Origin of the sequence: Lutibacter citreus (assembly GCF_003260195.1) — a bacterium.
Classification (GTDB): domain Bacteria; phylum Bacteroidota; class Bacteroidia; order Flavobacteriales; family Flavobacteriaceae; genus Lutibacter; species Lutibacter citreus.
Window position 1 is genome coordinate 519,044 of record NZ_QEIH01000003.1, and the last position, 57,671, is coordinate 576,714.

Here is a 57,671-nt window from a genome sequence, read left to right on the forward strand (position 1 = left end):
TTTTAGGTTGTTTAAAAATTTTGTTTTTTGTGTCTTCAAAATGCTGCAATACTGCAATTGCATCATTTCCTTTGTTTAAATTTACTGCAAGCATACTAAAAGCCATTTGGGTTTCTAAGTATATTCTTTCAGCTTTTCTTTGTTGGTTACTTTGGTAACCAGTGTAAACACTAACTAATAAAACTACTGAAGCGGCCACAGATAACCATTTCCAATTCAACTTTCGACTTTTTAATTGAATGGTTTTTGTGTATCGTTCACTTTTATTAGTTGAAAAATATCCGAATAACGCTTGGTATTCCTGTAAATGAGGTGCTACATTATCACTTAAAAAATAACTTTTTAAAGTTTTTTCTTCTGCAATAGTAGTTTCTGCATTTAAATATTTTTCCAACAACTTTTCTATGTTAGCTAATTCCATAATTATGTTGCTTTGTTAATTGTTCTCTAATTGTTTTTCTTGCTCTAGACAATGTTACTCTAACTGCTGTTGGTTTTAAACTCAACATTTTTGCAATTTCATCAAATTCGTATTCTTCAACATCTCTTAGTTGTATTATTAATTTTTGCTGCTCTGGTAAGTTCTCTATCAATTTATGAACCAAACTTACACTGTCATTAAGTTCTATTTTTCTTTGTAAAGGCGTATCCTTTTCTTCATAATTACTATGCACTAATTTTAAATTACTTGCTTGTTTTGATTTTAAACGGTCAAAACAATAGTTTTTAGTCATAGTCATTGCAAAAGCTTCAACACTATTATATTGTTTTAATTTTGCTTTATTCTTCCATAATTTAAAAAGCAGCTCTTGAGTTGCATCTTCAGCCTCTTCAGTTGATACTAGTAATCTTTTCGCTACACGAAAAACCTTATCTTTAAAAGGCATTACAGTTTTTAAAAACTCTGACTGCTTCATTATTAGTTTGGTTAAAGCAACTTTTTATTGCTGCTGTTACAATTATGACGAGCAAGTTTCGTTTTTGTAACAGTTTGGTTTAATTTTTGTAATTAAATTGATAACTTGCGTCAAAATAAAGACGAAATATAAGAATATAAAACTATGATTAAACTAAAATCCCTTATTGCTTTGTTACTTTTCACCTCTATCCTTTTTACAAGTTGTAAAGACGATGATGATGATATTAGAACTGAACTCCCATCTGAAATTGACTTTTCTCAAGTTGAAGTTCAGGATTTTATTTGGCAAGGATTAAATTTTTGGTATCTATGGAAAGAAAATGTTCCAAAATTGGATGATAGCAAATTAGAAGATGCTCAAGTATATTATGATTTACTTAGTTCTTATGATGACCCTGAAGCATTTTTTGATGACTTAATTTATGAGCCTGAGAGCGTTGATGTTTTTTCTTGGATTGTTGATGATTATGTTGCTTTAGAAAATTCGTTTAGTGGAATTACAAAAAGCACAGGTGCTAAAATTTGGTATTCTTATGAAAAGGATATTAATTCTAATGTGTTTGGGTATGTACAATATGTGTCCGCAGATACAGAAGCTGCAAATAAAAACATTAAAAGAGGTGATATTTTTAATACCGTTGATGGTGTTCAAATCACAATTAATAATTATAGAAGTTTATTTAAGGATGATGGTACCTATACTTTAGGTTTTGCTGATCTTAATGGAGGTAATCCTATTTCAAATGGTGTAACAAAAGAACTTACTCCAATTCAATTAACTGAAAACCCAGTGCATATTGTAAAAACACTTGATATTGAAGGAACCAAAATAGGTTATTTAATGTTTAATGGATTTGATGCAGGATTTGAACTTAAAATTGATGAAGCTTTTGCACAACTAAAAGCTGAAGGAGCTACAAAATTAGTTTTAGATTTAAGATATAATAGAGGTGGTTATGATTATATTACTTCTCAGGTGGTTAGTTCAATAACAGGGCAATTTGCAGGCGAAATTCTTAAAAAAGACAATTACAACCCTCTTGTTCAAAAATTGTATGAAGATAATTTTCCAGATCAACTTGTTTCTAGATTTACTACTAAAGTAACTAATATTGAGGGAACAGTTTTAAAGGAGACTTTGAGCAGTTTAAATATGACAGAATTATATGTTTTAACTTCTGATGATACAGCATCAGCAAGTGAAGTTTTAATTAGCGGTTTAGATCCATATATAGATGTGCATACTATTGGAACAACTACTTATGGTAAATATACAGGTTCAATAACGTTATATGATTCTGATAATTTCATGAAAAGCGGGGATAATTTAAATACAAATCATACGTATGCAATGCAACCTATAATTTTAAAATACACAAACATAAATGATGTAAGTGTTAGAGGTGGTATTATTCCTGAAATAGAATTACCTGAATACTTATCTACATTAGGCGTTTTAGGAGATCCTAGTGAACCTTTATTAGCTAAAGCAATTGAAAAAATCACTGGTTTATCTGCTAAAAAAGGTAAAAGTCTTTCTTTAAAAGAAGAAAAATTAGTTGAGTTAAAAAAGATTCCAAATCTTAATAAATTTGATAGCGAGTTTATAATTACTGGTAAATTTCCATTTTTAAGAACTAAATAATTTATTTTTATTAATCAAAAAAAAAGCTTGAATTTATAAATTCAAGCTTTTTTTTGTTTTGTAAATTGTTTTATTCAAACAGTGCTGTTTGATCTGGGTCTTCATCTTTGCTTTTACCTTCGTTGCCATCTAAAATTTCCTCATCATTTACTTCAATTTCCTCTGTTACAGGAACTTCATAAGGAAGCGATTCTAAATGATTCACTGTTCTAATTTTATCTGTTGTAAGTTGATTCCCTTGAGCTTTAATTCCTTTAACGGAAATAAATTCTTCTAAATTTATTTCAAAATTATCTAAAGATCGTTTTGAATATACAACTTCAATTACTGGTCTATAATCCGTTGATACAATCTCTAATTGAGATTTTGGATGTTCAGAAATAAAAATTTCCTCTTTATTAGGATTGTCAATCATAAAACGTTTTATGTAATAACGTTCTTTCTCCCCATCAAAATAAAGTGCAGATATAGGCTTATTAGGAATCCATTTTTCTAAAATAATCATATCACTTTCAAAGTGAGTAGTTAATTCAGGTTTAACTGTTTTAGCTTCTCCCTTTTGATTGATTATTAATAGCCTATCTTCTCCTTTAAATTCGCCTAATAATTCACCTCTGTTATCAACATTTAATTTTTGAACAGTTTCATCAAACCAAATTTTTCTAGGATTTAAAGTTGAAACTCCTTCACTTTTTAATTCTATTTTTCTAATTGGATATTTTGTAACTATATTCCCTTTAACACCCCGTCCTTTTATTAATAAATCAGAAAAATCAATATCCCATTTTAATTTTTTAACACTACCAACTGATCTTAAACTTATGGTTACAACTTCAGCTTCTCCATTAGGATTTGCAGTAAAATATTGTACAAATGAAGCTTTTGAACCATTTGTTAAATCGTATTCCTTATCTCTTGTAATGCTGGTTACATTAAAACGTTTCATATAACTAGGTCCAGCCCTTCCATCTCTATAAATCATATTGTAAACTGTACGCTTATCACTCTTTTTAAATATGGCAATATGAATTATATTTTTTCCTACAAAAGTTTTTGAATCTACTTTTGTAACAAGCATTACCCCATCTTTTCTAAATACTATAACATCATCTATATCAGCGCAATCAGCAACGTACTCATCTTTTTTTAATGAAGTACCCACAAAACCTTCCTCTTTGTTTACATAGAGTTTTGAATTTCGCATTACAACTTTTGTTGCTACAATATCATCAAACATGCGTAATTCTGTTCTTCTGCTTTTGTCTTTTCCGTATTTTTCTTTTAAATTTTTAAAATAATCTACGGCATAATCAACTAAGTTTTCTAGATGATTTTTTACTATTGCAATTTTATCTTCTAAGCTTTCAATAAATTGCTTTGCTTTATCAATATCAAATTTAGAAATCTTTTTAATTCTAATTTCTGTAAGTCTAACAATATCTTCTGTAGTTACAACTCTTTTTAAATGTTTTATATGTGGTTTTAACCCTTCATCAATGGCTTTTATAACTCCTTCCCAAGTTTCTTCTTCTTCAATATCGCGGTAAATTCTGTTTTCAATAAAAATACGTTCTAATGAAGCAAAATGCCACTGTTCTTCAAGTTCATTTAATTGAATTTCAAGTTCTAGTTTTAATAAATTAAGCGTATGATCTGTTGAAGTTCTTAAAATTTCTGATACTCCAATAAAAACAGGTTTGTTACCGTCAATAACGCAGCCTAGAGGTGAAATTGAATTTTCACAACTTGTAAATGCATATAAAGCATCAATTGTTTTATCTGGTGAAATACCACTTGGTAAATGCACTAAAATCTCAACATTTGCAGCTGTATTATCCTCTATTTTTTTAATCTTTATTTTTCCTTTATCATTCGCTTTTAATATAGAATCAATTAAAGATGAAGTAGTTGTACCAAAAGGAATATCGGTTATAACTAATGTTTTTTTATCTTGTTGAGAAATTTTGGCTCTAACTCTAATTTTTCCACCACGTTTCCCATCATTATAATTAGAAACATCGGCGATTCCTCCTGTTAAAAAATCTGGAACTAATCTAAAACTTTTACCTTTTAAATGTTTTATTGAAGCGTCTATTAATTCATTAAAATTGTGTGGTAAAATTTTTGTTGAAAGCCCAACTGCTATTCCTTCTGCTCCTTGAGCTAATAACATTGGGAATTTAACTGGCAAATCTATTGGTTCTTTTCTTCTACCATCATAAGAAGATTGCCATTCGGTTGTTTTAGGATTAAAAACTACTTCTAAAGCAAATTTTGATAAACGTGCTTCAATATAACGAGAAGCGGCTGCTCGGTCTCCAGTAAGGGTATTCCCCCAGTTACCTTGCATATCAATCAATAATTCTTTTTGACCAATTTGCACCATAGCATCTGCAATTGATGCATCACCGTGTGGGTGATATTGCATAGTATGTCCAACAATGTTTGCTACTTTATTATAACGCCCATCATCTAAATCTTTCATAGAATGTAATATTCTACGTTGAACAGGTTTAAAACCATCATTTATTCCAGGAACTGCTCTTTCTAATATTACATATGATGCATAATCTAAAAACCAGTCTTTATACATTCCCGTAACCTTGGTAATAGTTTCCTGACTCCCAAAATTATCCTTTAATTCCTCTTCGTGAAATTCTTCATTGTTATCTTCTTGCATATTAAGCTTCTTCTACAATATCAAGTTCAATTTTTAAATTTTCAATAATAAATTTCTGTCTATCTGGAGTGTTTTTCCCCATATAGAATTCCAGCATTTTTTCAATCGGCATTTCTTTATCTAACATTACTGGGTCTAATCTAATATCTTCTCCAATAAAATGCACAAATTCATCTGGTGATATTTCACCCAAACCTTTAAATCGAGTTATTTCTGGTTTTCCTCTTAATTTACTAATAGCCGATTTTCGTTCCTCATCAGAATAACAATAAAAGGTTTGTTTTTTATCTCTTACTCTAAACAATGGAGTATCTAGTATAAATAAATGCCCTTCTTTAATTAATTCAGGAAAAAACTGTAAAAAGAATGTAATTAATAATAAACGTATGTGCATACCATCAACATCGGCATCTGTTGCTATTACAATATAATTATAACGCAAATTTTCCAATCCATCTTCTATATTTAAAGCTGCTTGAAGTAAATTAAACTCTTCATTTTCATATACTATTTTTTTACTCATATTATATGAGTTCAAAGGCTTACCTTTTAAGCTGAAAACGGCTTGTGTATTTACATTTCTAGACTTGGTAATTGATCCACTCGCTGAATCTCCCTCTGTTATAAACAAAGAGCTTTCTAACCTATTATCCTTTTTTAAATCATTTAAATGAACACGACAATCACGTAATTTTTTATTATGTAAGTTAGATTTTTTAGCGCGTTCACGGGCTAATTTTCTAATTCCGGATAAATCTTTACGCTCCTTTTCTGCCTGAAGAATTTTCTTATGAATTTTCTCTGCAGTATCAGGATTTTTATGTAAAAAATTATCCAAATTTGTTTTTACAAAATCTGAAATAAATGTACGTACTGTGGGTAAATCTCCTCCCATTTCAGTAGAACCTAATTTTGTTTTTGTTTGACTTTCAAAAACTGGTTCCATTACCTTTACGCTAATTGCAGATACTATAGATTTTCTAATATCTGAAGCCTCATAGTTTTTACCAAAATACTCGCGAATAGTTTTTACTATAGCTTCTCTAAAAGCATTTTGATGAGTACCTCCTTGCGTTGTATGTTGCCCATTAACAAAAGAATGGTATTCTTCACTATATTGGGCTTTACTATATGTTATTGCAATTTCAATATCTTCACCTTTAAGGTGAATAATTGGAAACAACATAAATTCATCAGCTATATTTTCTTCTAATAAATCTTTTAATCCGTTTTCTGAAAAATATTTTTCACCATTAAAAATTATAGTTAACCCAGTGTTTAGGTACACATAATTTTTAATCATTTTTACAATGTATTCACTTCTATATTTAAATTTCGGAAAAATATCACTGTCAGGAACAAAAGTAACTTTGGTTCCTTTTCTAAGTGATGAATCATGAGCTTTTTCTTCAAGCGTAATATTACCACCTGAAAATTCGGCAAAAGCAGTTTGCCCATCTCGTATTGACTGAACCTTAAAATATGAAGATAATGCGTTAACAGCCTTGGTCCCAACTCCATTTAATCCTACAGATTTCTTAAATGCTCGTGAATCGTATTTACCACCCGTATTCATTTTAGAAACAACATCAACAACTTTCCCTAATGGAATACCACGTCCGTAATCACGCACAGTAACTGTTTCATTTTTAACTGAAACTTCTATGGTTTTACCGGCACCCATTACATATTCATCTACAGAGTTATCTAATACCTCTTTAATTAAAATGTAAATACCATCATCAGATGATGCGCCATCACCTAATTTACCTATGTACATTCCCGGACGCATTCTTATATGCTCTTTCCAGTCTAATGAACGAATATTATCCTCGGTATACTTAGTTTGTTCTGTCATTAATAATTGTAAAATTCTTGAAGAACTGCTAATGTAACATTTTGCTAGTAAAAAGACAAAAAAGGACCTTATAATAGTTATTAACAGAATTTAAACAAATTGAAACCCAATAACTTAAAATTTAAGCCGCTTTTTAATTGATACAACTCCTACTCCAACAATTACAATTATTGTTCCTCCAAATTGTAATAAGGTCAGTTTTTCACCTAAGAAAAAGTAAGCTAAAATAATAGTTGAAATTGGCCCAACACTACCAATTATTGAAAAATTTGATGCTCCTAACTTTTTAATTGCTAATGAAATTAAAAAAGAAGGAATTAATGTAGATACAATTGCCATTAAAAAACCTAATAAATAAACCTGATATGGATATATAAAAATACTAGATCTATCTATCAGTAAATAATGTATTACAACACAAATTGTAGATACAATCATTGCGTAAGATGTAAATGATAATACTCCAAATTTTGGTATTAACCATCCGCTACCTACTAAATAGGAAGCATATGTTAATGCACTTAAAAATATAAATAAACCACCTAAAAGCACCTTATCATTGGTTAATTGTAATTCACCCCAAAAAGTTACTACAATTCCCAAATAGGTAATTATTATAGCAATAATTTGTCTGTTTGTTATTTTAGTTTTTAAAAATAGCTTTGAAATTATTAAAACTAACGTAGGATAAACAAATAGAATAATTCTTTCTAATCCTGCTTTAATGTATTTTAATCCAACAAAATCTAGATAACTAGCTAAATAATAACCTATAAACCCAAATAAAATAATCCATAAATAATCAATTTTATTTATTTTTTCTGGGTTTTGAGGTTTAACATAAAAAGCAATAAGTAAATAAAAAGGAACTGAAAAAAGCATTCTAAATAACAGTAAATGCACAGCAGTTACATTATAGTTATAAGCTAATTTCACCATAATTGCCTTTGCTGAAAACATTACTATCCCAACAACGCCAATTAAAAATCCTGAATTAATTGTTTTTGAAAATCTCATCTGGCAAACATAACCAGATGATTTTTATAGAAAATTAAGTAATTTTAAAAATTACGATGTTCAAATTAAAAATTACACGTTAAAACGGAAATTCATCATATCTCCATCTTTTACAATGTATTCTTTTCCTTCAACTCTCATTTTACCAGCTTCTTTAACTTTAGCTTCACTCCCATAAGTTACAAAATCATTATAATCTATAACTTCTGCTCTAATAAAACCTTTTTCAAAATCAGTATGGATTACTCCCGCTGCTTGAGGTGCAGTATCGCCAATATTTATAGTCCAAGCACGTACTTCTTTTACACCTGCTGTAAAATACGTTTGCTGATTTAATAATTTATAAGCTGATCTGATTAAAACTGATGCTCCTGGTTCTTTTAAACCTAGATCTTCTAAGAACATTTCACGTTCTTCAAATGTTTCTAGCTCTGTAATATCAGCTTCCATTCCAACAGCTAAAACAATCACTTCAGCGTTTTCATCTTTTACCGCTTCCTTCAAAACATCTACATAAGCATTCCCGTCAACAGCTGAATTTTCATCAACATTACAAACATATAGTACAGGTTTATCTGTAATAAATTGTAAAGGCTTAATATATTCTAATCTTTCTTTATCTGTTAATTCAACAGCTCTTACAGAAATTGCAGCCTCCAACCCATCTTTAACTTTTAATAAAGCATCTAATTCTTTTTGAGACTCTTTATTTCCGGTTCTTGCATTTTTTTTAACTCGCTCTAACCTTTTTTCTAAAGTTTCAAAATCTTTTAATTGAAGTTCAATATCAATAGTTTCTTTATCTCTAACAGGATCTATGGTAGTATCTACATGCACAATATTATCGTTATCAAAACAACGAACAACATGAATAATCGCATCTGTTTCACGAATATTTGCTAAAAATTGATTTCCTAATCCTTCACCTTTACTCGCTCCACGTACTAAACCAGCAATATCAACAATATCAACAGTTGCAGGCATAACACGCTCTGGATTTACCAATTCTTCTAATTTTAACAATCTTGGATCTGGTACATTTACAACCCCAATATTAGGTTCAATTGTACAAAATGGAAAGTTAGCACTTTGTGCCTTCGCATTTGATAAACAATTAAATAAAGTTGATTTTCCTACGTTTGGTAATCCTACAATTCCTGCCTTCATAATTTATTTTTTTAGCGCTGCAAATATAGTATTTACTTTTATTATTTAAGATGGTTTTTTGAATATTAAATAATTAATAATATTCTTAGAGAAAATAACGTTTTTAAACAACCTATTCTTGATGTAAAAATTGCTGTTTTCTTAGTAATTCATCATCACTTTCTTCATTTTCTTCATCTGGTATACAACAGTCTACAGGACATACTGCAGCACATTGTGGTTCATTAAAAAAACCTTTGCATTCAGTACATTTATCAGTTACAATATAAAACACATCATCAGATATTGGTTCTTGTAATTTATCTGAATCAATCTTTCCTCCTTTTAGTAGTTTTATATTACCTTTTAATTTAGTTCCATCAGAATAAGTCCATTCTTCCGAAGGTTCATAAATAGCATTATTTGGGCATTCTGGTTCACAAGCTCCACAATTAATACATTCGTCAGTAATTTTTATTGCCATAGTATTATTTAAGTTATATTTTTGCAAATATAAATTTTTATAAATAATGAATTTAGAGCAACGTATTGAATCTTTTGTGCAACTTGGAGATTTTTTTAGTCAATTTACTAGTAATGGAATTAATAAAAAAGATGATTCTGAATTTAATACACTTTTTTTTGACGCTTTTAAAATGCAGATAAATAGAGCTTCTGAATTTAATGGGTGGTTTACGCTAAATAATGTTTTAAATGCTTTTGAAAGCTGGAGTGAAGCTTTAAGTGCAGAAAACTTAGCTAAATGGACCGCTAATTACAACTTTAGTAATAACGTAGATGAAAAATCTATAGCAATAATAATGGCTGGAAATATTCCTCTTGTAGGGTTTCATGATTTTTTATCAGTATTAATAAGTGGTCATAAAGCTATTGTAAAACAAAGCTCTAATGATAAGCATTTCTTACCTTTAATACTTAAATTTTTAGAACATCAAAATGCAAATTTTAAGGGTAAAGTAATCTTTACTGAAGGTAAATTAGAAAAATTTGATGCGGTTATTGCAACTGGAAGTAATAATACAGCACGTTATTTTGAACATTACTTTGGGAAATACCCATCAATTATTAGAAAAAACAGAAACTCCGTTGCTATTTTAACAGGAAATGAATCTAAGGATGAACTTGAAAATTTAGGTGAAGATATTTTTCAATATTTTGGATTAGGCTGTAGAAGTGTATCTAAGATATTTATTCCTGAAGATTATAATTTCGATTTATTATTTAATGCATTATATAAATATAACAACATCATTAATTATAAAAAGTACGAAAACAATTACGATTATAATAAAGCTATTTATATAATGAGCTTGTTTAATGTACTTGAAAATGGTTTTGTAATGCTTAAAGAAGATGAAAGCTACGCTTCGCCTATAGCAACTTTATTTTACGAAAAATATAAATCCGTAGATGATTTAATGCTTAAACTTAATTCTAAAAAAGACCAAATTCAATGTGTTGTAAGCAATTTAGATGCTAATAAGTTTGTGAAATTTGGAAAAACTCAATATCCAAATTTATGGGATTATGCAGATAATGTAGATACTCTTGAGTTTTTGTTAAATATTTAAAATATCCATTAATTTATTTAACGTAACTATTCAAAACTTCATCACTTTTAAAATTTATTAATCAAAAAAAGAAAATTTTCAAATAAAATAAGTTTCTGTTGTTTCAAATTTAACAAACCAAACAATTTCAGTTAATTGCGCTTTACGAAAACGTTGTAAATATCGTAAAATTGAATATATCTAAACACTTGAAATTATGATATTATAGTGATATCTCCAATGCTGTTGAATATTTATTAAAAATATAATCTTTTTTTTATATATATTATTGCAGTAAATTATCTTTTTTTACCGAAATTTGTGAGATCTAAACTCATATTTATAATATAAAATGAAAAAACATAATTTTAGTGCAGGTCCGTGTATTTTACCACAAGAAGTTTTAAAAAAAGCTGCTGAAGCAGTAGTGAATTTTAATGGTATTGATTTATCATTAATTGAAATTTCTCACAGAAGTAAAGAATTTATTGAAGTGATGGAAAATGCGCGAAGTTTAGTAAAAGAATTACTTAATTTACCTGAAGGTTATTCCGTTCTTTTTTTACAAGGTGGTGCTAGTTTAGAATTTTTAATGACTGCTTACAATTTAATGAAAATTGATGGTAAAGCTGGTTATATGGATACTGGAGCTTGGAGCGCAAAAGCAATAAAAGAAGCAAAACAATTTGGTGATGTTAATGTATTTGCATCTTCTAAAGATGCTGTTTATAATCATATTCCAAAAGGATATGTTGTACCAACTGGTTTAGACTATGTGCATATTACATCTAATAATACTATTTATGGAACTCAATTTAAAGAATTTCCAGAAACAGACGGTTTACTAGTTTGTGATATGAGTTCTGATATTTTTTCTCGTCAATTAGATTTTTCAAAATTTGATTTAATATATGCTGGAGCTCAAAAAAATATGGGTCCTGCAGGAACTACTTTAGTTATTGTAAAAGATGAAATATTAGGAAAAACAGGTCGTACAATTCCTGCAATGTTAGATTATCAAGTACATATTAGTAAGGATAGTATGTTTAATACGCCTCCTGTATTTCCAGTCTATGTTTCTATGTTAACTTTACAATGGTTAAAAGATTTAGGAGGAATTCCTGCCATTGAAAAATTGAATGAAGAAAAAGCTGCTTTATTATATGCTGAAATAGATAGAAATCCATTATTTAATGGTTTTGCAGCAAAAGAAGATAGATCATTAATGAATGTTACTTTTACATTAGCAAATGCAGATCATCAAGCAGTTTTTGATAAATTATGGAATGCAGCTGGAGTTAATGGAATAAAAGGACATAGATCTGTAGGTGGTTATAGAGCAAGCATTTACAATGCAATGCCTAAAGAAAGTATTCAAGTGTTAGTTGATGTTATGCAACAGCTTGAGAAAGAAATTTAAACTAAATAAATCAAAAATAAAATGAAAGTATTAGCGAATGATGGTTTAGCATCAAGCGGTATAAAAGCTCTTGAAAAAGCTGGTTTCGAAGTAGATTCATCAACAATTGCACAAGATGAATTGTTAGAGTATATGAATACAAATGAAATATCTGTGTTACTTGTTAGAAGTGCAACTCAGGTTAGAACGGATATTATTGACGGCTGTCCTTCATTAAAAATTATTGGTCGTGGTGGTGTTGGAATGGATAATATTGATGTTGATTATGCCCGTGAAAAAGGTATTAATGTAATAAATACTCCAGCTGCATCTTCTCACTCCGTTGGTGAATTGGTATTTGCCCATTTATTTGGTATGGTTCGTTTCTTACCACAATCTAACAGAGAAATGCCTTTAGAAGGTGACTCTAAATTTAAAGATCTTAAAAAAGCTTTTGCAAAAGGTGTTGAACTTAAAGGGAAAACTTTAGGTTTAATTGGATTTGGAAGAATTGGACAAGCTACAGCTAAAATAGGACTAGGATTAGGAATGAAAATTATTGCTTTTGATCCATATATTGACAATGTAAATTTAGAATTAGAATTTTTTGATGGTCAATCAGTTTTCTTTGATATTAATACACTTTCAAAAGAAGAAGTATTAAAAGAATCAGATTTTATAAGCTTACACGTTCCTGCTCAAGATGGTTACGTTATTTCAACTGAAGAATTTGAAATGATGAAAAATACTGCTTGCTTGGTAAATGCTGCTCGTGGTGGTGTTGTTGATGAAGTAGCACTTGTTGAAGCTCTTTCAAAAGGAGAAATTTCAAAAGCAGCATTGGACGTTTATGAAAATGAACCTGCTCCAGAAATTCAATTATTAATGAATCCAGATTTATCATTAACTCCTCATATTGGAGCTGCTACTGGTGAAGCACAAGATAGAATTGGAACTGAATTAGCTACTCAAATTATTGAGATATTAAGTTAATTTAAAACTTACATAAATTAAAAGGATGCTAATATAACATCCTTTTTTTTGCTTATAATTTAATTTAAGATTATATTTGAGAGGTTAATTTATCAATTATATAATTATTATTGAATCACTATGGCAATTGTTAAACCCTTTAAAGCAATAAGACCTACAAGAGATAAGGCTGCTTTAGCAACCTCAAGATCGTATGATAAATATTCAGCAAAAGAACTTAAATCTGTTCTAACATATAATCCTTTTTCTTTTTTACATATCATAAAACCTAGTTATTCTCAAAGCTTAGAGAATACAGGTAAAAAATTATTTGAATCAGTTAGGAATAAATATCTTGAATTTAAAAACAGTAATATTTATCTTAAAGATAAAAAACCTTGTTATTATTTACATGAAAAATCTTTTAATGATGATGTTTTTTGGGGAATTATAGCGGCTACTCATGTTTCAGACTATCAAAATAATATTATTAAAAAACATGAGGATACTATAAAACAACGAGAAGAGCTATTTGGTGAATATTTAGACATTACGGGCTTTAATGCAGAACCAGTACTTCTCACCTATCCGGATAATAATTACCTTTCAAGAATTTATAGAAAATATTCAGAAAAAAGAGCTGAATATGAATTTAATACCCATACAAAAAGATTGCACAAATTATGGATTATTGATGATGAATTTGATTTAAAAAATATTGAAAATGAATTTTCTAAAATGAATGCTTTATACATTGCAGACGGGCATCACAGAACAGCCTCTTCAAATTATTTGGCAGAAAATAGAAAGGCAAACAATCCTAATCATACGGGAGAAGAATCTTATAACTATTTTATGAGTTATTTAATTTCTGATGAAAATCTTAAAATTTCATCTTTTGACAGATTAATAACAGATTTAAATGGTTATACAAAAGAAGAGTTTCTTAAAAAACTAAGTGTTTTATTCATTGTAGAAAATAGAAGTCCCAAAAAGTATCAACCTAGCAAAAAACATCATTTTTCTATGTTTTTAGATGGTGATTATTACTCTCTTTACCTTAAAAAAACTGACTACCCTATTAACAATGCTTTGTCTGATTTAGATACGCACATTATTCATAAAACAATTTTAAAACCTATTCTTGGTATTGAAGATTTAAAAACAGATTCAAGAATAAAATGTTTACCAGCATTACAAAGTCAAATACAATTAAAAAAGGAAGTTAAATCAGGTAAATTTAAAGTTGGTTTTGGACTATATCCAACATCTGTAGAGCAATTAAAAGCCGTTGTTAACCAAAATTTAAAAATGCCACCAAAAAGTACGTACATAGAGCCTAAATTAAGAAGTGGTTTAACTATCTTTGAACTGGATGATTAATTAAATTTCAATTATCTTTGATATCTATTTTTTTATAAATTATGAGCATCGTAGAAAACTTAAAAAAAATTCAAAAATCCATACCTAAAAGCGTTACCTTAGTTGCAGTTTCTAAAACAAAACCTGTTGAAGATATTTTAGAAGCATACCAAGCTGGCCAAAGAGTTTTTGGAGAAAACAAAATTCAAGAAATGTCTCAAAAATTTCAAGAATTACCAAAAGATATAGAATGGCATATGATTGGCCACCTACAAAGTAATAAGGTGAAATATATGGCAGAATTTGTACATTTAATTCATGGGGTGGATAGCTTTAAAACGTTGAAAGAAATTAATAAACAAGCTTTAAAACATAATAGGGTTATAGATTGTTTATTACAATTAAAAATAGCAAAAGAAGATACAAAATTTGGATTATCCATTAAAGATATTGAAGCCTTATTAATAAGTGATGAGTTAAAAAAATTATCAAATATTAATATTAAAGGTTTTATGGGTATGGCTAGTTTTGTTGATGATGAAAAAATAATAAGGTCAGAATTTAATACGCTTAAAGAATATTTTAATAAATTAGAAAAACGCACTACAGCAAATTTTAATCCTTCAATTATATCAATGGGTATGAGTGGAGATTATAAAATTGCCATTGAAGAAGGAAGTACTATGGTTAGAGTTGGAAGTGCCATTTTTGGATCAAGAAATTATAATTAATGTGTACGCAATATTAGATATAGAAACTACTGGAGGAAAATTTAACGAAGAAGGAATTACTGAAATTGCAATCTATAGATTTGATGGAAATCAAATAGTAGATCAATTTATAAGTTTAGTAAATCCTGAAAAAGAGATACAACCATTTGTTGTTAAATTAACAGGCATAAATGACGGAATGCTTAAAAATGCACCCAAATTTCATGAGGTTGCTAAACGAATTATAGAAATAACTACAGATTGTGTTTTAGTTGCTCATAATGCTAATTTTGACAATAGGATATTGACTACAGAATTTAGAAGGTTAGGTTATCTTTTTGAAAGAGATACATTATGTACCGTTGAATTAAGTCAAAAATTAATTCCTGAACAACCAACATATAAGTTAGGTAAACTATGCCAAGCTCTTGGTATTCCTCTTTCAGGAAGACATAGAGCTGATGGTGACGCAATAGCAACCGTTCAGTTATTTAAACTATTATTAAATAAAGATTTTGAAAAGGAAATTATAAAAAAAGCTATAAAAATTGATAATTCTAGAAAACTAGCTCCAAAATTATTGAATATTTTAGATGAATTACCTTCTAAAACAGGAATATTTTATATTCATAATTCAAGTAGAGATATACTTTATATTGGAAAAGGGAGAAATATAAAAAAAACAGTAAATCAATTATTTTTAAGAACTTCAAAAAAAGCAAAATACCTCCAAGAATCTGTAGTTTCAATTTCACATGAAGAAACAGGTAATGAATTAATTGCTCAATTAAAATTTGTTCAAGAAATAAAAATTAATAGGCCCAAGTACAATTTTAACCTTAAAAATCATTTAGCTGAAATTACTTTTAGTAATGATAATTTATTGGTAATTGATAAAGGAAGATCTATTGGTGAAAAATCCGTTTTATTGATAGAAAATAATGAGTTTAAAGGTTTTTGTTATACAAATTTAAGTTATCAACTAAGTAATTTAGATATATTGAGAAGTTTAATATCTCCTATGGACGATTCTATTTACAACCGAAATATTATAAAAAAATACCTTGATAAAAACAATGTTGAAAAACTTATTCAGTTTTAATTTTAATACTTTAAATTAGTAATAAATTTATCAAAAAGAACATTGAGTAAAAAAATACAAACAAATAACTGGAAAGATAAACTTCATGAAATAATTTATGAAGCGGATACTGATAAAGGAAAATGGTTTGATATTATTTTAATTATTACAATTCTTATTAGTATTATTTTAGTAATGCTTGAAAGTGTTGAAACTTTTGATGCAAAGTATCATAACTATTTAAATATAGCTGAGTGGATTATTACAATACTTTTTACTTTTGAATATATTGCACGTGTAATTACTATTAAAAAACCAACAACTTACATTTTTAGCTTTTATGGAATTATTGATTTTTTAGCTACAATTCCAAAATATTTATCGCTTATTTTTGTTGGTACACACGCATTAGTTGCATTAAGAGCTTTACGATTACTAAGAGTTTTTCGAATTTTAAAATTAGCACGTTATTTAGGCGCTTCAAAAACCTTAATGACGGCTTTAAAAGCTAGTAGAATAAAAATTGCTGTTTTTTTATTTAGTGTAATAGTACTTACTATAATTTTAGGTACAATAATGTATATAGTTGAAGGTCCTGTTCATGGATTTACAAGCATACCTAGAAGTATGTATTGGGCCATTGTAACACTAACAACTGTTGGTTATGGAGACATAGCACCTGAAACACCATTTGGACAATTTATTGCCAGTATTGTAATGATTTTAGGATATGGAATTATTGCTATACCAACAGGTATTGTTACTTCTGAAATAACAAAAACCGATAATAAAGTACAAACAAATACCCAACACTGCACAAATTGCGGATCGGATAAACATTTAGATAATGCCGTACACTGCTGTAAATGTGGACAAAAATTACATCATGACTAATTATTTAATTACTGTTATTGGAGCAACAGCAATTGGTAAAACAGCATTAAGTATTAAACTAGCCAATTACTTTAAATCTGAAATTATTTCCTGCGATTCTCGTCAGTTTTACAAGGAAATGACCATTGGAACCGCAGTTCCAAATAAAAAAGAATTAGAAGCTTCAAAACATCATTTTATTCAAAACAGATCCATTTTTGAAGAATATAGTGTTGGTCAATTTGAAAAAGATGCTTTATCAAAATTAGACGCACTTTTTTTAAAAAACAATGTTGTAATAATGGTTGGTGGAAGCGGTTTATACACCAATGCTGTAATTAATGGTTTAGATTATTTTCCAGAAGTTTCTCCTGAAATTAGAACAGAATTAAACCAACAAATTGAAAATGATGATATTTTATTACTTCAAAATAAATTAAAAGAATTAGATCTAGAATCTTATAATACCATTGAAATTGAAAATCCGCATCGGTTAATAAGAGCTTTAGAAATTTGTATTGGAACTGGTAAAACTTATTCTGAATTTAAAAATAAACCTAAAGAAAAACGAAGCTTCACTCCTATTAAAGTTGGTTTAACAGCTGATAGGGAAATTATGTACAGTAGAATTAACCAACGTGTTGATATTATGATAAATGAAGGTTTATTAGAAGAAGCAAAACTATTGCACAATCATAAAAACTTAAATGCGCTTCAAACTGTTGGATACAGAGAATTATTTGAATATTTTGATGGAAATTGGACGTTAGATTTTGCCATTTCAGAAATTAAAAAAAATACACGTCGTTTTGCTAAACGTCAGGTAACTTGGAATAAAAAAGATGAAGATATTTTATGGTTCGATTTTGAAGAAGATTCTTCTAAAATAATTAAAACAATAGAAAATTTAATAGATTCTAAATAAATACTAATTATTTCAATTCCTTTTAATTTTTCAATATAACCTTATGAAAAAAGTAATTATTGCTTCTAAAAACCCGGTTAAAATAAATGCTGTTAAAAAAGGCTTTAAAAAAATGTTTCCAAACGAAACATTTGAATTTACTGGTGTTTCAGTTTCATCTGAAGTTTCCGATCAACCGCTAAGTAACAATGAAACTTTTAAAGGAGCAAGCAATAGAGCACAAAATGCCAAACAACAATATATTGATGCAACATATTGGGTTGGAATAGAAGGAGGAATACAACCAAATAATGAAGAAATGGAAGCATTTGCTTGGATTGTAATTAAATCTAACTTAAAAACAGGCAAATCAAGAACTGGAACATTTTTTCTTCCTACTGAAATTGTAAAGCTGATAAATAAAGGGTTAGAACTAGGTGAAGCTGATGATATTGTATTTAACAAAAGTAATTCTAAACAAGAAAATGGTGCTGTTGGCTTACTTACCAATAATATAATTGATAGAACTTCTTATTATTTGGAAGCTGTTATTTTAGCATTAATTCCTTTTAAAAATGAACAATTTTACTAATTATAATTATTAAAAAAGCATTAATTCTTCAAAAAATGACCCAAGTAGAACTTAAAGAATTTCTAAATGAAAAAGTCTTAGAATACAATAATCCAAAATTTATTGAAAGTGACCCAGTTCAAATACCTCATAAATTTTCATTAAAAGAAGATATAGAAATTTCAGCATTTTTAACAGCCACAATTGCCTGGGGAAATAGAAAAATGATTATAAAAAATGCAGAAAAAATGATTGAGCTAATGGGAAATTCTCCTTATGATTTTGTGATGAATCATAAAGAACATCATTTTGATAGTTTTAATGGTTTTGTACATAGAACTTTTAATGCACAAGATTTTCAATATTTTATTACAGCATTACAACATATTTATAAAAATCACAAAGGTTTAGAAAATGTGTTTTCTACACATTCAACTACAACTTCAACACAACCCGCTATACATCAATTAAAAAAAGTGTTTTTTGAAATTCCTCATTTAGAGAGAACAAAAAAGCATATCTCAGATCCTTTAAAAGGTTCGGCTGCAAAACGTATAAATATGTTTTTACGTTGGATGGTTAGAAAGGATAATGCTGGAGTAGATTTTGGGATTTGGAACAACCTCTCTCCTACCCAACTATCTTGTCCATTAGATGTGCATTCTGGAAATGTTGCTAGAAAACTTGGTTTATTAACTAGAAAACAAAATGATGCTAAAGCACTAGCTGAGCTTGATAAAAATCTTAGAATTCTAGATAAATCTGACCCGGTAAAATATGATTTTGCTCTTTTTGGCTTAGGAGTATTTGAGAGTTTTTAAATTAGAATTAATCTTTATTACATCCAGAGGTTAAATACTTATTAAACTTTATTTTTCAGATGTTTATAAAGTTTTAGGATTTTAAGTTCAGGATTATATTTTATTTATAAGCTCCCTCACTTCTCGTTTCGAATTACCAAAACTGACAATACCAACGTTAAGTGGTGTATTTTTAAACTTCTTTATTGCCTTTGAAAGTGATTTAAGAATCCAATCTTGTTCATTACCAAAAGCACCACCACCAACAAGAGTCAAGTAAACTTTATTACAACCTGTTTTATCCAAATTTATTAATGCTACATTCAGTGTTGCTTCATATGTAGCTTCCAATATTATTCGTGCAAATCCTTCCCAGTAAAATGATTCAATATTTGAATAAGCAATAGGCAAAGCAGAGCAATAGGCTTGAGATACCATATGTTTTGAACCACTCAAGGTTACTTCAGTATTCCATTGTATTCCAATTTTCAGATTGCCTTTTAGCTCTTCCCTTTCATTATAGTTTAGTTTACTTAGCTGTGAGTTAATGTTTAATAGTCCATCGTGATTTAGTAAAGCATAACCATTGCTCATTTCCCATAAGTCTAATTTATCGTTTTTTAATTTTTTACCTATCAGTTCTAAACAATCTATTTGGTTATTGATTGATTGTCCTTGAAGTTTATTTAACGGCACAAAGTAATTTCTATAAATCGTACCAGCTCCACAAGCAATGGCACACGCTGGACCGTGAGTAGAATCACTTTCATAGATGTCAATTCCTCTTTCTGGGGTTATTTGAGGACCGATCATTTCGAGTAAATTGAATTGTGAAGCCGCTTGAAAAAGAGCATTTTTATTTGATTTGTCCAAATGCAGTTCTTGTACGTTTCCAATTACTTCTTGAACTTTTATTTTATCATTAAATATTTTATTAGAAGATGCTTGTTTTTTTAATTTAGTTAATGTTGGTATTTCCAATGCCCCATATTGATAGGATTTTCCATTAACTTTTGAAACAAGACTTGTTCCTTCAATTGAAATATTCTCTCTTACGTTTTCTGGAGAGATTTCATCAAATCCAACTAAATTTTTAAACCACATTTTTTATTATTGTTAACTATCTCTTTATTGAAAATTTTATTAAGATAATTATCTTTCTCACATGATAATATTTTTAAAGACCTAAGGATGAATGTACTAATAATAAAAATTATTTTTAAAGGGAAACATATTACTTTAAATAAAGTAAGAATTTAATTCTAAATACATTTAAAGAATTCTTAAAAAATCACATTCACTAAAATTATTTAGAGAAAACTTTCTATCGCTAAATCATAACTTTTTAAACCAAAACCAGCTATAACTCCTTTAACACTTGGAGAAATAAAAGACTTATGTCTAAATTTTTCTCTAGCATGAACATTAGATATATGAACCTCAATAACTGGTGTTTGGATTCCTTTTATAGCATCTGCAATAGCAACAGAAGTATGCGTGTAAGCAGCTGCATTTAATACAATTCCATCATATTCAAAACCAAATTCATGTAATTTATTTATTATCTCTCCTTCAATATTACTCTGATAATAAGATAATTCAATTGAAGCATATTTTTCTTTTAAAGTCTTATAATATTCTTCAAAAGTTAAACTTCCATAAATTTCTGGTTCTCTTTTTCCTAATAGATTAAGGTTAGGCCCATTTAATATTAAAATCTTCATGTTATTAAGTAAAGTTATTTTTTGAAGTTAATTGTTTATGAAATCAAATTTAAAAATTAATATTGAATTGTTCTTTCTAAACTGATTAATTATCAAATTTATAGGAAAGGCCTACTTGAACAAAGTTTAATTTTTTATTTTGATGATATCCTGTATCTATATAATTTGAAAATGCTAAATTATAACGAGCATCAATAGATATTTCATCTGTAATCAAAATTCCAACACCAACACTTCCTGATAATATAAATTTCTTAAAATTTCCTTTGTTAATAATCTCATTTTCTACAGATAATAAAAATTGAGATTCTGGCCCCCCATAAATTTCAAATCTATTTCCTAATTTATACTTTAATAAAATTGGAATGTGAAGTAATGCTATATTTTCATCAATTTTATTTTTATTTCCTGAATAATATATTTCTGGCTGAATTGAAAAATTAACACTTCTTCTGAACTCCATAAAAGCACCTAAATAAAATCCTTGCTTATTTACGTGAGTTACAGCACCATCGCTTAGTTTATCTTTAATATCTACAAAATGAACCCCTGCTTTAAAACCAAATACATTTAAACTTTGAGCTTTAGCAGGTTTAAAACTTAATAAAGTAACTAGTATTACAAATATGGAAATTTGCTTTTTCATATGATATTCATTTTATTATACTAAGATATTTAAAAAATATTAAAGTCAAATTTAATAAGGCACAAAATCAGCTTTATTATTTATTATATTTACTCTATGAATTGGAACAATGCTTTAGATGATTACATTTCTTATTTAAAAATAGAAAAAGGATTGGCTAAAAACACAATAGAAAGCTATTCTAGAGATGTTAAAAAATTAATCTCTTTTTTAGAAAATAATGAAATTAAAAATTCTCCCATTAATATAAATGACGAAATTATTCAAGAATTTATTTATACCGTTTCAAAAACTATAAACGCACGCTCACAAGCCAGGTTAATTTCAGGAATTCGCAATTTTTTTGATTATTTAATTTTTGAAAATTATAGAGAATCTAATCCTACAGATTTATTAGAAACACCTAAAATTGGTCTTAAATTACCTGATACATTATCTATTGAAGATATTGATTTGCTTATTACTTCAATAGACTTAAGTATGCCACAAGGTGAACGAAATAGAACTATTTTAGAAACCTTATATAGCTGTGGCTTAAGAGTTTCAGAGCTTGTAAACCTTCAACTTTCTGATTTATTTTTTGATGAGGGTTTTATTCGCGTTACTGGAAAAGGAAGTAAACAACGTTTTGTTCCTATAAATTCTTTAACTCAAAAATATATTGTTAATTATGTTAATGATATTAGAGTGCATATTCCGGTGCAAAAAGGATTTGAAGATACTGTTTTTTTAAACAGACGAGGAAAAAATTTAACCCGAGTTATGATTTTTACTATAGTAAAAAATTTAGCTATTAAAATTGGTTTGAAAAAGAAAATAAGCCCTCATACATTTAGACACTCATTTGCAACTCATTTATTAGAACGTGGTGCCGATTTAAGAGCAATTCAGCAAATGTTAGGACATGAAAGTATTACCACTACAGAAATTTACATGCACTTAGATAAAAGTTTTCTAAAAGAAGTTGTTAATAATTTTCATCCAAGAAAATAAAAAAACTGTCTAAAAAATAAATTTAGACAGTCTCTTTAATTATATATAAAACCCTAATAATTGGGGTTACAAATTTTATTTTCTATATAAAGGATCTTTACCAATAGTCCCTTCTAAAGATTTTAAATATTCATTAGAATTTGCTTCCGTAAATAGTTTTTTTACACTATTTAATTTTTCTTCTAAATTCATTTCTTCAACTATATCTATATTTCTCGAATTTGAAATAAACGTTTCTAAATAATTAATTTGTTTTTGATAAAATTGAACATCTTTTTGTTGTTTTAAAATTAAACGTTCTTTATACCAATCACTATTTAAGATATAATCTCTGTCAAAATATGCTCTTAGTTCAGGATCACTAATTTCTTTTCCTTCATAATTTCCATAAGCCATAATATTTAATAGAATTTTTAAAGGTGGAATTGCCGCTTCTACACTGCCATCTTCAAAATAACGAACAGCTACTTTTTGTTGTGCTTCAACTATATTATTAATTCCATCAACAAAATCTTCCAACCCTTGCAATTCAGGTTTTAACATTTTCTCGTTAAATACAGCATTTGGCTCATCAAATAATCTATTTAAACATCTTAAAGAAAAAATACTTGTTATTCTATAACCTAAACGACTTGCTAAAATCTTATTTCCTTCATATTCAAAATCTTCCAATTTCTCTAACGCTCCATTTGCTATTAATGCTTCCGGATCTCTATCTTTAGGTTCTAAACGTGCCCAAATTTCTGGAATTAATAAACTAATATCGTGATCTACTTTATTATCCCCACCAACATAACCAGCGGCTGTACTAAACGCATTAGATTCAGTTAAAATATGTGACAACAACGCATTATTTAAATCGGTTGTTGGAGTTAACATATTAAAAGGTCCTTTAGTTAAAGCACCTTCTGAACCTGCTCCCGTGGTTGATGGTGATTTACCTGTAAGACTACAAATAAAATCCATAAATAATTCAGGAGTTTCTTGATAATGAATTGGATTATAAACGGCTAATGGTCTAATTCCTGCTTTTTTATCACTCGGATTATTTCTTCTTCCTGGTAAAACTGCGTTTACAACATTTATAACAGGATCTTCAGATTTAATTTTTCTATATAAGCGCACACCAATATCACCTAAATAACTATCTTCAGTTTCATTTAAAAAAATGTTACGTTCTAAATATCTTGGATTTTTAGTTGGTTCTCCATTTACAATTCTAGTATGAGATGGTAATGAAAAATACTCTTCATCATTTGGACTATTAACTATACTTAAAATTAAGTCTTTTACGGGCTTTGTATATTTATCAAAATTAATAGTGTCTTCATAAATCTCAATAGCATCTTTTTTTCTTAAAAGTTCATAGTTTGTTAAGAAAACATTGTTTGATACTAAATCACGTTCAGCACCTTCATCATAACCTCTTACAATGGCTTCATCTGGTCTTTGAAATAAATGACTTTCACAATTAGCTACTACTTTTAAACTTTTATTGGCATATTCAGGATTTAAACTTTTAAATCTATTTCTAGGCAATGTAATTGAAGCTGAAATATCATCTTCTAATTGTATTTTTTGACTTGCAGAAAAATCTGATCTCAATTTATTTAACAACCAGCGGCCTTCTGGGTTAAATCCAATTCTAACATAACTACCAACAACATCAGTATTAAAATATTTTAAACCAGTTCCTTTTTGCCCATTTACAATTTCAACAGACATACAATCTTTCCAATTTAAAGACTCGTGATCCTGGCGGTATAAACGTTTTACAAATAATATTAATGAACGAATATGAACCGGAATACTGCTCACAAACTCATTAAATTCATCAGAATTTTTTGATGAAGGTGTTAATAATTTTACTGCAGATCCTAAAGTTCTTCCTTTATCTAAAAATGATCTTGAAGGAGGTAAGCTAGCATCGTAATTTTTCCATCTTTTTGAATAATCATATTCAATTACTTCATCAGCTTTCTTAAAATCTTCATCAATATCTATAATGTTAAAAGCACTATATGTTATTGCATTTAACATAGATTTTGAAATCTCAGATTTTCCACCACCAGAAACCGTACAAGGTTTATGACAGAAAACACCTTCGGGAGAAGTATTTACAATTCTCCATAAAGAAATAGCTTTATGTTTTTCTAATTTAAACTTATTACCAGTTGGATGAATATATGTTTTATAAGGAGATAAAATTAACTTTTGCTCCTTATTATTATAGGTCCACGTTATACTATTTGTATTTGTATTTATATAGGCATTTTCAGGTATGTAAATTAAATTCGGATACTTTTTATCAACAGCATAATTTGCTGGGTTTATTTCAATTCTATCACCTAACAATGCTTTAACATCTTCAAAACTGAAACGATTTCCATATTTTTGTGAGAAAACTGAACCATCAACAATATCACCCATTACTCCTCTTGGAAATGCAATAGCACCACCAGAGTGTTCTTCTTCAACTAAACCAAATAAATTTGCAGAATAACTAATTTGTGTTTTAATTTCTTTTTTTGAATAACCAAAATAATTATCAGCAATTATAGTAACTACTACTCCTCTATCATCTCTACAGGTAACTTTAAAAGCACCACCATCATTATAAAGTTCATCTTCATTTTTCCAGCACATCCCTTCGCTTTTTTGACGGTCTGTTGCATTATCCCAATGAGGTAAACCAACATCTTTTTTCTTCAAGGTTTTTAACTGAGGCGCTAAAATTATACAACCTGTATGACCAGTCCAATGTTCTGTATCTAAAGCTGCATCATTGTGTGCTAAGTTAGGATCTCCTGCGTTTTCAAAAATTGATTCAACAAAATCTAAATTACTAACCAAACTACCTGGAGCGAAAAAACGAACTTCCATACTTTTTTTAGAAATAACACCTTTTACCTCTGGGCAAACCATTGGACGCATTAATAAAGAAACAATTACTTTTGCTTTTTCAACTTGATTGGCTGTAAATGGTAAGGTTTTTAGTTCTTCTGAAGGATTAAAGGCTGCATTTAAAAAATGAGCAAAAGCAATCTTAGGTACTTCTTTTTTATCTAAAGGCACTGGCAAATCTCCCTCAACAATATGAAAAGTACCTTTAGTAGTTCTCTTATCATTAATTGGATTATTTAAAATACCTTGTTTAATTCTGTGTGAAGTAATATTTTCACTTACAAAAGAATTACCATTTGGAGGTAAACTTATCTCTCTTGCGTGACCTTTTTGATTTAATATTAATGTGTTATTTGGTATTAAATAATCTTTATTAAATTCAATTTCTTTCAAATAATCATTTAAAAAATCTTGAATTCTTGAATCTGCTGGTGAAAGATATTGAGAAAGCAGTCTTGATTTTTCTCTAAAACCTGTAGTAAAAGAACTTGTTAACTCTTGAAGTTTTGGATTACAAAATTTTTCTTGATCATTTTCATTATCTTCAAATAATGGTTCTCCTAAAGAGGCCAATTGAAGGTTTATATATTGTACAGTATCTTTTCTAATTTGACTAATCTTCACCTCTTTTAAACTCATTATTATTTATATTTTTTATTTTAAATACCTGAAATATTCTTTAAATATTGTAAGAAAACTTATTATTTAAGTCTTTTTAAAAATTGGTTAACCAATTTAATTTCTGAAAAATAAGCATTTATAATGATATAATTATAAAACAATTAATTTTTTTTTAATATATCTATTTAATCACCTAATTATTACTGTATATTAAATAAAGTCTCCTTTTTAATATGCTTTTCTTATTATAAATTATAAAAATCTCTATTTTAACTGTTTTTAAATGAAAAAACTTACAATTCAATAATCAATAAATATTTCACTACTTAATAAACTAAATAGCTATAACTCATTTAATATATTGAACAAAAAAAAATCTCACATATGTAAGATTTTTTCTATTATATATTTTAACTGTATATTACTTAGCGATATTTACAGCTCTTGTTTCTCTAATTACTGTAACTCTAACCTGACCTGGATAAGTCATATCATTCTGAATTTTTTGAGAAATATTAAAAGATAATTCTGAAGCTTTAGCATCATTTACCTTTTCACTTTCAACAATTACACGTAGCTCTCTTCCTGCTTGAATAGCATATGCTTTTTGCACTCCGCTAAATCCAAATGCAATATCTTCTAAATCTTTTAAACGTTGTATATATGAGTCTAAAACTTGTCTTCTTGCTCCTGGTCTTGCTCCTGAAATAGCATCACATACTTGAATAATTGGTGCGATTAAAGTTTTCATCTCAATTTCATCATGGTGAGCTCCAATTGCATTACAAATTTCTGGGTTTTCATTATATTTTTCTGCCCATTGCATTCCTAATAATGCATGTGGTAATTCACTTTCTGTTTCTGGTACTTTACCAATATCATGCAATAATCCGGCACGTTTGGCTAGTTTAGCATTCAATCCTAATTCTGCAGCCATTAAACCACAAAGGTTTGCAACTTCCCTTGAGTGTTGTAATAAGTTTTGACCATAAGAAGAACGGTATTTCATTCTTCCAATTGTTTTTATTAGTTCAGGGTGTAAACCGTGAATTCCTAGATCTATAACAGTACGTTTACCAACTTCAATAATTTCTTGTTGTAATTGTTTTTCTGTTTTTTTAACAACTTCTTCAATTCTTGCAGGGTGAATTCTTCCATCAGTTACTAATTTATGCAAAGATAATCTTGCAATTTCACGTCTAACTGGGTCAAAACAAGATAATATTATTGCTTCTGGAGTATCATCTACTATAATTTCAACTCCTGTAGCAGCTTCTATTGCTCTAATATTTCGTCCTTCTCTACCTATAATTCTACCTTTAACATCGTCTGATTCTATATTAAATACAGACACACAGTTTTCAACAGTTTGTTCAACTCCTACCCTTTGAATAGTATTCAATATTACTTTTCTAGCTTCTTGCTGTGCTGTTAATTTAGCTTCCTCAATAGTATCTTGAATATGAGACATTGCATCAGATTTAGCTTCATCTTTTAAAGATTCAACCAATTTCTTTTTAGCATCTTCTGCAGACAATCCTGAGATTACTTCTAGATTTTCAACCTGTTTTCTGTGAAGTTTATCAACTTCATCTGTTCTTCTATCTAAATAATCTACCTTTTTATTAAACTCGTTAATTTTTCCGTTAACTTCCTGATTTAATTTTTTGTTCTTATCTAATTCTTGAGAAACTTGAGATTCTTTATCTCTAGTACGTTTCTCTGATTCTGCCATTTTTTTATCACGTGCAATAATTACTTTTTCATGTTCAGATTTTAATTCAATAAATTTCTCTTTTGCTTGTAAAATTTTATCTTTTTTTATTGCATCGGCTTCAATTTGTGCTTCTCTAATAAGTGATGAAGCTTCTTTTTTAGTATTTCTTAATATTTTAGTCGCCTTCTTTTTTTCCAAAGATTTAGCAATAACATAACCTATTGCTAATCCTAATCCTATGCCAATAATAATTGGCATTATATATTCTACCATATTTCAAATTTAGATATAAAAAAACCTACAATAGTTTGGTTATGTAAACTCCTTATAAGCAAGTTTAGGACTAACGTACTGGTCAAGAATCCGTGTAAAACGGCGTGCTTTAATAGTAACGACTCATCCTTTATAAAGATATAGTGTTGAGTTTAACAAACAATAACTAATGTAGGCAGTATTATTAATTAATTTATTTTTAAAGAACTTATTTATCTAAATGTTTATCAATTAAAACATTTAATTTATTAATTTTTTCTATTGCTTCGTTTAAATCTTCTTTCTCATTTATGGCATTAATTTCAATTAATGAAGCAAATTGAAGCGTACACATAGCCAAAACATCTTGTTTATCGCTAACCGCATAATTTTGCTCAAATTTATTCACTAAATCATTAATTTTTTTAGCAGCTTTACGCATCCCTTCCTCTTCATTTTCATTCTTTACTTTAAGAGGGTATACTCTACCTGCTATTGTTATTTTTATTTTTAGTGATTCCGCCATTTAAAAGATCTTATTCGCTTAATTGAAGTATACAATTATCAATTTCACGAATTAAAGCATTTATTTTGAGTTTTGTTTTTTTACTGTTTTCTTTACTGCCTTCTATAGTTTTAGCAATTTTTAGTGTTTGATATTTATTTTCAATTTCACTAATCTGTTGCTTATCTTCAGATATTTGATTTTCAAGAACGGCTATTTTATTATATAAAACCTCACTTTCTTCTTTCAAAAAATTATAATTTTCTAAAAGAACTTTGAGTTTCTTTTCAACTAAATTAACAACTCCAATAATTTCACTCATATACCTAAGAAGAATATAACTATAAGTACAAAGTTAGTATTAGTAAAGCAATATTACAACTGTTTTATACCATTTTAATAAATTCATTCATAAAAAAAACTAAAATGGTTGTTTTTTAAACTTTACAAAAAAATATTATTTAGTATTTTAGCAAAAACGATTAATGTGAAAAAATTTCTTATTCTTTTATTTGTATTAGTAAATTTCAGCGGTTTTAGCCAAGGTAATAGTAATTCTGAATCTATTTTCCCTGTAAATTACTTTAAAAAACCATTAAATATACCTCTAATACTATCGGGTACTTTTGGTGAATTACGATCTAATCATTTTCATTCTGGATTGGATATAAAAACATTAGGAAAAGAAGGTCTTAAAGTAACTACGGCTGCTGAAGGATATATTTCAAGAATTAAAGTTTCTGCCTGGGGATATGGAAAAGCCCTTTATATAACGCATCCAAATGGATATACATCTGTATATGCTCATTTGAAAAAATTTAACGATAAAATTGAAGCTTATGTTAAAAAACATCAGTATTCAAAAAAAAGTTTTGAAATCCAATTATTTCCGGGAGTAACAACTTTACCTATTAAAAAAGATGAAATCATTGCTTTTTCAGGTAATTCAGGAAGTTCAGGAGGACCACATTTACATTTTGAAATAAGAAATACCAAAACTGAAAAACCTATAAACCCAATGCTATTTGGGATTGATATAAGTGATGCTAAAAAACCTAGAATTAACACTTTAGTAGGCTATTCTCTTTCGGATAACGCTCATATTAATAAAATTTCAAAACCATCTCAAATAACTTTAATTCAATTAAAAGATGGTGGTTTAACTACTCCTAAAATAAAAGCTTACGGAAAAATTGGTTTTGGTATTAATGCTTATGATCAACTAGATGGCGCTTATAATAAAAATGGATTGTACAGTTTAACTATGCTTGTAAATGGTGAAAAAGTTCATGAATTTAATGCCGTATCATTTTCATTTGCAGAATCTAAATATATTAACCTATTAATTGATTATGAAAGGTACTCGAAGCTTTATCAACGTATTCAAAAATGCTTTATAGAACCATCAAATAAATTAAGTTTATACAAAAAATCTGATTCTAAAGGTTATATAACTGTTGAAGATGGATTAAATTATAACGTTGAAATAATTGCCAAAGATTTTAAAGGTAATAAACAAAAAATTACAATTCCTATTGAAGGTAAAAAAGACTCAATTTTAGTTAAAGACGAAATTATAAAAACACCTTATAAAATTAAATTTAGAGAGTTTAATAAATTTCAAAAAGATGAAATTACTGTTGCTTTTCCTAAATATACGTTTTATAAAGATTTGTTTTTAGATTTTGAAGTGAAAGATTCTTTAGTAAAAGTACACAGCCCAACGGTGCCGTTATCTAATTATTATACTTTAACTTTTAATGTTTCAAAGTATTCAGAAAAAGATAAAAAGTACATGTATATTGCATCCATAAATAAAAAAGGAACTACTAATTATGTAAAAACTATCAAAAAAAGTACTTCTTTTTACACTTCAACAAAATATTTAGGTAATTACACTTTACTTTTTGATAATAAAGAACCTAGTGTTAAATTAATAAACCTAAGAAATGAGCAATGGATTACTAGCTTTAATTCTATTAAAGTAAAAATAAGTGATTCTGAATCGGGAATTAAATCTTATAAAGGTGAAATTGATGGTGAGTGGATTTTAATGGAATATGATGCTAAGACAGATACATTAACGTATAATTTAAACGATAAGAAATTTACTGAAGCAAAACATAATCTAAAAGTAACTGTAATTGATAATGTTGGAAACGCGAAAACTTTAAGTGCAACTTTTTACCGTAAAAAATAAGCTGTACTTTGAAAAATTTCGTCCTATTATTAATACTCTTCTCTTCTTTTTTAATAACTGCTCAAACCGCTTCTATTAAAGGAATAATAAAAGATCACAACAAAAAACCAATTGAAGGTGTTACAATATCATCCCTAAACAACGGAACAATCTCTAATAATAAAGGAGAATATGAATTAACCGTTCAATCAAATAAAACAATTACCATTGTTTTTAAACATGTTGCATTTAACACATTAAAAAAGGAATTTTTTATTCCTAATAAGAAAACGCTAAGGTATTCTCCTTCTCTATCTTTTAGGGTTGAAAAAATAGATGAAGTAATTATTGAAAATCGTAAAAAAGATGCTGAAGGATTCATTTCAATTAATCCTGAAAATATTTCTAAAATCCCTGGAGCAAACCAAGGTGTTGAAAATATTTTAATGACACTACCTGGTGTAAATAATAATAATGAATTAAGTACTCAATATAATGTACGAGGTGGAAATTTTGATGAAAATTTAGTTTATGTTAATGGTATTGAAGTTTATAGGCCTTTTTTAGTAAGATCAGGCCAACAAGAAGGATTAAGTTTTGTTAATGGGTCTATGGTTCAAAATATAAATTTTTCTGCTGGTGGATTTCAAGCTAAATATGGAGATAAATTATCTTCTGTTTTAGATATTACATATAGAAAGCCAGAAAAATTTGCAACCAGTATAAATGCAAGTTTACTGGGTACTAGTTTAACTTTTGAAGGAATATCACCTAATAAAAAATTAAGTGCACTATTTGGTTTTAGATATAGAAATAATAGTTTGATTATTAATAGTAAAGATATTGAAACAAATTCCAATCCAAATTTTACAGATCTTCAAACGTTTTTAACCTATAATGCAAATGCTAAGCTAAAGTTTGAGTTTTTAGGAAATTTTACACTTAACAATTATAATTATTCCCCAGAAACAAGAAGAACAAGATTTGGTACTTTAAGCGATCCTTTAGAATTAATTGTACATTATGAAGGGCAGGAAAAAGATAAATTTAAAACTTTATTTGGTGCTGTTAAAAGCACTTATAGTATAAATGAAAAATTGGATTTAAGTCTATCGTCCTCTGCTTATAATGCAATAGAAGAAGAATACTATGATATTTTAGCCAGTTATAATATAGGTGAAGTAAATAATGATTTTGGATCTGAAGACTTTGGGGAAGTTGAATTTTCTGAAGGTATTGGATCTCAATTAAATCATGCAAGAAATGAAATTGACGCTTTAATAAGTAATATAGAGTTTAAGGGATCTTATAAAAAAGAAAATCATAAACTAGATTTTGGGATAAAATACCAATATGAAGATATTAAAGATAGAATTAAAGAGTGGGAAATAATTGATTCTGTTGGGTTTAATGTAAGACCACCAAATCAATATAACAACAACCAACCTTATGAGCCTTTTACGGGTGAAATAACACCATTTCAGTTAGTAAACGCAAAGAATAAATTAAAAATTGATAGGTTAGTTTGGTTTTCGCAATACAGTAATATTACTAATTTTAATAATAATAAATTATGGTATAACATTGGTATACGTTCTCATAACTGGAATGTTAGTGGAAATGATTTAGAAACTGTAAACAAAATAATTTACAGTTTAAGAGGTCAAATAGCAATTAAACCTGACTGGAAAAAAGATATGTTATTTCGATTTTCTGGAGGAATGTACAATCAACCTCCTTCATACAGAGAATTAAGGAATTCAGAAGGAGAAATAAATCCTTTAGTAGAGACTCAAAAGTCGTATCAAGTAGTTATTGGAAATGATTACAGCTTTAATATTTGGAACAGACCATTTAAGTTAATTTCTGAAATATATTATAAGAATTTATCAAATGTAAATACTTATACTGTTGATAATGTAAGGATTAGATATAAAGCCAATAATAATGCGAATGCATATGCTAAAGGAATAGATTTAAGATTAAATGGTGAATTTGTACCTGGTACCGAAAGTTGGGTAAGTATTGGCTATTTAAGAACTGAAGAGAATTACAATAATAATGGGTATATTTCTCGGCCAACAGATCAGCGATTTAAATTTGCTATGTTATTTCAGGATTATGTACCAAATATTCCTAAAATTAAAATGTATTTAAATTTGGTTTTCAATTCAGGGTTACCAGGTGGTGCCCCTTCTTATTCAGATACTTACCAATATCAAGGCAGATTAAACTCTTATAAAAGAGCAGATATAGGAATTTCTTATATATTAACAGATCAAAAACACAGAGGAAATCAGCAATGGTTAAAACCATTTAAAGAATTATCAATAGGTTTTGAGATTTACAATATGTTTGATGTTCAGAATTCTATTACAAATACATGGGTAAGGGACTTCTACTCCAAAAGGTTTTATGGAATACCAAACTACATGACACCTAGACTTTTAAATTTAAAATTGAATATGAAGTTTTAAAAAGAAGAAATTGCTAAAACCAATGTTTGAATTTATAAATTTTTGTTTCTATTAAAAAAGTTAGGCTGTTATTATAATTATTAACCTAACTTTAAATAAATTTAATAGATTATTTCTTAACCCAAAGATAAAACCTATATCAACAAAGATATTTAGCAATTTTCCTCATTGTAAATTTAACACTTAAGAAAATAATTTAAAATACTCAATTTGAGTAATTATAATTAATTGAATTTAAAATATTATTATAAGAATAAATTAAATGGATAATTTATTCATTTTTAACATTCCTACTAGCTCTCCAGTAGTTGAAATCTTCATTTTTTTAAGAATATTTCTTCTATGAGTATCAACAGTATTAGACGAAATGCACAATTTTTGCGCAATTTCTTTACTAGAATAATTTAAAACCAACAATCTTATAATATCTCGCTCTCTATTTGAAACTCCTTCAGTAAGTAATTTCTGAGAATAATTATTAAAAAATTTAGTTTCGTATTCATTATTATGGTTCAATAATTTTGCAGAAGCACATATATCCATTTTAATTTTAGAATCTAAGACGGCATAGTGAGCTAACCCTATAATAGGTTTTTGATCAGTATCAAATTCTAGTGGTGTTGTATTTTGAACAATATTTACATATTCATTATTAAAATTTTTAAATCGATAGTTCCAAGAGTAATTCATTTTACATCTATCTTCAATAGAAATTTCATTAATAGTAAATTTCATTAACTCATTTAAAGAACCTAGCCATAAATCAATATCTTCTGGATGAATTCTACTCCAAAAATATCTCATACCTTTATCTTTAAATATGTCTGGATTAAAACCGGTACAAGATTTAAAGTTTTTACTTATATATTCAAAAGAAAGAGATTGTGTATTTGTTACACAAAAAAAATTAGAACTAAATGGTAAAAAAGTATCTAGTTCAATTATCTTATCAATATGATTTCTTTCAAAATTATAACCATAGGAATCAAATATTTTAGAGTAGATTTTCTTTATTTTAGTTATCACCATAATTAAATAATAATTTGAAGAATTAAATAGCCATGTTCATATAAAACAACCTACTTAATTGATTAAGCATTACTTAAAAATAGTATTTTTTAACTAATTATCACTAAAATCATTTTTTATTAAAGTTAATACTGTTAATTATTCAATAATTTGGTTTGAATGATCTTTTGTTTTCACCTTTGAAATTACGTCTTCAATAATACCATTACCATCAATTACAAATGTAGTTCTATGGATGCCTTCATATTCTTTTCCCATAAATTTCTTTGGTCCCCAAACTCCAAAAGCATTAATTACTTCTTTATTTTCATCAGCCAATAATGGAAATGGTAAATTATTTTTATTTAAAAAATTTAACTGACGTTTAGCCGAATCTGCACTTACCCCTAATACATCATATCCTTTTGCAAGAAAACTTTGGTAATTATCTCTTAAATTACAAGCTTCTGCAGTGCAACCAGGAGTGCTAGCTTTAGGATAGAAAAATAACACCAGCTTCTTACCCTTATAATTAGATAATTTAATGATATTTCCTTCTTGGTCAAGTGCTTCAAAATTAGGAGCCTTATCCCCTATTACTAATGTTTTCATAATTTTTAATTTGTAGTTTAAAATCAAATTTAACAACTTTAAAAGATATAAACTAATTCCTTTTTCTTTTAATAAAACTATTTTTATCTTTCACCTCTAATAGCCACAATAATAGCACATGACAAAAAAAGAAAAAGTACAATTTGTTATTCAAACTTTAGAAAAATTATATCCTGAAGTTCCTATTCCCTTAGACCATAAAGATCCATATACATTATTAATTGCTGTTTTAATGTCGGCTCAAAGTACAGATATTGGTGTAAATAAAATTACTCCAATTTTATTTGCAAAAGCAGATAACCCTTATGATATGGTTAAACTAAGTGTTGAGGAAATTAGAGATATTATTAAACCTGTAGGATTATCACCAATGAAGTCCAAAGGTATTTATGGCTTATCAAAAATATTAATTGAAAAACACAAAGGAAATGTTCCTCAGAATTTTGAAGATTTAGAAGAATTACCTGCTGTAGGGCATAAAACAGCAAGCGTAGTTATGAGTCAAGCATTTGGTGTTCCAGCTTTTCCGGTAGACACACATATACATAGATTAATGTATAGATGGGGATTAACTACAGGTAAAAATGTTGTACAAACAGAAAAAGATGCCAAGCGCTTATTTCCAAAAGAGTTATGGAACAAATTACATTTACAAATAATATTTTATGGTAGAGAATATTCTCCAGCTAGAAATTGGAAAATTGAAAACGATATAATAACAAAAACTATTGGTAGAAAATCTTTATAAAATTAAAAAACCCATTTTATGGTTAGTAAAATGGGTTAAGAACATTAATTCAAATGTAATTCAATATAGTCGTTTTTGTTGGTTTTAACTACTCTTAATTGCTTAGAGTAATCAATCAAATATTGAATTATTTCGTTTCCAGGTTGCTCCATATTAGAAGCTTGTTTAGAGTAAAGTTTCATCATATAAAATTCGTTTGTTATAATTAAACGGAAAAACCTTACTTTTATTATTTAAAAAACTTAATTAATTAAAATCATATTATGTTTCTCTATTAATTTCCTCATATTTATAAGAGCATATCTCATTCTACCTAAAGCTGTATTAATACTAACATCAGTATTTTCAGCAATTTCTTTAAAGCTCATATCTTTATACATACGCATAATTAATACTTCTTTTTGATCGTCTGGAAGCTCTACAATTAATCCTTTTATATCCTCTAAAATCTGATCTTTAATTAATTGTTTTTCAACATTTAATACTTCATCACTAATAACACTAAATATATCAAATTCGTCAGTGTTTTTAAATGTTGGTATTCTTTTATTTCTTCTAAAATGATCAATTACCAAGTTGTGAGCTATTCGCATCACCCAAGGTAAAAACTTTCCTTCTTCATTATATTTACCTCTTTTTAAGGTGTTTATAACTTTAATGAAAGTATCTTGAAAGATGTCTTCAGCAACTTCTCTATCTAAAACTTTTGATAAGACAAAACTAAATATTCGTTGTTTATGACGAATAATTAATGTTTCTAATGATTTCTCATTTCCTTGTATATAGCTGCTAACTAAAACGCTATCGGCAATAACTTTACTATCCATAATTTAAATACGTTATAGGGGTTTAAATTGTATTTTTCTAAATTTTATAAAAAGTAATTGTGTGTTATAAGCGTTTTTTTTTAATTATTAATCAAATATGAGGTATATTTTTAACATTTACAAATTTATTATCTTAATAATATGTAAAAATTTAAAAGTAATGTTTAATAATGGTTATTAAATTCTCATTTATTGTCATTATCTTTGCGTTTATTCACTTTTTTCAACAGAAATGACAAAGAACATTGCAAGTCTAAACCCTAAAGAAAACATACTTATAAAAGGTGCCAAACTTCATAATTTAAAAAATATTGATGTTGCTATCCCTAGGAACAAACTTGTAGTAATTACTGGCTTATCTGGATCTGGTAAATCTAGTTTAGCTTTTGACACCCTTTTTGCCGAAGGACAAAGAAGATATGTTGAAAGTCTTTCTTCTTATGCTCGTCAATTTTTAGGAAGATTAAATAAACCAAAAGTTGATTATATAAAAGGTATTGCTCCAGCCATAGCAATTGAACAAAAAGTGAATTCTACCAACCCAAGATCTACGGTAGGAACTTCAACTGAAATTTATGATTATTTAAAACTATTATTTGCTAGAATTGGTAGAACCTACTCTCCTATTTCAGGAAATGAAGTAAAAAAACATACCGTTAGTGATGTAATAAAACATATTAAAACATTAGATCTTAAAACAAAATTATTGTTACTTTCTCCTGTTCAGATCCCTAAAGAAAGAAATGTACTACAAACTTTAAAAATCCTTGCTCAGCAAGGATACTCTAGAATAAAATACAAAGATCAAATTATAAGAATTGAAGAAATTAATGAAGAAATTGAACATGATTTTCAATTAGTTGTTGATAGAATTGTAGTAAAAGATGATGAGGATTTTTATAACAGACTAGGAGATGCTGTTCAAACTGCTTTTTTTGAAGGTAAAGGGACATGTATCATTGAAAATTTAAATACAAAAACTAATACTCTTTTTAATAATAAATTTGAATTAGATGGTATTACATTTTTAGAACCCAATACGCATTTTTTTAGTTTTAACAATCCATATGGCGCTTGCCCAAAATGTGAAGGCTATGGTAATGTTATTGGAATAGACAAAGATTTAGTAATTCCAAATAAATCCTTATCTATTTATGAAAATGCCATTTTACCTTGGAAATCAGATTCCTTTGGTTATTTTAAAGATAACCTAGTAACACATGCTTATAAATATGATATTCCAATTCATAAACCTTGGTTTGAGTTAAGCGAAGAGCAAAAAGAGCTTATTTGGAACGGTAATTCATCTTTTGAAGGCATTAATCAATTCTTTAAATTTCTAGAAGAACAAAGCTATAAAATTCAATATAGAGTAATGCTTTCTCGTTATCGTGGAAAAACAAAATGTTCGGTTTGTAATGGAAAAAGATTAAGAGAAGAATCTAGTTACGTTAAAATTAACAATAACAGTATAAGTGATTTAGTAGATTTACCTTTAAATGAACTAGCTACTTTTTTTAAAAATTTGAAGCTTGAAAAATTTGAAAAAGAAATAGCTAAAAGGCTACTAGTTGAAATTAATAATCGTATTCAGTTTTTAATTAATGTTGGTTTAAATTATTTAACACTTAACCGAACTTCAAACACGCTTTCAGGCGGGGAAAGTCAGCGTATAAATCTTGCAACATCTTTAGGAAGTAGTTTAGTAGGCTCCATGTATATTTTAGATGAACCAAGTATTGGTTTACATCCAAAAGATACTGAACGTTTAATAAAAGTATTAAAAGATTTACGAAATTTAGGAAACACAGTAATAGTTGTTGAACATGATGAAGATATTATGAAAGCAGCTGATATGATTATTGATATAGGTCCGGAAGCAGGAACTCTTGGTGGAAATATTGTGGCTGAAGGAACTTTTAAGGATATTTTAAAATCTGATTCATTAACAGCTCATTATTTAAATGGAGTTAAAAAAATTGAGATTCCAAAGAAAAGAAGAAGTATTAAAAGCTTTGTTGAGATTATAGGTGCTAGAGAAAACAATTTAAAAAACATTGATGTAAGATTTCCTTTAAACTGCTTAACCGTAGTAACGGGTGTCTCAGGAAGTGGAAAAAGCACGCTGGTAAGTAAAATTTTATTTCCTGCTATTCAAAAGAAAATTGGAGGTTATGGAGATAAGGCCGGTCAATATGTTGATATAAAAGGGGATTTTAAAACCATTGAACATATTGAATTTATAGATCAGAATCCCATTGGGCGTTCAAGTAGATCAAATCCTGTAACATATATTAAGGCTTATGATGATATTAGATCTTTATTTGCTTCAGAAAAATTATCTAAAATTCGTAATTACCAACCAAAACATTTTTCATTTAATGTAGAAGGTGGTCGTTGTGAAGTATGTAAAGGAGAAGGAGAAGTTACTATTGAAATGCAATTTATGGCTGATGTTCATTTAGAATGTGAAACTTGTAAAGGAAAACGTTTTAAAAAAGAAGTTCTTGAAGTGAAATTTCAAAATAAATCTATAAACGACGTTTTAAACTCAACAATTAATGATGCCATAGACTTTTTTAGACAATTTGGAGAAACAAAAATTGTAAGAAAATTACAACCATTACAAGATGTTGGATTGGGTTATGTAACATTAGGACAATCATCCTCTACATTATCAGGTGGTGAAGCACAAAGAATAAAGCTAGCCTCGTTTTTAGTTAAAGGTTCACGCCAAGAAAAATCTTTATTTATTTTTGATGAACCTACAACTGGTTTACATTTTCATGATATTAAGAAACTCTTAAAATCTTTTGATGCATTAATTGAAAACGGACATTCAATTATTGTAATTGAACATAATATAGATCTTATAAAATGTGCTGATTACATTATTGATTTAGGAAAAGAAGGTGGTAAAAATGGAGGTTCTTTACTTTTTCAGGGAGTTCCTGAAAAACTAATCTCTTGTAAGGATTCTTTTACCGCTCCTTATTTAGCTGAAAAATTAAATTAGTTATTTTTCTTCTATTTTACTTTGAGAATTTTCAAGAGTAGACAGTTTACTTTTTGCTAAAACAAAGTCTGGATATAAATTAATAGCTCTCATGAAACTTAATTTTGCGTCTCCTTCCTTATTTAGTTTTAGGTAAATAACACCTTCTAAATAAGCTATGGCAGCTTTTAAATCAACATCTTGATTGTAATTTTGATTAACTTTAAAATTAACTTTAATCGTTCCTGTATCTTCTAACGAATTTGCTTTTTTAATAGTAGTTAAAGCTTCTTCAAATTTGTTAGTTAAAATATATAATCCTGCTAGTTTATAGGCATGATAATTATTATTAGTTTTAGCAATTAAACTTGTGTATGATTCAATTGCTTTGCTATAAGCTCCCATTGATTCTAATGAAACAGCACCCATTTCTAACAATTCAATATTGTCTGGTTTATTTTTTAACACATCATTTACAACAAGAAAACAAGAAACATATTTAGCTCCATTAAAATATAGATAAGCTAAACTATCTTTATAAGAACTATTATCCCCTTCAATTGCAATAATATTATACATTGCTGAAGATGCCACCTCTTTATCATTATAACTTAGAGCTAATTTTAATTTTTGCTTCTGAAGCTCTAAATTATTTGAATTTTGTGCTATAGCTGTTGATGCCAACACAAAAGAAAGGATATAAAGTATATTTTTCATTATTCTGTTTTTTATTTCTGTAAAACTATAAAATTATTTGCTTCAATTCTAAAACTTATCTAAAAAATAAAGGATACAAAAAAAGGTCTGTAAAACAGACCTCTTATTTTTGGGTGGAAGACCGGATTCGAACCGGCGACCCTCGGTACCACAAACCGATGCTCTAACCAACTGAGCTACAACCACCATATTGCGGGTGCAAATTTAGTACATTTTTACAGTTTTCCAAACATTTTTTCAAAATAAATCATCTAATTTTTTAATAGCAACATAACGCTCTGAATTAAAGCCTTCTGCAAATTCACATCCAACGAGCCTTCCTAAATCTTGAGCTCTATATATTATACTGTCTAAAAAGTTTTTACTGGTAATTGGTGAAGTTGGTTCATTACTTTTTGGATCGTAAAATTGTGAACTATAAGCTTTTACAGAATCTAGTTTTAATTCAATTGTGTCACTTACGTCAATTACAAAATCTGGCTCAATATTTTTCCATTGAATATAATGATATACCTGTTTTGGTCTCCAAGCATCTTGTAATTCACCATTAACAATTGTTTCTATTTTTCGTAATCCAGATAAAAAACAGGCATCAGATGCTAATTTACTTCCTTTTGAATGATCAATATGTCTATCATCAATAGCGTTACATAATACTATTTCTGGTTTATATTTTCTTATAATTTTAATTACTTCCAACTGATGCTTCTTATCATTTATAAAGAAACCATCTGCAAAAGCTAAATTCTCTCTAACTTCCACTCCAAGTATTTTTGCCGAATTATTAGATTCTATATCTCTAATTTCTGCAGAACCTCTTGTTCCTAATTCTCCTCTTGTTAAATCAAGTATCCCTACTTTTTTCCCAGCCTTAATTTCTTTTGCAATTGTTCCTCCACATCCTAATTCTACATCATCTGGGTGTGCTCCTATTGCTAATATATCTAATTTCATAATCTAATATAGTACTTAAATTGAATAGCAAATATAGAATAATTTAAAGTTTCTATGGATTAATCATAAAGACTATGTTCTTTAAAATAAAATAGATGTTGATTTCCCTAACAAAAGGAAGCCTTCTCAATAAAAGGTGCGTTTTAATTAATAAATGGATAGTTTTTGTTGTTTGTTAGATAATAAGTTGTATATTTACAAAAAGAAAAATTAACCCCAATAATAATTCTTTAAATATAAGTTAATGGTATGGAGTTACTCTTAAAAATAGCTTTGTAACACAACTTATAATAAGAATAAATTAATTAGATGTGAATCTAAAACCCTAAATAACAACACAGTACTATAAGTGTTATTTATTAAAAGAAATTAAAACCCCAATTTATAGAACAACGGTTTCTTTTAATTAATAAAACGAAAAACCTCAAATAAAAAAATCACTCTATATAGGGTGATTTTTTTTGTTAACACTAATTAACATAGTTGTACATACAACTAATTTGGTGTTTGCTTATATTTGTTCAAATTTAGTTGAATGAATTTAGAAGAATCATTACTCCCTTGGATTGGTAAAACAGGTAAAATGCTGGGGACAGTAATTAATAATAGGTTTAAAGAAAAAAACATAAATTTAACTAGGGAACAATTTGTTGTTTTAAAAATATTATCTGATGATGATGGAAAAGCTCAACATGATTTAGCATTTATAACAGAATGTGATAAAACATCACTTTCTAGATTGATTTCAAACATGGAAAAAAGCAATTTTATTAAACGTATTCCTGCTAAAGAAGATAAAAGAATTAAGTATGTTTATCTTACTTCTACTGGTAAAAATGTATTTACAACTGCCCTACCCATTATTGAAGAAGCTATTCATTCATTTCAAAAAGGAATTTCAAAAGAAGAATTACAAATATCAATACGAACTATTAAAAAAATTCAATCAAACTTAAGTAAAGTACATTCATTTAAATTATGAGAAAAATAATTATAATTATAGCCAGCTTGTTATTTGTTGCTTTAGCCATTTTTGGTGGTATGGCAATAGCTAAAAACAACAACAAACCAAAACCAAAATTTAAAAAGGTAATAAAAACTGTATATACCCAAAAAATTGAAAATAAAGAAATACCAGTAATTATTACAACAAGTGGTAATTTATCAGCTAAAAATAAAATAGAATTATTCTCAGAGGTACAAGGTGTACTAAAAAAGACTTCAAAAGATTTTAAAGCAGGAACTCAGTATAATAAAAATGAAACTATATTGGCTATTAATAGCGATGAGTTTTATGCTAATTTAAAAGCTCAAAAAAGTAATTTAATTAATGCTATTACTGCCATTATGCCTGACATTCAATTAGATTTTCCTAATGAATACGAAAAATGGAAACAGTTTTTAAATAGTTTTGATATTAATAAAGCTACCCCTAAACTTCCGCAGATAAATTCAGAAAAAGAAAAGTATTTTATCTCTGGAAGAGGCATTAACACTAATTACTACAATGTAAAAAACTTAGAAGTAAAACTTGGTAAATATACATTAAGAGCTCCTTATAGTGGTATTTTAACTGAAGTATTAGTAACTGATGGTACATTGGTAAGAGTAGGACAGAAATTAGGCGAATTTATAGATCCTAGTGTTTTTGAATTAGAAGTAAATATTAATGAAGCCTATGCTAGCCTATTAAAAAAAGGAAATAAAGTAAAAGTATATAACCTTAATAAAACGCAAGAATGGATTGCTACTGTTATTAGAGTAAATGCAAAAGTAGATCAAACCACCCAAACAATTAAAACATACTTACAAATTAAAGGTGAAAATTTACGTGAAGGAATGTATTTGAATGCCGATTTAAAATCAAAATCCATTGAAAATGCCACAGAAATTTCTAGAAAATTATTGGTTAACGATTCTCAACTATTTATTGTTAAAGACTCTACCCTAAATTTAATTGATATAAATCCTGTTTACTTTACAAACAACACCGTAATTGTAAAAGGAATTGAAAATGAAACTACAATTTTAGCAAAAACATTGCCTGGAGCTTATTCAGGTATGAAAGTTAAAACTATTAAAATTCAAAATAAACAATAGTTTCATATGAAAAAAATAATCACTTATTTTATAAAATATCCAGTTGCCGTAAACATTTTTATGTTTTCATTTTTCTTGTTCGGTATCCTTGGAATATTATCAATGAAATCTTCATTTTTTCCACTTACAGATTCAGATATTATAAATGTAAACGTTTCTTATCCTGGAGCTTCTCCTGAAGAAATGGAAGAAGGAATTGTGTTAAAAATTGAGGATAACTTAAAAGGTATTGTTGGTATTGATCGAGTTACGTCAGTTTCAAAAGAAAATTCGGCAGCAATTAGCATTGAGGTTGAAAAAGGCAAAGATATTGATGTTGTTTTAGCTGATGTTAAAAATGCCGTTGATAGAGTTCCCTCATTTCCTTCAGGAATGGAACCCGCTGTAATTTCAAAAGTTGAAAGTGTTAATCAAACAATTGTTTTTACTATTAGTGGAGATAATCTACCGCTGGCAACAATAAAACAATATGCACGAAATATTGAAAATGACATTCGTGGTATGCAAGGTATATCTCAAGTTTCTTTAACTGGTTTTCCTGATGAAGAAATAGATATAGCGCTAAAAGAAAGCGATTTAAGAGCTTACAACATCACATTTCAGGAAGTTGCTAATGCCGTTTCAAATGCCAATATTTTAATTTCTGGAGGTAATATAAAAACTGCCGATGAAGATTACTTAATTAGAGCTAGAAACAAAAAATACCAAGGTATTGAATTATTAAATATTCCTGTAAAAACGGATAACTCTGGTAATATTATAAGGTTAAGTGATATTGCTACAGTAAGAGATACTTGGTCTGAAACACCCGACCGTATTTATTTTAATGGTGAAGTAGCAATTAACGTTTCAATTACAAATACAAATAGTGAAGATTTGTTAGTTTCAGCCGAGGTTATTAATGAATATATTCATAAATTTAATCAGCAACATGATAATATTAAAATAGATATTGCTAGTGACAATTCTATTACATTATTACAAAGAACAGAATTATTAGTTAATAATGGGATTTTTGGTATATTATTGGTTTTATTATTTTTATCCTTATTTTTAAATCCAAAACTTGCTTTTTGGGTTGCCGCTGGTTTGCCTATTTCATTTTTTGGAATGTTTATTTTTGCGCCATTATTAGGAATAACCATCAATGTTTTATCGTTGTTTGGGATGATTATTGTAATTGGTATTTTAGTTGATGATGGTATTGTTATAGGTGAAAACATATATATACACTATGAAAAAGGAAAAAACCCAATTAGAGCTGCAATTGATGGTACTTTAGAAGTAATTCCTCCAATTGTTTCAGCAATTATTACTACACTCCTAGCCTTTTCAACTTTTTACTTTTTAGATGGTAGAATTGGTAAATTTTTTGGTGAAGTGGCATCTGTTGTGATATTAACGCTATCAATTTCATTAATAGAAGCATTAATAATTTTACCCGCTCACATTGCTCACTCAGGAGCTTTAATTAAAAAAGAAAAGAAGAAAAATAAACTCAATCAATTTTTTGCCAATGTAAACAGAAGATCTGAACAGTTTTTATTTTTTATTCGTGATAAAATTTATGCTCCTTTTTTAAAATTCTTTTTACGAAATAAATTAGCTGGTTTTGCCATACCAATTGGGTTACTAATAATTACTGTATTTAGTATTAAAGGAGGTATTATTAAAACAGATTTTTTTCCAAAAATTGCAAGTGATAGAGTTTCCATTACTTTAAAAATGCCACAAGGTACTAATGAAAAAATAACAGACTCTATAATTTCAGAAATTGAAAAATCTGTTTGGTTAGTAAGTGAAGAATATACTAAAAAACAATCTGATAATCAAAGAGTTGTTCAAAATGTAATTAAACGTATTGGTCCTGGAACCTCTAATGCAACATTAACTGTAAATTTATTACCAGGTGAATCTAGAGAGTTTTCTTCGCCTGAAATAACAAACTCAATTAGAGAAAAGGCTGGTACTTTTTATGGTACTGAAAGTTTAACATATGGCTCTGGTGGTAGATTTGGAGGAAGCCCTGTTTCGGTTTCATTATTAGGTAATAATATTAATGAGTTAAAAGCTGCCAAAAATGAATTAAAACAAGCATTAAGTTTAAATCCAGATTTAAAAGATATTTCAGATAATGACCCACAAGGTATTAAAGAAGTTCAAATTAGATTGAAGGACAATGCTTATCTTTTAGGATTAACATTGCAAGGTGTCATGTCTCAGGTAAGATCAGGATTTTTTGGTTTTCAAGCTCAGCGTTTTCAACGTGGACAGGATGAAATTAAAGTTTGGGTACGTTATACAAAAGAAGATAGATCATCAATAAAAGATTTAGATGATATGTGGATTTCAACAAATAACGGTGATCGCATACCTTTTTCTGAAATAGCAACTTATACTATACAACGTGGTGAAGTTGCCATTAACCACTTAGAAGGAAAACGTGAAATTCAGGTAAATGCAGATTTAAAAGACCCTGAAGGAAGTGCTAATGAAGCACTAACTGAAATTGAAGAAGTTGTAGTGCCTGAAATACTTTCTAAATACCCAACAGTAGCGGCACTTTACGAAGGTCAGAATAGAGAAGCTCAAAAAACGTCTTCTTCTGCAAAAATAGTTTTTCCAATAATTTTATTATTAATATATATTACCATTGCTTTTACGTTTAGATCTTATGATCAACCATTATTTTTAATGATAATGATTCCTTTTAGTTTAATAGGAGTAGCTTGGGGGCATTGGATTCATAATTTCCCTATTAATATACTTTCTGCTTTAGGAATTATTGCGTTAATAGGTATTTTAGTAAATGATGGATTGGTACTTATAGGTAAGGTAAATTCAAATTTAAAAGCTGGCTTAAAATATGATCAAGCACTTTACAAAGCTGGGTTATCCAGATTTAGGGCTATCTTTTTAACATCATTAACAACAATAGCTGGTTTAGCTCCTCTTTTATTAGAAAAAAGTAGACAGGCTCAATTTTTAAAACCAATGGCAGTTTCAATATCATATGGTATTGGTATAGCAACAGTGTTAACGTTGGTTATGTTACCCCTACTATTATCTTTAGGAAATTCTATAAAAGTATATTATAAATGGCTCAAAACAGGTGAAAAAGTAACTAAAGAAGAAGTTGAAAGAGCAATTATAGAATTAAAAAGTGAACTTGAAGAAGAAGCAGCAGAAATCGCAGTAATTGAAAAAAACAAGAATTAAATGCAACAACTTAAATACATATTAGTCCTACTATTTAGCAGTTCTTCTCTATTTGGATATTCTCAAAATTCAAGAATATTAACAAAAGAAAATGCTGTTAGTCAAGTATTAGAAAATAATTTTGGTATAAAAATGGCAAATAACAATGTAAATATTGCCAAAAATAATGCTAGTATTTACAATAGCGGTTATTTACCTACAGTTTCTGCAAATGGAGGTGTAAATTATACTAATAAGGATACTGAAAATACATTACAAGACAATACTATTTTAGAAATTGATGGAGCAGAATCTACAATATACAATGCTTCTTTAGGTTTAAATTATACATTGTTTGATGGTTTCGGAAGAAAATATACCTATCAAAAATTAAAACAAAGTCATAATTTATCTGAATTAGAAGCACAAGCAGTTATTGAAAATTCATTACTTCAATTATTTAGTTTGTATTACGAGGTAGCTCAACTAACCGAAAACAATGCCAATATTGCAGAATCATTAACTATTTCAAAAAACAGGTTAAAAAGAGCTCAATACAGTTATGAATACGGTCAAAGTACTAAATTACAAGTGCTAAATGCTGAAGTTGATGTTAACAATGATAGCGTAAGTTTTATAAACACGGAACGTTTATTAGCAAACTCTAAACGTAATTTAAACCTTTTATTAGGGAGAAATGTAAATATAGATTTTGATGTAGATACCAAAGTAAATTTTGAACTCTCTTTTATTCTTGAAACATTACTTGAAAAAGCAAAACAACACAATATTGAAATGCAAAAAGTAAATAAAAATATTGAGTTGAGTGATTTTGATATTAAAATAAATAAATCTGATTTTCTACCAAACCTAAGTGTTAATGGTTCATATAGTTACACTGATTCTGAAAATGATGCTGCCTTTAATTTTAGACAACAAATCTCTAATGGTTTTAATGCTGGTTTAAATTTAAGTTGGAATATTTTTGATGGAGGAACTACAAAAACACGTGTTCAGAACGCTAAAATTTATGCCGATAATTTAAAAGTACAAAAAGAACAAATTACTAATGAATTAGAACGTACTGTTTCTAACAGTTTAGAAATTTATAATAATTCATTGTTCATACTTTCTACTGAAGAAAAAAATCTCGCAACAAATGAGCGAAATTTTAATAGAACTGAAGAGTTATTTAAATTAGGGCAAGTAACCTCTATTGAATATAGACAGGCACAAGTAAATCTATTAAATGCAAAATCAAGTTTAAATACGGCTAAATACAATGCTAAAAATGCCGAATTACAATTATTGCAATTAACAGGAGATTTATTAAATACAAAATTTTAGAAATCAACTTATTTTTATATTAAGAGCCGAATGATAATTTTCATTCGGCTTTTTTATTTTAATTAGTAGTGATTTTTAAAAATAGTAATTGGTTTTTATTCAATTTAATTGATCTAAAAAACAACCTCACCTTTTATATTATCAAGCTACACTCCTATTAATCTTCACTTTAAGAGTTTTTTAGTCATTAATTAATTGTTTTATTTAAATAGATAGAATTCAATATTATCAAATGTTTAATAAAACTGTAACAATTATTACATATTCAGAATTTTTATATACTAAAATGATATAAGTCATACCAAACCTTAAAAATTGCTGCTAAATTTGTTAGGATTCATATAAATAATAACCAATATTAATTAAATCTTAGACAAAATGGAAACTTTACAAGATGTGAAAACAAGAGTTTACAAGTTCGGAAATAAAGAAGCCGATGGTAATAGTAAAATGAAAAACCTTTTAGGTGGTAAAGGGGCCAATTTAGCTGAAATGGGATTAATTGGTATTCCTGTTCCTCCGGGATTTACTATTACTACAGAAGTTTGTACAGAGTATAATTTATTAGGGATAGATGCTGTTGAGGCTATGATTTCAAAAGAAGTTGAAGACGCTATACTTAATATAGAAAATATTATGGGTTCAAAATTTGGCGACAAAGAAAATCCATTATTACTATCTGTTAGATCTGGAGCTAGAGTTTCTATGCCGGGAATGATGGATACAGTTTTAAATTTAGGTTTAAATGATGATGTTGTAAAAGGATTGGCTAAAAAATCAAATAATGAACGTTTTGCATGGGATTCATACAGACGATTTATTCAAATGTATGGTGATGTTGTTTTAGGAATGAAACCAGAATCTAAAGAAGACATTGATCCTTTTGAAGAAATAATGGAAGCTTTAAAACATAAACGCGAAATTGAATTAGATACTGAATTTACAATTCAAGATTTAAAAGATTTAGTATATGATTTTAAAGAAGCAGTAAAAAAACGAACAGGTCATGACTTTCCTACAAATCCTTATGATCAATTATGGGGAGCTGTAATAGCCGTATTTAATAGCTGGAATGGAAATAGAGCCATTTATTATAGAAAAATGAATGGGTATCCTTCAGATTGGGGAACTGCCGTAAACGTACAAGCAATGGTTTATGGAAATATGGGTGATAATTCAGGTACTGGTGTTTGTTTTACGCGTGATGCTGCAACAGGAGAAAATTTATTTAATGGTGAGTACTTAATAAATGCACAAGGTGAAGATGTTGTGGCTGGTACAAGAACTCCTCAGCAAATAACAAAACTAGGGTCACTTCGTTGGGCTAAATTAGCAAAGATTGAAGAAGAAGATAGAGCTACTAATTATCCTTCTTTAGAAGAGTTAATGCCTGTTATTTATAAAGAATTAAATGAATATCAAGAAAAATTAGAATTGCATTATAGAGACATGCAAGACATGGAATTTACAATACAAAACGGAAAACTTTGGATTTTACAAACTAGAAATGGTAAACGTACAGGTGCAGCAATGGTAAAAATTGCCATGGAAATGCTTCATGATAAATTAATCTCTGAAAAAGAAGCTTTATTGCGTATTGAACCAAATAAATTAGATGAATTACTACACCCAATATTTAATCCTAAAGCTTTAAAAACGGCTCATGTAATCACGCAAGGATTACCTGCTTCACCAGGTGCAGCTACTGGTAAAATTGTATTTTTTGCAGATGAAGCTTCAAAATATAAACATAGTATTTTAGTTAGAATTGAAACTTCCCCTGAAGATTTAGAAGGAATGAACATTGCTAAAGGTATTTTAACTGCTCGTGGAGGAATGACTTCTCATGCCGCAGTGGTTGCCCGTGGAATGGGTAAATGTTGTGTATCTGGAGCTGGTGCTTTAAAAATAAACTATAAAAACCGTACTCTAACAGTAAATGGTCACGTATATCACGAAGGTGATTGGATTTCATTAAACGGTTCTACAGGAAATGTTATTGAAGGTAAAGTTGCCACAAGCGAACCAGAATTAAGCGGAGAGTTTGCTGAAATTATGAAATTATCAGATAAATACGCAACAATGAAAGTGCGTACCAATGCCGATTCTCCAAAAGACGCAAAAGTTGCAATTAAATTTGGAGCACAAGGTATTGGATTAACAAGAACAGAACACATGTTTTTTGAAGTTGATCGTATAAAAGCAATGCGTGAAATGATTTTAGCTGATACTATTAAAGGTCGTAAAGAAGCTTTAAAAGAATTGTTACCAATGCAACGAGAAGATTTTGAAGGTATTTTTGAAGCAATGGCAGGTTTACCTGTAACGGTTCGTTTATTAGATCCACCTTTACATGAATTTGTGCCTCACCAACTTGAAACTCAACGTAGTTTGGCAGAAGATATGCATATCTCATTAGAAGCGGTAAAAATAAAAGTTGCCCAGTTAGAAGAGTTTAATCCAATGTTAGGTCATAGAGGATGTAGATTAGGAATTACATATCCCGAAATTACAGAAATGCAAACTAGAGCAATTATTGAAGCTGCCTTAAATTTAAAAGAAAAAGGAATTATTTCAAAACCCGAAATAATGGTTCCGCTAATTGGTACTATTGCTGAGTTTGAAAATCAAGAAGCAGTAATTAGAGAAACTGTAAACAAAGTATTTGAAGAAAGAAATACTACAATTGAATATTTAGTAGGAACAATGATAGAGATTCCACGTGCTGCTTTAACGGCAGACTTAATTGCAAAAAAAGCAGATTTCTTCTCCTTTGGAACAAATGATTTAACTCAAATGACCTTTGGATATTCACGTGATGATGCTGGTACATTTTTACCAATTTATATTGAAAATGGTATTTTAAAAAATGATCCTTTTGAAGTATTAGATCAAGAAGGAGTTGGACAATTAGTTGAAATGGGTACTTTAAAAGGTAGAAGTGTTAAACCAAATTTAAAAGTAGGTATTTGTGGTGAACATGGTGGTGAACCAAACTCCGTAGAATTCTGTTATAAAACAGGAATGAATTATGTTAGTTGTTCACCTTATAGAGTACCAATTGCTCGTATTGCATCGGCACAAGCAGCAATTAAAGCTCAACAATAATATAATTTTTTAATTAGTAGCAAAGAGGCTGTTCTAATACTTAGAGCAGCCTCTTTATTTTGTGAAAATTCTTATTTAAGCTCCATAATTATAAAAACAAACGAAATATATTTGATAATTTTAAAACTATTCAATAAAAATTATTTTAGTCCAGAAATATTATGATTACTAATATTAAATTTAGGATTAAGCTTCTACCCTATCATATTAAAATACACTTTTAAATATTTATTTTTTACAACTCATAAATTTAAAGAGATTTATAAACTTTAATATAGTAATACTTAAAAGAATCTTTAAAAATTGAATAAGGCTTGAAGCATAGATTTAAAAATGCTATTTTAGCTATATCAAACATATTTCTATAATGATACAAAAGTATATATCTATAATTTTACTTATTTTACTTTTCGGTTGTAATGAAAAGAAAGAAATTAGCTCAATAAATCCTGAAAACTGGGAAAAACGATCTATAAACCTCAATAAAATAAAGGATTCTCTTGAATATGGAAAATCTTACCTTTCTATTTATTCGCAAATTTACAGTATGAATCAGCATAGAGTACATAACTTAACTGCTATGGTAAGTTTACGAAATACAAGTGATTTAGATTCTATTTATATTTTAAAAGCAGAATATTACGATACACATGGAAATTCTGTTAGAAAATATTTTAACTACCCAATATTTTTAGCTCCAATGGAAACTACAGAAATAATTATAGATGAAATTGATGTTACTGGAGGAACTGGTTCAAACTTTATCTTTGAATGGAAAATTCCAAAAAATTGCCCAGAACCTTTATTTGAAGGAGTTATGAGTTCAACAATGGGGCAGCAAGGTTTATCTTTTACAACTCTCGCTAAAAGAATTAAATAATTATAGATTAATCACGGCTTTAAATGGTTATGCATTAATTCTTTTATATATACTTAAATTAAAAATATTCAATTTGTAATTTTAATTTAGAAAATAAAACTATCTAGCACTTTCTCATTTAAATCTTTTATTTTAAAATAGATTTCAAATCGTAAAAAAAGAATTTAAAGTATAAATCATTATTCTTTTTATATTAAAGTTATTTGTTTAATTTTAATTTTTTTTAAAATTCATAAGAATATTTATTACAATTTTGTTAAAATTCATGCCCCCAAAATGAAACAAAAAATAATAACCCTACTAATTTTTATTTCAATTTCTGTTTGTAAATTAAATGCCCAGTACAAAGTTTATTTTGGGGACAATTATCCACCATATAATTATTTAAATGAAAAGGGAGATCTTATAGGGTTTAATATAGATATATTAAATACAATTAAGGATTTATACAAAGAGAAAGATATACAAATTAATGGAGGTAATTGGAGAACCGTTAATGAGTCTCTTAAAAATGGTAATATTGATGCTATTGGGGGATATCATATTCCAGGCAGTCTAGATTCAGAATATTTATATACAAGGGCGGCTATAAACACATCTCATTCTTTCTTATTTAACAAAAATAATTTTCATGATTTTTCATTAGAATATTTTAGAAGAGCTAAAGAACCACTTGTTGCTATGTGGAAAAACGATGTGCTTATTCATTATATTCAATCAATTAACCCCACTGTTAAATTTTTATTTGTTAAAAGTTATGAAGATCTAATTAATACAATAGACAGAAAAGATGTTACCTGTATTTTTGGACAAAGAATTGGTGCTATGTACTATGCTAAAAAACTTAACAAGGATTATATTTTACCTCTTGATCATAAAATATTAGAACGTTCAATGGGATTTAAAGTTTCTAAAGAGAAACCTGAGTTAGCTAAAATTTTAAACAATGGATTAGAAGTTATTTTAGCTAACGGTAAACACCAAGAAATTTACGACAAATGGATTACTCAATACGAAAAGAAAAATACAGACTGGCATAATTACTTTAAATACTTATTGATTACTGGTATAATTATTTCCTTATTATTTGCATTGCTTTTAATAGCAAATAGAGTTTTAAAAAGCAAAATACAAACTAAAACTAAAGACTTAAGAAAACAACTGGATTTGAACTCTAAAATTATGTTAGAACTTGAAGATCAGAAAAATAAAGCTGAAGAAAGTGACAAAATGAAATCTGCTTTTTTAGCAAATATGAGTCACGAAATAAGAACACCAATGAATGGTATCTTAGGTTTTACCGACCTTTTAAAAACAGTGGATTACTCTTCAGAAAAACAAGCTTTATTTATTGATATCATTCAAAAAAGTGGTAACAGGATGTTAGAAACTATTAATAATATTATTGATGTATCCAAGCTTGAATCTGGTATGGAAAAAATATTTATTCAAGAAGTTAACATTAATAGTAATATAAATGAACTGAATAAATTTTTTACTCCTGAAGCTACTTCCAAAGGAATAGATTTAATCTTTAAAGAAGAAGTTTCATCCTTAACTAAACCATTTTATACTGATAAATACAAAGTAAACTCCATACTAACTAATATTATTAAAAATGCTTTAAAATTCACCAATAAAGGATTTATAGAAGTTAAATATAGTGTTAACAATGAATATGCAGAATTTTGGATAAAAGATTCAGGAATTGGTATTCCTTTTGAAAAACAAAATTCAATTTTTAATGAATTTGTACAAGCTGATATCTCTCACTCCAGTGGTTATGAAGGATCTGGACTTGGATTATCTATTTCAAAAGGTTATGCAAATTTATTAAAAGGAGAAATAAAACTTAAATCGGAACCTAATAAAGGAACTTCTTTTTATGTAAAAATACCTAATTTAACTAAATCTAATAACGAAACTAATAACATTGCAAAACCAAAAATCAATAAAAAAGCAGCATCTCTTAATTATAAAATTCTGATTGCTGAAGATGATGAAACTTCTTTTTTTTATTTAGAAAACGTATTAGAAAAAGTGTCAAATAATATAATTAGAGCTAAAAACGGTAACGAAGTTGTTGAATTGGCTAAAAACAACCCAGATATTGACGTTATATTAATGGATATAAAAATGCCGTTTTTAAATGGTTTTGAAGCAACCAAAGAAATTAGAAAATTTAATAAGGAGGTATATATTATTGCCCAATCTGCATATTCACAAACAAGTTTTAGAACAAAGGCAGACGAAGCTGGATGTAATACTTATATTTCAAAACCTATTGATAATAAAAAACTTCTTCAGATAATTGAAAATATAAAACAAAACTGATTTAGTAAATGTTGAAATAGTATTTTTTAGATTTTAACGTGTTTTAAAATCCAAAACTTTCTGATCATCAAAAAAGCTATCCCCCTCTAATAAAACAAGGTGAAATTAATTTAGATTTTTTCAAGAATAAGAACTCTAAATGTTTTTTTTGAAATATTCAAATCCCTTAATAAATTGATCTTTATTTAGAGTTTATTATAATCTCTTCACCTTTAAGTCCTTTGGATTTTACTGTTAACTTTATTTTTCCTGATTGTTCGGTTGAATTTAATATCACCAATGCCAAACCATTAAAGGCTTTCCGTTTACTCCCTTGAAACGATTCCAAAGATATAGGGTCCCCATTATCTAACCCAACAATTTTACCCGTTCCTTTCACGGTAAAGGTTACCAAATTATCAGCTATTGGACAGATATTTCCATATTTATCTTCAATACGCACTGTTACATAAGCTAAATCCTTTCCATCAGCATTAATAACACTTCTATCAACTGACAATTTAATTTTTGAAGGCTTACCTCCTGTCTTAATTTTTTTCTCTTTAATAATTTCCCCGTTTTTATAACCAACAACATTAATTGAACCTGGTTGATATGGAACATCCCAACTCAATCTATAAGGTGAATCAAATGTTTTTGGTTCGTATCGAAGGAAATCAATAGGTAATGTTGTAAGATCTTTACCTTTCACTTTTCGCCCCATTGATTTACCATTTACAAAAAGTTCAGCCTCGTCACAGTTAGTATAACAATACACCGGAATAATATCCCCTTCTTTTCCTTCCCAATTCCAATGAGGCAAAAGGTGAATCATAGGTTTCGTTGTCCACTGACTTTGATATAAATAATAGCGATCTTTAGGAAAACCTGCTAAATCTACAATACCAAAATAAGAACTACGTGAAGGCCAATCTGTATTCCAATGACCATTTGTAGTATTATCTAAACCTCCATACGGACTTGTTTCACCTAAATAATCAAAACCTGTCCAAACAAATTCACCCATTACGTGAGGATTATTCTCCTGAAAATGAAACTCAATATCTGGTGGATATCCCCAAGGTGGATTTGTAAAATCATAACTTGTCTGTTGTAGCGATTCGTGCTTTTTGTATTTCTCTAAAGGAAAATGATACACACCTCGAGTACTATAACAGCTTGAAGTTTCTGATCCATAAATTGGTAATTCCGGATAATTTGCCTTCAACTCTCCATATTTTGTAGGTTTATAATTAACACCCGAAATATCCACTTGTTGAGCCATATTATTATCATAGGCAGTAGGATAAGAATTAAAACCAGCTGTTGTTGGACGTGAAGGGTCAATTTCTTTGCAAATTGCATTAAGTTCTTTAGCCATTTTCCATCCGATTTCTTCCTTCCACTGCTCTTTAATTTCGTTTCCAATACTCCACATAATTATTGAAGGATGATTTCTATCTCTAAGAATCATATCGCTTAAATCTCGTTTACTCCATTCGTCAAAAAACTTATTATAACCGTTCTCTACCTTGGGCAGTTTCCAGCAATCAAAAGCTTCATCCAACACCATCAATCCCATTTCATCACACAATTCAAGAAAAACACGTGAAGGCGGATTATGACTTGTACGAATTGCATTCACACCCATATCTTTCATAATTTGAAGTTTACGCTCGTCAGCTCTTCTATAAATAGCAGCTCCTAATGCACCATTATCATGATGTAAACAAACACCATTGAATCTTACTTTTTTATTATTCAAGAAAAAACCATCAACATCGTAACGAATTGATCGGATACCAAAAGTACTTTTAAACGTATCTTTTATTTTTTCATCTTCTAAAATTGTAGTTACAACACTGTACAAATTAGGATTGGTAACATCCCATAATTCAGGATTTTTAATATTTGTAAAAACTCTAGACACTTTTGTTGAATTTGCTTCAATTTCTATATTTTCTAAAGCGGATGCTACTTTTATTCCTTTAGGAGAAAAATACTTATGTTGAACAATTACAGTTCTTTTTTTATCAGATTTATTAACAATTGTTGTTTCATTCTGTACCACACCTTTTTCGGAAGTTGCAGTTGGAGTTGTAATATATGTCCCCCAATTATCTAAATAAATAGGCTCGTCTACTTTTAACCAAACAGAACGGTAAATTCCTGCTCCAGGATACCAACGAGAGGCAAAATCTTCAGGTGTTAATCTTACAGCAATTACATTTTCAGAATCATCATAATTAAGATATGAACTTATATCAAATTCGAAACCAATATAACCGTAAGGTCTATTACCAACTTTATGTCCGTTTACCCAAACATGTGCATTATACATTGCACCCTCAAATTCAATACGAACAACTTTTCCCTTAGCAGATTTTGGCATTTTAAAATGTTTGCGATACCAACCTGTCCCATGTACGGGCAACCCTCCAGTTCTGCAATCAAAATTAATATTAAATGGACCTTCAATAGCCCAGTCATGTGGCAAATTCAAATTTCGCCAAGTTGAATCATCAAAACCAACTAACTCTGCTCCTTCTGCTTTATCATTAAAAAACATCCAGTTTTTATCAAAATTTTCTTCAGGTGAATACTGAGCATTGACACCAATTGTAAATACCACAATTAGAAACGCTAATAATAAGTTTTTCATTTATCTTGTTTTATCTTTTATTGAAATCAAAAATTAGGTAAAAAACCCTTGTTCTTCGTCTTTAATTGTTTTATTAACCTATCAACTACTTCTGGGTTTTCATTTGCTATGTTAATGGTCTCATTTGGATCTTTATCGTGATCAAAAAGCATCATTTCCTGCCTTTTACCATTATTAAAAACAGCAAATCGATATCGGTCTGTTCTCATACTTAAAATATTCCGCCAATAACTTAGCACAACTTCATTTCCCTTAGTCTTTGGGTTATTAATAAGCGGAACCATACTCTTACCATCAATACTTTTCGGTAGTTCAATTCCTGCCAGGTCACAGATTGTTGGATATAGATCTATTGACGATACCAAGCCATCAGTTTTCACTCCTGACTCCTTTATGTCAGGCGTTTTAAGAAGTAACTTACTATTTAATCCACGTTCAAAAGTGCTATGTTTTCCCCAAATTGTATGATCTCCCAGATGCCATCCGTGATCTCCCCATACAATCACAATGGTGTTTTTATCCAAATTAAGTTCCTTAAGCTTATTTAAGACCTTACCAACTTGCGCGTCAGTATAACTTATGGACGCATAATTAGCGTGTATTACATTTTTTGCATATTCGTCTGACAATCGCTTACCAGCTCCTCCTTTTTCAGGATGTGTGTATTGCCCAAAGA

General features: G+C 28.3%; 45 protein-coding genes, 1 tRNA gene and 1 other RNA gene (2 of these 47 running past the window's edge). 23 read left to right on the forward strand and 24 right to left on the reverse strand.

What is annotated here, in order from left to right; genetic code table 11:
* Positions 1–421, reverse strand: the 5' portion of a protein-coding gene (locus DAD81_RS08315; RefSeq protein WP_111707790.1) for a hypothetical protein. The gene continues 14 nt to the left of window position 1, outside the view; the window shows 421 of its 435 coding nt (coding positions 1–421); its start codon is at positions 419–421; the stop codon falls past the left edge of the window.
* Positions 408–917 carry an RNA polymerase sigma factor gene (locus tag DAD81_RS08320; RefSeq protein ID WP_111707791.1) on the reverse strand — a complete coding sequence of 170 codons (510 nt, stop codon included), beginning with the start codon at positions 915–917 and terminating at the stop codon, positions 408–410. Before DAD81_RS08320 ends, DAD81_RS08315 begins: the two co-directional genes overlap by 14 nt.
* Before the next feature lie 144 nt (positions 918–1,061).
* Here DAD81_RS08320 and DAD81_RS08325 point away from each other — a divergent pair, with 144 nt between their 5' ends.
* Positions 1,062–2,564, forward strand: coding sequence for a S41 family peptidase (locus tag DAD81_RS08325; protein WP_111707792.1), 1,503 nt, complete (start codon positions 1,062–1,064; stop codon positions 2,562–2,564).
* A 70-nt stretch (positions 2,565–2,634) separates the two neighbouring features.
* On the opposite strand, the gene DAD81_RS08330 is transcribed toward DAD81_RS08325, so the two are convergent.
* From DAD81_RS08330 to DAD81_RS08350, 5 genes are all read right to left on the reverse strand, one after another.
* The gene (locus DAD81_RS08330) at positions 2,635–5,244 is read right to left on the reverse strand and encodes a DNA gyrase/topoisomerase IV subunit A (protein WP_111707793.1); all 2,610 of its coding nucleotides are present in this window, start codon (positions 5,242–5,244) and stop codon (positions 2,635–2,637) included.
* 1 nt (position 5,245) lies between these two features.
* The gene (locus tag DAD81_RS08335; RefSeq protein WP_111707794.1) at positions 5,246–7,102 is read right to left on the reverse strand and encodes a DNA topoisomerase IV subunit B; all 1,857 of its coding nucleotides are present in this window, start codon (positions 7,100–7,102) and stop codon (positions 5,246–5,248) included.
* 114 nt (positions 7,103–7,216) lie between these two features.
* Positions 7,217–8,119 (reverse strand): DMT family transporter, encoded by a 903-nt coding sequence (locus tag DAD81_RS08340; RefSeq protein ID WP_111707795.1) that lies wholly within the window; start codon positions 8,117–8,119, stop codon positions 7,217–7,219.
* 72 nt (positions 8,120–8,191) lie between these two features.
* Positions 8,192–9,286 (reverse strand): redox-regulated ATPase YchF, encoded by a 1,095-nt coding sequence (gene ychF, locus DAD81_RS08345; RefSeq protein WP_111707796.1) that lies wholly within the window; start codon positions 9,284–9,286, stop codon positions 8,192–8,194.
* A 112-nt stretch (positions 9,287–9,398) separates the two neighbouring features.
* Entirely contained in the window at positions 9,399–9,749 is a 351-nt protein-coding gene (locus DAD81_RS08350) for a 4Fe-4S dicluster domain-containing protein (RefSeq protein ID WP_111707797.1), read from the reverse strand.
* Positions 9,750–9,795: 46 nt separating this feature from the next.
* On the opposite strand from DAD81_RS08350, the gene DAD81_RS08355 reads away from it, so the two are divergent.
* The 10 genes from DAD81_RS08355 to DAD81_RS08400 all read left to right on the forward strand — a co-directional run bounded on the left by DAD81_RS08355 (position 9,796) and on the right by DAD81_RS08400 (position 19,529).
* Complete coding sequence (locus DAD81_RS08355) at positions 9,796–10,857, forward strand: acyl-CoA reductase (protein WP_111707798.1); 1,062 nt, start codon at positions 9,796–9,798, stop codon at positions 10,855–10,857.
* Positions 10,858–11,188: 331 nt separating this feature from the next.
* On the forward strand, positions 11,189–12,256 hold the full coding sequence (gene serC, locus DAD81_RS08360; protein WP_111707799.1) for a 3-phosphoserine/phosphohydroxythreonine transaminase: 1,068 nt from the start codon (positions 11,189–11,191) through the stop codon (positions 12,254–12,256).
* Between the two features lie 21 nt (positions 12,257–12,277).
* Positions 12,278–13,228 carry a D-2-hydroxyacid dehydrogenase gene (locus tag DAD81_RS08365; RefSeq protein ID WP_111707800.1) on the forward strand — a complete coding sequence of 317 codons (951 nt, stop codon included), beginning with the start codon at positions 12,278–12,280 and terminating at the stop codon, positions 13,226–13,228.
* A 120-nt stretch (positions 13,229–13,348) separates the two neighbouring features.
* Positions 13,349–14,590: a DUF1015 domain-containing protein gene (locus DAD81_RS08370; RefSeq protein ID WP_111707801.1), complete on the forward strand. Its 1,242-nt coding sequence runs from the start codon at positions 13,349–13,351 to the stop codon at positions 14,588–14,590.
* 41 nt (positions 14,591–14,631) lie between these two features.
* Positions 14,632–15,300, forward strand: coding sequence for a YggS family pyridoxal phosphate-dependent enzyme (locus tag DAD81_RS08375; RefSeq protein WP_111707802.1), 669 nt, complete (start codon positions 14,632–14,634; stop codon positions 15,298–15,300).
* Between the two features lies 1 nt (position 15,301).
* On the forward strand, positions 15,302–16,381 hold the full coding sequence (locus DAD81_RS08380; protein WP_111707936.1) for an exonuclease domain-containing protein: 1,080 nt from the start codon (positions 15,302–15,304) through the stop codon (positions 16,379–16,381).
* Between the two features lie 42 nt (positions 16,382–16,423).
* On the forward strand, positions 16,424–17,254 hold the full coding sequence (locus DAD81_RS08385) for an ion transporter (protein WP_111707803.1): 831 nt from the start codon (positions 16,424–16,426) through the stop codon (positions 17,252–17,254).
* Positions 17,247–18,158 carry a tRNA (adenosine(37)-N6)-dimethylallyltransferase MiaA gene (gene miaA / locus DAD81_RS08390; RefSeq protein WP_111707804.1) on the forward strand — a complete coding sequence of 304 codons (912 nt, stop codon included), beginning with the start codon at positions 17,247–17,249 and terminating at the stop codon, positions 18,156–18,158. The genes DAD81_RS08385 and miaA overlap by 8 nt, the downstream gene beginning before the upstream one ends.
* A 43-nt stretch (positions 18,159–18,201) precedes the next feature.
* Entirely contained in the window at positions 18,202–18,729 is a 528-nt protein-coding gene (gene yjjX, locus DAD81_RS08395) for an inosine/xanthosine triphosphatase (protein WP_111707805.1), read from the forward strand.
* Between the two features lie 35 nt (positions 18,730–18,764).
* Entirely contained in the window at positions 18,765–19,529 is a 765-nt protein-coding gene (locus tag DAD81_RS08400) for a TIGR02757 family protein (protein WP_111707806.1), read from the forward strand.
* 93 nt (positions 19,530–19,622) lie between these two features.
* Here the strand turns inward: DAD81_RS08400 and DAD81_RS08405 are convergent, their stop codons facing one another.
* The 3 genes from DAD81_RS08405 to DAD81_RS08415 all read right to left on the reverse strand — a co-directional run bounded on the left by DAD81_RS08405 (position 19,623) and on the right by DAD81_RS08415 (position 21,878).
* Positions 19,623–20,612 carry a polysaccharide deacetylase family protein gene (locus DAD81_RS08405; protein WP_111707807.1) on the reverse strand — a complete coding sequence of 330 codons (990 nt, stop codon included), beginning with the start codon at positions 20,610–20,612 and terminating at the stop codon, positions 19,623–19,625.
* Positions 20,613–20,818: 206 nt separating this feature from the next.
* The gene (aroQ, locus tag DAD81_RS08410; RefSeq protein ID WP_111707808.1) at positions 20,819–21,232 is read right to left on the reverse strand and encodes a type II 3-dehydroquinate dehydratase; all 414 of its coding nucleotides are present in this window, start codon (positions 21,230–21,232) and stop codon (positions 20,819–20,821) included.
* An 85-nt stretch (positions 21,233–21,317) separates the two neighbouring features.
* Positions 21,318–21,878: an outer membrane beta-barrel protein gene (locus tag DAD81_RS08415; protein WP_111707809.1), complete on the reverse strand. Its 561-nt coding sequence runs from the start codon at positions 21,876–21,878 to the stop codon at positions 21,318–21,320.
* A 96-nt stretch (positions 21,879–21,974) separates the two neighbouring features.
* Between DAD81_RS08415 and xerD the strand changes: the two genes are divergently transcribed.
* Positions 21,975–22,871 (forward strand): site-specific tyrosine recombinase XerD, encoded by an 897-nt coding sequence (gene xerD / locus DAD81_RS08420; protein ID WP_111707810.1) that lies wholly within the window; start codon positions 21,975–21,977, stop codon positions 22,869–22,871.
* A 75-nt stretch (positions 22,872–22,946) separates the two neighbouring features.
* Here xerD and DAD81_RS08425 read toward each other — a convergent pair whose 3' ends face one another.
* The 5 genes from DAD81_RS08425 to DAD81_RS08445 all read right to left on the reverse strand — a co-directional run bounded on the left by DAD81_RS08425 (position 22,947) and on the right by DAD81_RS08445 (position 29,192).
* Complete coding sequence (locus DAD81_RS08425) at positions 22,947–26,414, reverse strand: hypothetical protein (RefSeq protein ID WP_245949199.1); 3,468 nt, start codon at positions 26,412–26,414, stop codon at positions 22,947–22,949.
* Between the two features lie 403 nt (positions 26,415–26,817).
* Entirely contained in the window at positions 26,818–28,386 is a 1,569-nt protein-coding gene (rny, locus tag DAD81_RS08430; protein ID WP_111707811.1) for a ribonuclease Y, read from the reverse strand.
* Between the two features lie 45 nt (positions 28,387–28,431).
* Positions 28,432–28,538: non-coding RNA, 6S RNA (gene ssrS / locus DAD81_RS08435), on the reverse strand.
* 56 nt (positions 28,539–28,594) lie between these two features.
* On the reverse strand, positions 28,595–28,891 hold the full coding sequence (locus tag DAD81_RS08440; RefSeq protein WP_111707812.1) for a cell division protein ZapA: 297 nt from the start codon (positions 28,889–28,891) through the stop codon (positions 28,595–28,597).
* 10 nt (positions 28,892–28,901) lie between these two features.
* Positions 28,902–29,192 carry a hypothetical protein gene (locus DAD81_RS08445; RefSeq protein WP_111707813.1) on the reverse strand — a complete coding sequence of 97 codons (291 nt, stop codon included), beginning with the start codon at positions 29,190–29,192 and terminating at the stop codon, positions 28,902–28,904.
* Between the two features lie 165 nt (positions 29,193–29,357).
* On the opposite strand from DAD81_RS08445, the gene DAD81_RS08450 reads away from it, so the two are divergent.
* Both DAD81_RS08450 and DAD81_RS08455 read left to right on the forward strand, forming a co-directional pair.
* Positions 29,358–31,070 (forward strand): M23 family metallopeptidase, encoded by a 1,713-nt coding sequence (locus DAD81_RS08450; protein WP_111707938.1) that lies wholly within the window; start codon positions 29,358–29,360, stop codon positions 31,068–31,070.
* A gap of 8 nt (positions 31,071–31,078) precedes the next feature.
* Complete coding sequence (locus tag DAD81_RS08455) at positions 31,079–33,526, forward strand: TonB-dependent receptor (protein ID WP_111707814.1); 2,448 nt, start codon at positions 31,079–31,081, stop codon at positions 33,524–33,526.
* 258 nt (positions 33,527–33,784) lie between these two features.
* On the opposite strand, the gene DAD81_RS08460 is transcribed toward DAD81_RS08455, so the two are convergent.
* Positions 33,785–34,555: a helix-turn-helix domain-containing protein gene (locus DAD81_RS08460; protein ID WP_111707815.1), complete on the reverse strand. Its 771-nt coding sequence runs from the start codon at positions 34,553–34,555 to the stop codon at positions 33,785–33,787.
* Positions 34,556–34,693: 138 nt separating this feature from the next.
* The gene (bcp, locus tag DAD81_RS08465; RefSeq protein WP_111707816.1) at positions 34,694–35,146 is read right to left on the reverse strand and encodes a thioredoxin-dependent thiol peroxidase; all 453 of its coding nucleotides are present in this window, start codon (positions 35,144–35,146) and stop codon (positions 34,694–34,696) included.
* Positions 35,147–35,264: 118 nt separating this feature from the next.
* On the opposite strand from bcp, the gene DAD81_RS08470 reads away from it, so the two are divergent.
* On the forward strand, positions 35,265–35,894 hold the full coding sequence (locus tag DAD81_RS08470) for an endonuclease III domain-containing protein (RefSeq protein WP_111707817.1): 630 nt from the start codon (positions 35,265–35,267) through the stop codon (positions 35,892–35,894).
* Between the two features lie 44 nt (positions 35,895–35,938).
* Here DAD81_RS08470 and DAD81_RS20705 read toward each other — a convergent pair whose 3' ends face one another.
* Complete coding sequence (locus DAD81_RS20705) at positions 35,939–36,079, reverse strand: hypothetical protein (protein ID WP_157961107.1); 141 nt, start codon at positions 36,077–36,079, stop codon at positions 35,939–35,941.
* Between the two features lie 57 nt (positions 36,080–36,136).
* Positions 36,137–36,721, reverse strand: coding sequence for an RNA polymerase sigma factor (locus DAD81_RS08475; RefSeq protein WP_111707818.1), 585 nt, complete (start codon positions 36,719–36,721; stop codon positions 36,137–36,139).
* A 232-nt stretch (positions 36,722–36,953) separates the two neighbouring features.
* On the opposite strand from DAD81_RS08475, the gene uvrA reads away from it, so the two are divergent.
* Positions 36,954–39,737: an excinuclease ABC subunit UvrA gene (gene uvrA, locus DAD81_RS08480; protein ID WP_111707819.1), complete on the forward strand. Its 2,784-nt coding sequence runs from the start codon at positions 36,954–36,956 to the stop codon at positions 39,735–39,737.
* On the opposite strand, the gene DAD81_RS08485 is transcribed toward uvrA, so the two are convergent.
* The 3 genes from DAD81_RS08485 to bshB1 form a co-directional block, all read right to left on the reverse strand.
* Positions 39,738–40,433 carry a tetratricopeptide repeat protein gene (locus DAD81_RS08485; protein ID WP_111707820.1) on the reverse strand — a complete coding sequence of 232 codons (696 nt, stop codon included), beginning with the start codon at positions 40,431–40,433 and terminating at the stop codon, positions 39,738–39,740.
* A gap of 111 nt (positions 40,434–40,544) precedes the next feature.
* Positions 40,545–40,620 (reverse strand) — tRNA-His (locus tag DAD81_RS08490).
* 50 nt (positions 40,621–40,670) lie between these two features.
* The gene (bshB1, locus tag DAD81_RS08495; RefSeq protein ID WP_111707821.1) at positions 40,671–41,387 is read right to left on the reverse strand and encodes a bacillithiol biosynthesis deacetylase BshB1; all 717 of its coding nucleotides are present in this window, start codon (positions 41,385–41,387) and stop codon (positions 40,671–40,673) included.
* Positions 41,388–41,922: 535 nt separating this feature from the next.
* Here bshB1 and DAD81_RS08500 point away from each other — a divergent pair.
* The 7 genes from DAD81_RS08500 to DAD81_RS08530 all read left to right on the forward strand — a co-directional run bounded on the left by DAD81_RS08500 (position 41,923) and on the right by DAD81_RS08530 (position 54,354).
* Positions 41,923–42,369, forward strand: a complete 447-nt coding sequence (locus DAD81_RS08500; protein ID WP_111707822.1) for a MarR family winged helix-turn-helix transcriptional regulator — start codon at positions 41,923–41,925, stop codon at positions 42,367–42,369.
* Positions 42,366–43,487, forward strand: coding sequence for an efflux RND transporter periplasmic adaptor subunit (locus DAD81_RS08505; RefSeq protein ID WP_111707823.1), 1,122 nt, complete (start codon positions 42,366–42,368; stop codon positions 43,485–43,487). Before DAD81_RS08500 ends, DAD81_RS08505 begins: the two co-directional genes overlap by 4 nt.
* Positions 43,488–43,493: 6 nt before the next feature.
* Entirely contained in the window at positions 43,494–46,706 is a 3,213-nt protein-coding gene (locus tag DAD81_RS08510; RefSeq protein ID WP_111707824.1) for an efflux RND transporter permease subunit, read from the forward strand.
* Positions 46,707–48,032, forward strand: a complete 1,326-nt coding sequence (locus DAD81_RS08515; protein ID WP_111707825.1) for a TolC family protein — start codon at positions 46,707–46,709, stop codon at positions 48,030–48,032.
* Positions 48,033–48,410: 378 nt separating this feature from the next.
* Entirely contained in the window at positions 48,411–51,140 is a 2,730-nt protein-coding gene (gene ppdK, locus DAD81_RS08520; protein WP_111707826.1) for a pyruvate, phosphate dikinase, read from the forward strand.
* 367 nt (positions 51,141–51,507) lie between these two features.
* Positions 51,508–52,020, forward strand: coding sequence for a DUF3124 domain-containing protein (locus tag DAD81_RS08525; protein WP_111707827.1), 513 nt, complete (start codon positions 51,508–51,510; stop codon positions 52,018–52,020).
* Positions 52,021–52,296: 276 nt separating this feature from the next.
* Complete coding sequence (locus DAD81_RS08530) at positions 52,297–54,354, forward strand: response regulator (protein ID WP_111707828.1); 2,058 nt, start codon at positions 52,297–52,299, stop codon at positions 54,352–54,354.
* Positions 54,355–54,535: 181 nt separating this feature from the next.
* Here DAD81_RS08530 and DAD81_RS08535 read toward each other — a convergent pair whose 3' ends face one another.
* Both DAD81_RS08535 and DAD81_RS08540 read right to left on the reverse strand, forming a co-directional pair.
* A complete protein-coding gene (locus DAD81_RS08535; RefSeq protein WP_111707829.1) occupies positions 54,536–56,995 on the reverse strand; it encodes a glycoside hydrolase family 2 TIM barrel-domain containing protein in 2,460 nt (819 codons plus the stop codon).
* A 26-nt stretch (positions 56,996–57,021) separates the two neighbouring features.
* On the reverse strand, positions 57,022–57,671 hold the 3' portion of the coding sequence (locus tag DAD81_RS08540) for a sulfatase (protein ID WP_111707830.1). It continues 829 nt past the right edge of the window; the window shows 650 of its 1,479 coding nt (coding positions 830–1,479); the start codon falls outside the window, past its right edge — the gene reads right to left on this strand; it ends in the stop codon at positions 57,022–57,024.

Bases quoted from the DNA above. Each gene is read 5' to 3' on its own strand.
- DAD81_RS08320 (WP_111707791.1), bottom strand. From the start codon at position 917: ATGAAGCAGTCAGAGTTTTTAAAAACTGTAATGCCTTTTAAAGATAAG.
- DAD81_RS08325 (WP_111707792.1), top strand. From the start codon at position 1,062: ATGATTAAACTAAAATCCCTTATTGCTTTGTTACTTTTCACCTCTATC.
- DAD81_RS08330 (WP_111707793.1), bottom strand. From the start codon at position 5,244: ATGCAAGAAGATAACAATGAAGAATTTCACGAAGAGGAATTAAAGGAT.
- DAD81_RS08335 (WP_111707794.1), bottom strand. From the start codon at position 7,102: ATGACAGAACAAACTAAGTATACCGAGGATAATATTCGTTCATTAGAC.
- DAD81_RS08340 (WP_111707795.1), bottom strand. From the start codon at position 8,119: ATGAGATTTTCAAAAACAATTAATTCAGGATTTTTAATTGGCGTTGTT.
- ychF (WP_111707796.1), bottom strand. From the start codon at position 9,286: ATGAAGGCAGGAATTGTAGGATTACCAAACGTAGGAAAATCAACTTTA.
- DAD81_RS08350 (WP_111707797.1), bottom strand. From the start codon at position 9,749: ATGGCAATAAAAATTACTGACGAATGTATTAATTGTGGAGCTTGTGAA.
- DAD81_RS08355 (WP_111707798.1), top strand. From the start codon at position 9,796: ATGAATTTAGAGCAACGTATTGAATCTTTTGTGCAACTTGGAGATTTT.
- serC (WP_111707799.1), top strand. From the start codon at position 11,189: ATGAAAAAACATAATTTTAGTGCAGGTCCGTGTATTTTACCACAAGAA.
- DAD81_RS08365 (WP_111707800.1), top strand. From the start codon at position 12,278: ATGAAAGTATTAGCGAATGATGGTTTAGCATCAAGCGGTATAAAAGCT.
- DAD81_RS08370 (WP_111707801.1), top strand. From the start codon at position 13,349: ATGGCAATTGTTAAACCCTTTAAAGCAATAAGACCTACAAGAGATAAG.
- DAD81_RS08375 (WP_111707802.1), top strand. From the start codon at position 14,632: ATGAGCATCGTAGAAAACTTAAAAAAAATTCAAAAATCCATACCTAAA.
- miaA (WP_111707804.1), top strand. From the start codon at position 17,247: ATGACTAATTATTTAATTACTGTTATTGGAGCAACAGCAATTGGTAAA.
- yjjX (WP_111707805.1), top strand. From the start codon at position 18,202: ATGAAAAAAGTAATTATTGCTTCTAAAAACCCGGTTAAAATAAATGCT.
- DAD81_RS08400 (WP_111707806.1), top strand. From the start codon at position 18,765: ATGACCCAAGTAGAACTTAAAGAATTTCTAAATGAAAAAGTCTTAGAA.
- DAD81_RS08405 (WP_111707807.1), bottom strand. From the start codon at position 20,612: ATGTGGTTTAAAAATTTAGTTGGATTTGATGAAATCTCTCCAGAAAAC.
- aroQ (WP_111707808.1), bottom strand. From the start codon at position 21,232: ATGAAGATTTTAATATTAAATGGGCCTAACCTTAATCTATTAGGAAAA.
- DAD81_RS08415 (WP_111707809.1), bottom strand. From the start codon at position 21,878: ATGAAAAAGCAAATTTCCATATTTGTAATACTAGTTACTTTATTAAGT.
- xerD (WP_111707810.1), top strand. From the start codon at position 21,975: ATGAATTGGAACAATGCTTTAGATGATTACATTTCTTATTTAAAAATA.
- DAD81_RS08425 (WP_245949199.1), bottom strand. From the start codon at position 26,414: ATGAGTTTAAAAGAGGTGAAGATTAGTCAAATTAGAAAAGATACTGTA.
- rny (WP_111707811.1), bottom strand. From the start codon at position 28,386: ATGGTAGAATATATAATGCCAATTATTATTGGCATAGGATTAGGATTA.
- DAD81_RS08440 (WP_111707812.1), bottom strand. From the start codon at position 28,891: ATGGCGGAATCACTAAAAATAAAAATAACAATAGCAGGTAGAGTATAC.
- DAD81_RS08445 (WP_111707813.1), bottom strand. From the start codon at position 29,192: ATGAGTGAAATTATTGGAGTTGTTAATTTAGTTGAAAAGAAACTCAAA.
- DAD81_RS08460 (WP_111707815.1), bottom strand. From the start codon at position 34,555: ATGGTGATAACTAAAATAAAGAAAATCTACTCTAAAATATTTGATTCC.
- bcp (WP_111707816.1), bottom strand. From the start codon at position 35,146: ATGAAAACATTAGTAATAGGGGATAAGGCTCCTAATTTTGAAGCACTT.
- DAD81_RS08470 (WP_111707817.1), top strand. From the start codon at position 35,265: ATGACAAAAAAAGAAAAAGTACAATTTGTTATTCAAACTTTAGAAAAA.
- DAD81_RS20705 (WP_157961107.1), bottom strand. From the start codon at position 36,079: ATGATGAAACTTTACTCTAAACAAGCTTCTAATATGGAGCAACCTGGA.
- DAD81_RS08475 (WP_111707818.1), bottom strand. From the start codon at position 36,721: ATGGATAGTAAAGTTATTGCCGATAGCGTTTTAGTTAGCAGCTATATA.
- uvrA (WP_111707819.1), top strand. From the start codon at position 36,954: ATGACAAAGAACATTGCAAGTCTAAACCCTAAAGAAAACATACTTATA.
- DAD81_RS08485 (WP_111707820.1), bottom strand. From the start codon at position 40,433: ATGAAAAATATACTTTATATCCTTTCTTTTGTGTTGGCATCAACAGCT.
- bshB1 (WP_111707821.1), bottom strand. From the start codon at position 41,387: ATGAAATTAGATATATTAGCAATAGGAGCACACCCAGATGATGTAGAA.
- DAD81_RS08500 (WP_111707822.1), top strand. From the start codon at position 41,923: ATGAATTTAGAAGAATCATTACTCCCTTGGATTGGTAAAACAGGTAAA.
- DAD81_RS08505 (WP_111707823.1), top strand. From the start codon at position 42,366: ATGAGAAAAATAATTATAATTATAGCCAGCTTGTTATTTGTTGCTTTA.
- DAD81_RS08510 (WP_111707824.1), top strand. From the start codon at position 43,494: ATGAAAAAAATAATCACTTATTTTATAAAATATCCAGTTGCCGTAAAC.
- DAD81_RS08515 (WP_111707825.1), top strand. From the start codon at position 46,707: ATGCAACAACTTAAATACATATTAGTCCTACTATTTAGCAGTTCTTCT.
- ppdK (WP_111707826.1), top strand. From the start codon at position 48,411: ATGGAAACTTTACAAGATGTGAAAACAAGAGTTTACAAGTTCGGAAAT.
- DAD81_RS08525 (WP_111707827.1), top strand. From the start codon at position 51,508: ATGATACAAAAGTATATATCTATAATTTTACTTATTTTACTTTTCGGT.
- DAD81_RS08530 (WP_111707828.1), top strand. From the start codon at position 52,297: ATGAAACAAAAAATAATAACCCTACTAATTTTTATTTCAATTTCTGTT.
- DAD81_RS08535 (WP_111707829.1), bottom strand. From the start codon at position 56,995: ATGAAAAACTTATTATTAGCGTTTCTAATTGTGGTATTTACAATTGGT.